This is a genomic window from Embleya scabrispora (genome assembly GCF_002024165.1).
GTDB lineage: Bacteria > Actinomycetota > Actinomycetes > Streptomycetales > Streptomycetaceae > Embleya > Embleya scabrispora_A.
In genome coordinates this window covers 1-57671 of the sequence record NZ_MWQN01000006.1, presented here as the reverse complement: position 1 = coordinate 57671, position 57671 = coordinate 1, and the positions used below count along the sequence as shown (strand labels likewise).

Below are 57671 nucleotides of genomic sequence, written 5' to 3'. Positions count from 1 at the left end.
GCCGAGTTTGAGGGCGGCCAGTTTCGGGTGCCGGGCGGCTTCCGGGGTCTTGACGATCAGCGAGTGCGCGAAGCCGCCCTGCTTGGCGGCGGTGACCTGGAGGTCGACGTCCGGGAGGACGTTCGGGTACAGCGCGCCGGCACCGTCGAGGATCGGCTTCGGCAGCGCCGTCGGCCATGTCAGGGCGAGAGTGCGGCCGTTGCTGGTGATCGAGGCGAGCGTGTTGTCTCCGCCGCCGCCCAGGACGAGGTCGTCGGTGGTGCTGACCGGACGGACCCTGCCGTCCGCCGAGGCGTTGAGTGTGGCGTCGAGATCGACCCACGTGCCGGTCTTCTTCGTCCGAACGGGCTCGATGGTGCGCTTGAGGGACATTGTGCCATCGGGCAGCGCCGTGACGGTGTCGGTCTCGGTGGTCGACTCCGGTACCGGGACGGGCTGTTTGGTGGCCCGCGCCTTGGCGGCGGCGTCTTGTTCGGCCTTGGCCCGGGCGAGTGGTGTCGTCGCCCGCGGCTCGGCGGACGTGGGTGCGGTGGAGGCGGTGGAAGTAGTCGAGGTACCTGGTGTGGCCTGCGCGCCGGGTGTCAGGACCCCGCAGGTGAGGGTGAGTCCGACGAGTCCACACACGGTGGCGACCAAGCGGGGGCGGGTTCGGGTATGCAGGGGTGGGTGCCCCATGGGCGGAGTCTCCTGAAGGTGGGTTGTGGAACACGGCGCGGAGCGCACGCAGAGACGCGCGGAACCTACGGGCTGGTCCGCGGCGATGACAACGTGGCCGCCATGTGACCCGCTTCATTCACCGCAAGTGTTGGAAGAGCCGAGTCCTTGCAGGTCCCGCCGTCTCGATGTGCTGCGGTACGAGGGAGAGGGCAAGGCGCCGACCGTTGGGGTGGTCGGCGCCTTCCGGTGTTCGTACATGGGACCGGGACAGTTGTTCCCCCATGGTCCCGGGACCGTTGCCCGACCGGGCGACGGCTCCGAGGCGGTGGTCGGGGTCAGTTCGTGGGGCGCACCGGGTCGAGGTAGGTGTGTGGTGTGCCGTTGTCCCACAGGGCGGTGATGTCGCTTTTGCCATTTGCGTTGATGTCGGCGGCGGCGATGCCGCGGATGGTGGCCCAGCTGTTGTCGGATCCGAGGTTGATGCTTTCGTTGATGGTGGCGTTGCCGTTGCCGGTGTACAGCCGCAGGGCGCCGTTGGCCCAGATGGCGGCGAGGTCGGTCTTGCCGTCGGCGTTGAAGTCGCCGGCGGTGATTTTGCTGATGGAGCCCCATGAGGCGTCCACGCCGAAGGGGATGCTGGTGGCGATCTTGTCCTTGCCGTCGCCTCGGTACAGGCGTAGTTCGCCGTTGGCCCAGATGTTGGCGATGTCGAGTTTGCCGTCGCCGTCGAAGTCGCCGGCGGCGATTCCGCTCGCGGGGTTCCAGGTTCCGTCGGACCACAGTGGTTTGCCGTCGGACAATCCGCCGGTGCCGTTGCCGAGGTAGAGCCACAGCTTTCCGGCGACCGTCGCGGCGATCAGGTCGCCCTTGCCGTCCTTGTCGAAGTCACCGGCGGTGATGGCGGTGGCGCCGGACCAGGTGGTGTCGCCCCACATACCGACGCGCTCGCGGAAGGTGCCGTCGGGGTTGCCGTGGCGCAGCCACAGCGAGCCCTTGTCGTCGATGGTCACGGCGTCGGGGACGTGGTCGCCGTCGAAGTCGGCGGAGGCGACGAGACGGTCGCTGCCGTAGAGGGTGTAGGTGCTGCTTCGCCAGGTTTCGTGGATGTAGCCCTGCTGGAAGTTGGAGCGACGGCCGCCCGCGATGGCGAACTCGTCGGTGATGGGGAAGCCGAGGTCGCTGTTCTCCCAGCCGTGTGCGGCCCAGGTGTTGCGGATGCTGCCGTAGACGGCCCAGGCGCCCGTGGTGGGCGAGGCGTAGATGGATCCGGTGACGGTGGCCGCGCCGGGTGCGAGGAAGTGGTTGTAGAAGCCGGGCTTGTTGGGTGTCCTCGTCTCGTCGGTGGCGGGGAATCCGAGGAAGCCGCGTGTGCCGCCCAAGAGTTGCCAGCGGTTGTAGATGTCGCCGTGCATTTCGTGGGTGCCGGCGTTGGTGGCGGTGATGGCGCCGGGGCCGGAGGTGAGGCCGCCGGCGAAGCGGCTGATGGCGCCGAGGTAGGTGCCGCCGCCGTCGTACATCTTCGTCTCGTCGCTCACTGGGTAGCCGAGCAGACCGCGCGGGCCGCCGAGGGCGAGCCACTTCTGGCGCACGGTGCCGCGGACGATCCAGGTGCCGGTGTAGGGCGAGGAGTTGAGCGATGCGGCGGCCGTGCCGTTGCCGCTGTCGGCCTGGAAGTCGGCCCAGTGGCCGATGCTGTCGCCGTCGACGTTGGTGCCGGAGACGGGCAGGCGGAGTTCGCCGTCGGGGCCGCCGGATGCCTCGTACTTGTCGAGAATCGGCCCGCAGATGTCGAATGTCTTGCTGGGGTCGACTCCGGACTTGAACGGCTTGCAGTTGGTCCAGGGGGTGTTGCTGTTGGCGAGGAGTTGTCCGTCACGGAAGGCGGTGGTGCTTCCGGGGGCGTTGCCTCGGATGACGTAGAGGCTGCCGCCGGGGCCTTCCGCCCACAGGTCGGCGATCTTGTCGCCGTCCAGGTCGCCGTCGGCGTGCAGGGCGGGGTAGACGGCGGGTGTGAGGTCCGCGGCGAGCTCGACCCGCCGGGTGTCGTCGCCCAGGGCGCTGACATCGGTGACCTTGATGCCGCCCGTGGTGGTCACTTTGGAGGGGTATTGGTAGAGGTTGCCGGTGGTGCGGTCGCGGACCCACAGGTCGGGTCGTTCGTCGCCGGTGACGTCGCCGGGGGCGATGATGTCGCGGTCGGCCCAGTCGGTGTTTCCGAGGAGTTTGGCGGTGAGGTCGAATCCTCCGGGGGTTCCGTTGCCGGAGTGGAGGAAGAGCCGGTTGGTGTCGCCTTCGACGGTGATGAGGTCGAGTGCGCCGTCGCCGTCGACGTCGCCGGGGGCGACGATCTGCTTGACCCTGCCCCAGTCGTCGGCGTAGATGCCCGGAGCGCAGTCCTGGCCGGTGCGGGCGTCGACGCACAGGAACGGCCGACTGGCCAGGACGTTGTTCTGCGGTACGTAGAACTGGCCGCCGTTGTTGGCGGATCCGGGTTTGGGGAGCGCTCCGTTGTAGCCGTCGCTGTTGCGGTACACCAGCACGTTGGTGCCGTCGTAAACGAAGAGGTCGTCCCTGGTGACACCGGCGCCGCCACGGTGGGCCAGTTTCGCCCCGGTCCAGGTTCCGCCGGGCATCGGGCCCTGGCCGGCGTTGGAGACCGTACGTCCGCCTGTGGTGGGGTCGGTTCCGGCGTCGTACATCTTCAGCGCGCCGCCGTCGGTGACGGCGAGCATGTCGACGCGGGTGTCGCCGCTGATGTCGCCCAGGGTGGTGGTCGCGTTCGGGTTGCCTGGGGCGTAGAACTGGTACGCGAAGGGCTGGGTGCGGTTCCCGGCCAGGTCGATCGCGCGCACGGTCAGGGTGTTCGTACCCCACCGGGTCACCGGTACGTCGGCGACTTTCCACGCCTTGTGTTCCTCGTCCCAGTTCGCTGCGGGGGCCTGGCCGATGGGCAGGCTGCCGTTGAGGACGTATTCGACGCGGCCGACGCCGGAGTCGGGGTCGGTGGCGGTGACGTAGAACGTTCCGGTGTTGTCGGCGGTCTTGCCGCCGCCGTTCACGGGGTAGTCGGTGCTGGTGACGCCGGTGAGGGTGGGGACGGTGCCGTCGACGGTGAAGTCGCAGCTGTCGGCCCAGCCGGATTCGCGTCGGCCGTCGCCGCCCTTGACGCTCCAGCGGTAGGTGCTGCCGGGGACGAGTTTGTCGATGGGACGTCGGCGTTGGCGGTGGCGCCGTTGGCCCCCCAGGACGTCCAGCCGCTGTTCCAGACCTCGCGGCCGCCCTGGTTCATCTCGTTGAGCGCGAACCAGACGTCACCGTCGTCGCCGTCGAGGTCGTTGCGGTCGGCCATCAGGCGCAGTCGGCCGACGTCGGGGTTGAGGCGTCCGATGTAGCCGCAATTGTTCGCGCCCGAGCCGTTGACCGGCGCGGGGTCGGTGCGCAGGTTCGTGGGCGGGTTCGGCGGGGTGTTGTAGGACACGCTGAGGAAGGTGTCCGCGGCGGTGCGCGAGACGCGCTTGAAGCCGTTGTTGCTTGTGCTCTGGGTCTCGTTCCCGAAGAGGCCGAAGGTGACCGAGGACCAGTGGGTCCGGGCTGCGATCTGGTCGGTGATCGAGAAGTCGAGCAGGCGCGGCGCGCAGTGGGCGTCGGCGTTCGAGCCCGGGAAGGAACCCGACGCCCACTCGGACGCGCCGCTCGGCTGGTTGTTCCAGTTCGTCGAGGTCGTCAGCGTGTCGGAGACCGCCTTGAGCGAGACCGGCTGCGGGGAATCGGTGCAACTGAACATGGCCGAGTCGACCTGCTTGACGTTGAACGACGCGCTCAGCACGTCCTTACCGGCCAGGCCGTCCACCGACACGCGGAAGAAGGAGCGCTCGATACCGACCCTGTCGCGCCAGCGTTGGTAGCCGATGCCGGGCTGGTAGTCGGTGCGTCCGTATCCGGGGGTGGTCTCGTACGCCGACTGCACCCAGCCCCACATGGCCGCCGGGCGCGACCAACTGGGGTCGATGTATACGGGGAAGACCGTGTCCGGCGAGGTGAGCAGACCGGTGTCGGCGCTCAGCGTCACCGAGCCCTTGTCCACCGACGTACGCAGGTCCGCATGAGTGGCCCGTGCGCCCGGCCGCTGTGCGGTGGAGGCGAGTTCGCTCGCCGGGACCTCCCCGACGTCGGCGGCGGACGGGGCCGCGTTCGCGGTCCGCGCGGTCGAGGTCTTCGCGGTGGTGCGCGAGTCCCACATCTGCGGGACCGGTGCCGCGAACACCCGTGAGCCGTCGGCGTCCTTCGCCACCAGAGCGCCGCCGGCCTCGGGGGCGACGGTGAGTCCGGTGCCGGCGGTGCCGAGCTTGAGTGTGGCCAGCTTCGGGTTGCGCGCGGCATCGGGGGTCTTGACGATCAACGTGTGGGCGAAGCCGCCCTGTTCGGCGGCGGTGACCTTGAGGTCGACGTCCGGCAGTACGCCCGGGTACAGCGCGCCGGCGCCGTCGAGGACGGGCCTGGGCAGCGTGGTGGGCCAGGTCAGCGTCAGGGTGCGGCCGCCGGTGGTCATCGACGCGAGCATGTTGTCGCCGCCGCCACCGAGGACCAGGTCGTCCGTGGTGCTGATCGGACGGACCTTGCCGTCCGTGGATGGCTTCAGCGTCGGGTCGAGGTCGACCCACTTCCCGGTCTTCTTCGTTCGAGCGGGTGCGACGGTCCGCTTCAGCGACATCGTGCCGTCCGGCAGGGCGGTCACGGTGTCGGTCTCGGTGGTCAACTCCGGTACGGGAACGGGCTGCTTGGTGGCCCGTGCCTTGGAGGAGGCACTCTGCTCCGCCTCGGCCTTGGCGACCGGCGTCGTCGCTTGCGGCTCGGTGGTAGCGGCCGGGGTGGTCGATGTGCCGGGCACGGCATCGGCTGCGGCCTGCGCGCCGGGAGCCAGGACACCGCAGGTGAGGGTGAGCCCGACCAGTCCGTACACGGTGGCGGCCAGCCTGGGACGGATTCGGGCGTGTGGGGGTGAATGCCCCATGGGTGAGGTCTCCTGAGCGAATGCGGGACGCGGCGCGTGGCGTGCGCGTAGTTGCGCGGAACCTACGACCCGGTTCGAGTCGATGACAACACACCTGTCATGTGACGCAGTTCACTCATGGAAAGTGGCGGAGTCGACACATCGGTATTGATCGAACAAGTGCCAACCAACTATCCACTTATGCTTTGTGATGGGCCTTTTGCGACTGTCGAGGACGCTCGAGGAGACCCTTCCGTTGTTATGACGAACATCACGTCGAGGCGTGGAACTCCCGTTGCCGGTTGGGGAGTCCGGGCCATACGTTGCGCTCCTCATTTGGATTCCATTGGATTCTTCGCCCGGCTCGGGGGCGGGAACGGCGGGCGGCTGCGTGCGTGGCAAGAGCGTGTGGACATGGGGGACCGGTGCCGGTTCCCGGCGCGGGCGTGCCGCGGGTCGGGGCGTCGTGGTGGCGGCCACCGTCGCAGCGTTGTTGGCGTCGGCCGGCCCGGCGCAGGCCCTGCCATGGGTGGTGCCCGACGACGCGAAACCCTCGTGGTCTCCGGGGAACTTCCCAAGACCAAGCCGGTGGGCGGCTCGAAGGCACCGAAGTCCGATGTGCGGCGCCCGGCGGGTGACGGTCACGGGTCGTGGAAGCCGGGAAAGGTCGTGTGGCCCGAGCCGCTGACGGCCGAGACGGTGCCCGCCGCCGAATCCACCGCCCCGCGCGCGTCCGGCTTCTCCGCGCTCTACGCCACACCCACCGACGGCCGCGTGGCCGGTGGCCCCGTTCGAGTCACCACTCCCGCGGCCTCGCCGGCCCCGTTCGTCAACCGCGCCGCCCCGGTTGCGTCCGGAATGACTGCGGCCCCGGCGAAGGTCAAGGTCACCGTCGCCGACCGCGCCACGGCGGACAAGGCAGGCGTCGACGGGGTCGTGCTGAGCGTGGCCCGCGCCGACGGCCGCACCGACGCCGGCCGGGTCACCGTCTCCCTCGACTACGCGGGCTTCCGGGACGCGTTCGGCGCCGACTGGTCCACCCGTCTGCGGCTGTCCACGCTGCCCGAGTGCGCGCTGACCACCCCAGAGCAGGCCCAGTGCCGGGTGAAGACCCCGCTGGAGACCTCCCGCAACAACGCGGCGACGCGCAGCGTCACTGCCGCCGTCGACCTTCCCGCAGCCAACCCCGGTGTTTCGGGGCGGATGGTGCTGGCGGCCACCGCGGCGGACGCGGGCCCTTCCGGCGACTACACCGCGACCTCGCTGACCCCGTCCGGAGCGTGGACCGCGGGCGGCAACTCGGGCACGATGAACTGGTCCCACCCGATTGCGGTGCCCACCGCCGTCGGGGGCACCGCCCCCCAGATCAATCTCGTCTACAACTCCGGCCAGATCGACGGGAAGGGCACCTCGACCAACAATCAGGCGTCGTGGATCGGCGAGGGCTGGGAGTACGCGCCCGGTTTCGTGGAGCGCTCCTACCAGACGTGCGCCCGGGACGGCCAGGACAAGTCCGGCGAGAAGTGCTGGTCCGACCAGAACTCGCTGATTCTGTCCCTGAACGGCAGTTCCTCCACGCTGCTGCGTGACGACGTCTCCAAGGCGTGGCGCCTGGCGAACGACGACGGCTCCCGCATCGAACTCCTCACCGGCGCGAGCAATGGCGACGACGACGGCGAGCACTGGAAACTGACGACGCCCAACGGAGTCCAGTACTTCTTCGGCGTCGGCCACAAGCCCGGCGTCGGCAACACCGGCCCGGCGACGAACTCGACGTGGACCGCCCCGGTCTACGGCAACAACGCGGGCGAGCCGTGCAACAAGGCGTCCGGGTTCGACGCGTCCTGGTGCCCGCAGGCGTGGCGTTGGAACCTGGACCACGTCGTGGACACCCGCGGCGGTCTGGTCACGTTCTCGTACAACGAGGAGAAGAACAACTACACCCGCGGCGCGATCCTGGTCGGGTCCGGTACCCGGACCGAGTACACCCGCGGCGGAACCCTCGCGAGAATCACCTACGGTTCGAAGCTGACCGATGCCTCGCAGCCGACCGCACAGATCGTCTTCGACACGGCGGAGCGTTGCCTGGTCAAGGACGGGTTCGACTGCGATCCGGCGAAGATGACCAAGGCCAACGCAGCCAAGTGGCCGGACGTACCCGTCGACAAGGTGTGCGCGGCGACCGGCACGTGCGAGCAGTACAGCCCCACCTACTTCTCCACCCGTCGCCTGACCAAGATCACCACCCAGGTCCTGGTCGGCTCCGGTTTTCAGACCGTCGACGAGTACGTCTTGGACCAGGACTACCCCGACCCCGGTGACGGCTCCACCGCGACGCTGTGGCTGAAGTCGATCACCCGCACGGGCTACGACGGTTCGAAGAAGATCGACATGCCGTCGGTCGACTTCACCGGCACGTTCATGCCCAACCGTGTCGACGCGGGCGGCGACATGGCGCCGCCGATGAACCGCCGCCGGATCACCACGATCACCAACGAGACCGGCGGGCTGACCACCTTCCGGTTCAACCCGCCCGAGTGCACGACCGCGAACCTGCCCACCCCGGACGCCAACACCAAGGCGTGCTACCCCGTCTGGTGGAGCTACGGCGACGCGGACCCGGTCCTGCACTGGTTCCACAAGTACACCGTCGCCGAGGTCACCGAACAGGACCCGACGACCCACGCCCCGGACAAGTCCACCCGCTACGAATACCTCGGCGGTGCGGCCTGGCACCGTGACGACTCCGAACTGACCGAGGACAAGGAGGCGTCCAGGCCCAAGTCCAAGGACCGCCGCACGTGGAACGACTTCCGCGGCTACGCGGAGGTGATCACCCGCTCCGGCGTCGCCCCGGACAGGATCACCCAGTCCAAGGCCCTGTTCCTGCGCGGCATGGACGGCGACGTCAAGAAGGACGGCACCAAACGCGCGGTGAGCGTGACCGACTCCGCCGGCACGGTGATCACCGACCGCGACGCCTTCCAGGGCTTCGGCTACGAGACCCAGACCTTCGACGGCGCCGACGTCGGAAACAAGATCGTCGCGACCACCTCCAACAGGCCGTGGATCTCCGAGGCCGCGGCCACCCACAAACGCGCCCGTGGCCTGCCGGACCTCACCGCCCGGATGACCCGCACCGACCTGACCCGCACACGCAGCCTGCTCGCCGACGACACCTGGCGCCAGACCCGCAAGGAAACGACGCACGAGAGCACGTACGGTCTGCCCACGGCGGTCGCCGACTTCGCCGACGGACTCGACCCGTTCTGTACCAGGACCACGTACGCGCACAACACCGCCGCGTGGATCATCGGCAAGCCGACCGAGGTCGTCTCCGTGACCGGGGACTGCGAGACACCGGCGACCGCGACATCGACATACGCGCTCTCGCGCACCTCCTACGACAAGCTGCCCCTGGGCCAGGTCGGCGCGATCGGGGACGTGACCGCCACCGAGGCCGCCACCGCGTACAAACCGGACGGCACCCCGGAGTGGCTGACCACCGCCACCTCCGAGTACGACGCCTACGGCCGCGCGACCAAGGTCACCGACGCGGAGAACAAGGCGACCACGACCGTCTACGAGCCGGCCACAGGGGCGATGCCGACGAAGACGATCGCCACCGACCCCAAGGGCTGGACCACCACCCTGGAGACGGCCGGCTCCCGCAACCTGCCCGTCAAGGCCGTCGACGTCAACGGGCTGGTGGTCGAGCAGGAGTACGACGCGCTCGGGCGTCTGTTGGCGGTGTGGAAGCCCGGCCACCCGAAGACGGGCGACGCCGACGTGCGTTTCGCGTACGAGGTGAACAAGAACGCCCCGTCGGTGGTGACGACCGAGACGAAGCGCGTCGACAAGAGCTACGCGACCTCGCGCCAACTCCTGGGCGCGTTCCTCCAGGAACGCCAGACCCAGAGCAGCACCCAGAACCAGGCCACCGGCCGGGTGGTCACCGACACGTTCCACGACAGCCTCGGCCGCGTCCTCAAGACCAACCAGCCCTATTACGACGACACATCGGCACCCACGAAGACGGTGTTCGTCGCCAACGACAACGAGGTCCCCGCGCAGAACGCCACTGTCTACGACGGCATGGGCCGCAAGACCGTCGAGTCGTTCACGTCGCTGTCGGTCAACCAGTGGGAGACCCGCACCTCCTACGCCGGCGCCGACCGGATCGCCACCACGCCCCCCGCCAGCGGCACCGCGACCCTGGTGATCTCGGACGCCCGCGGCAAGCCGCAGGAACTGCGCGAGTACAACGGCGGAGCCCCCACCGGCACCGACTACTCGAAGATCACCTACACGTACAACGGGCGCGAGGAACTGAAGACCGTCACCGACGCCGGCGGCAACAAGTGGGAGTACACCTACGACTTCCTCGGCCGCAAGACCCACGTCGAGGACCCGGACAAGGGCCCCTCGGACACCGCCTACGACAAGGTCGGCCGGATCACCTCCACCACCGACGCCGGCGGCCAGAAGCTCACGTACGCCTACGATGACCTCGGCCGCAAGACCGGCCTGTACAAGGGCGCGTCGGCGACCCCGGAGAACCTCCTTGCGTCGTGGTCCTACGACCGCTATGCCAAGGGTCAGGCGGACGGCTCCACCCGCTACGTCGGCGGCGCGTCCGGCGCCAAGTACGTCTCGGAGATCACCGGCTTCGACACCGGCTCCTACCGGCCCTCCGGCACCCGACTGACCGTCCCCGCGACCGAGGGCAAACTCGCCGGGACCTACGAGACCAAGACCCTCTATGAACGCGTCACCGGCCGACCCGTCTACTCGATCCTGCCCGCCCGGGGCGGACTGCCCGCCGAGAACCTCAACTACATCTACAAGCCCACCGGACAACTGGGCGCGCTCGGCAGCAGCACCAAGGACTCCTACCTCAACTGGTCCGACTACGACCCCTTCGGCCGCAACATCCGCGCCGTCCTGGGCTCGACCCCGCGCCAGGCGGCGATGACGACCGCCTACGACCCGGCGACCGGCCGCCTGCTGTCGACGAAGTGGGACAAGGAGACCGGCACCACCGCAAGCGTGGACGCCACGTCCTACACCTACAAGCCCAACGGCGACGTCACCTCCATCAGCACCAAACGCGACAACAACACCACGGACACCCAGTGCTTCGCCTACGACGGCCGACGTCGCCTCAAGGAAGCCTGGACGGACACCACCGGCACCGCCGCCCTGCCGGCCCCGAGCGTCCCCGGCATCGGCGGCTGCGTCTCCCAGACCCCGACCGCGACGACCGTCGGCGGCCCGGACCCGTACTGGCAGTCCTTCACTTACGACGTGGTCGGCAACCGCACCAAACTCGTCGACCACGACGCGACCGACGACCCGACGAAGAACGTCACCACGGAGTACGGCTACCACCCCGGCACCCAGCCCACCGACCGTACCCACCGCCTGGACACCATCACCGTCAAGACCGGCACCCGCGAGGCCGTCACCACCGGCATGACCTACGACCAGGCCGGCAACACCAAGACTCGGCCCGGTGGTGACGCCAACCTCCAGACCCTGACCTGGAACGAAGAGGACAAGCTGGCCAAGGTCGCCTCCGCGACCGGCGGCAGCGAATACCTCTACGATGCCGACGGCCAGCGCATCATCCGTCGCCAGGCCGGCGAGACTACCCTCTACGTCGGCGCCGACGAACTCACCACCGCCACCGACCAATACGGCCCGGTCGTCGGCACCCGCTACTACACCACCGCAGGCGGCGCCACCGTTGTCCGCAACGGGCCCAGCGCGCTCACCTACATGGCGGCCGACCACCACGGCACCCCCACCAGCACCCTCGACGCCGCCACCCTCACCGCGACCCGCCGCCAGTCCAAGCCCTTCGGCGAACCCCGCGGTGCACAACCCACCCAGGCAGGCGGCCAATGGCCCGACGACAAGGGCTTCCTCGGCAAGCCCATGGACTCGACCGGCCTGACCCACGTCGGAGCCCGCGAATACGACCCGAGCCTCGGCCGCTTCATCAGCGTCGACCCGATCATGGACCTCACCGATGCCCAACAGATGCACGGCTACACCTACAGCAGCAACAACCCCACGACGGTCAGCGATCCCACCGGTCTCTACGAATGCGACTGTGGCGGCGACCCTGACGACCACAGCTTCCCCAACAGGGGAGGCGGTTCACCCTCGAACCCGCCCCCACCGCCTGCGGACCCCGTCAGAATCCCTTACGAGCCCGAGGAGAACCTTGTCTCGGACTTTGTCGACCCGCAGGGCGTCAACATGTCGCACCGGATCCCGAAGGGGAAAAAGGGCGACAACTTCCGGACGCACTACCTGAGAATCGTCAACTACAAACGATTCGACCTCATCATGCAAAGCGCCGAGAACAGGTGGTTCGACCAAACGAACTACATGTTCCAAGCCTGCCTTGAAGTCGACTGCGACCGCGACTTCGCGAGCTTCCTCATGCACCAGAAATGGGACGCACAGATCGCCGCGGGACAAGCCTTCGACGGCCTCGGCCCATTGGTCCTTCCTGGCGGTCCTGTAGCCGGCAAGGGCGCCAAGGGACCCAAAGCGCCCGACTGCGGACACAGCTTCATCCCCGACACGGAAGTCCAGATGGCAGATGGATCGACGAAACCGATCCAAGACGTCCAACCGGGCGACGTCGTTCTATCCGCAGACCCTGAGTCCGGCGAAACCAGCCCTCGTACAGTCGTCGCTTCCATCACCACGGAGGACGATAAGGAGTTCGCCGAAATTACCGTCAAGACGGACGACGGCGACGCTTCCGTCCTTGCGACCACCAACCACCCCTTCTGGGTCCCTGACCTCAAGCAGTGGATCAACGCCGGAGACCTCCGGCCCGGCCAAGGACTGCAAACCCCCGAAGGCACCCAAGTTCAGATCACCGCGACGCGAACCCTCTCTCGTGGATTGCGTACACACGACCTGACGGTCGACGGCGACCACACGTACTATGTGGGAGTCGGAAGTGTCGCCACTTTGGTGCACAACTGTGGTGAGAGTATTTATGAAGCGGGAGGGAAGCATAAACCAACCTCCACGAAGACTAGTCGTGGTGAAAACAGCGCTGAGCCAAAAAATGGTCAGGCTGCCCTTGACAATTCAGTTCAAGTGAAACCGACATCGACGCGCAGGGTAGGTGTCGACAAAGAGAATGGTCAGATTGTTGTGATCGATTTGACCATTGAAAGACGATGTGACTGTGGCGCCGCCCAGGGTGGGACAAATAGTGTCTATCACGGGCATGTTCGAACTTGGGATTCGTTGAATGATGATATGCAAAGCGCTCTCAAAAGAGCTGGGCTGGTCGATAAGCGCGGAAGGTTGACCTGATGAATGAAAGTGGCGTTTCGCAACTTCGAGACATACTTAAGGCGTTGGAAGTCAAGGATACTGACAGTGCTGCTGCAATTCTCCTCGGTTTGGTGCTGGACGACGCGGATGGTCGGCGTGCATGTGAAGTGGTGTATTCCTGCCTGGTCGGTGAACTCGATGAGCAGATCAAAGTCTTGGCTGTCAGATGCGTTGGGCATTTAGCTCGGATTCACGGTGAGGTTCCCAGCATTCTTCTTAAGGTCATCAATGGATTGAAGTCAGACCCACTTTATCGTGGTGCTGTCGAGGACGCCCTCGATGACGTTTCACGCTTCACCCACTTGTGATTCTCTGAGACTGGGTGCGAGTTCCGCCTTTGTGTGAGTGGGTGGTGTGGTGGCGGTGTGTTGGCCGGCATCGTTGTGTAGGGGTGTCCGGGCTGTTCCGGGGGTCTTTCGTTGTGGTGGTGGGGTTGTTGTCGGCTGTCATGAAGTGATCAGGACAGTGTTGCTGGCCTCCTAACAGGTTCGTGGGGGTTTGTCAGCTGGTTGACCGTTCCTATGTCACGTACCCGTGAGCGGGGGTGTGCTCGGGATATGGCCGATACGCGCGAGAACGCCTCTTTTCCGGGATCCGGGGCCGTTGCCGTGCCGCGCCCGTGGGCGGTACGGCGTCTGCTCGACATCGACGCCTCCGGGACGCTGACCAGCATTCACGTGCGGATCATCGCCGAAGCGGCCGGCGTGTCCGAACGGACGATGAGGCGGTGGCTGCGTGAGGCACGCGGAGGGCGTCCCGAAGCACGCCCCCGGAAGAACGGCTTCACCCTTTCCGACGCGTTGTGGGCCGAACTCGCCCGCTTGGGCGGCAACGTAGTCGGCCTGCGCCGGTCGATGCCGGCAACGTCAGGCGGCGGGCACGCTCGCCCGTGTGGGACGCCGCCTCGGTGCCGTCGGCGAGCACACTGCATCGCGCGGTCCGTGATGACATACGCGCCGGCCGACTGCTGGAGGTTGCCCCCAGGTCCCGAACCGGCACACCCTCCGGTCACTACGACCGTGCGCCGGCCGAGTTGCGTCTGGAGGAATTCTTCGACGACCGGCCACCCGAACCCGCCGATGCGGACACTACCCCCGATGTCCCCGCCGTGGTTTCGCGCGCGCGCCTGTACACCCCCGACGCCCGCCTGGTCGTCACCACCCAGGTCGCCGCCGTCGTGGAGGCGGTCGGGCATGTCGCCGCCGCCCGAGGAGTGTTGTGCGTGTTCGGGGACGCCTGTGGCCGAGCATTTCAGTGGTGGGGTGGGTTGGTGGTTGGTCTGGGGTTTCGTGTGTCGGTTGAGAATTCCGGCGGGTGGGTTGGTGGCCCCGGGCTGTGGTGGTGGGGATTTCGCGGGGCGGGCCCGGTGGGGATGGCCTGGGGTTTCGTAGTTCCGTGGGAACGATCTTGGTTTTCTCGGTGATGTATCGATGCGTCGTGAGGTAGCCGCGGGTTTTTGCGGGGGTGTCGGGGTGTCGGTGCGGGGTGGCCCGAGGTGGGTGTCGGCTCTCGTCGGGAGGCGGGTCGTTGCCGGTCAGGCCGGGCCGTGGTGGTGGAGCCGCGCCCGGAGGAGGTCGTCGGGCGGGACCGCCAGGCGGGGGAGTTCGAGACGTTCGGCGATGTGTTCCAGGGCCCGTGCGTGTCGGTACGCGGCCGGCCCGCGGGGGATCCGGGAGACGGTCCGGGGGAGTGTGACCAACGCGCGGGCGAGGGCGACGGTTTCGGGATAGGTGACCACGGTGCGGGCCAGGAGAGCGGCCGAGACGCCCCCGCGGGTCGCGGTCAGGGTGGGGTTGCCCGCGGTGAGCCGGCCCAGCCGCGCCTGCCGGCGCCGGGCCATGTGGCGTCCGCGGTCGTTGCCGGCGGGTGGTGACCGCCGCCGCCCGGGTATGCGCGGCCACGCTGTCGCCGTGTCGTGCGAGGCGCCGGTGGGACCGGTGTGCGAGGCCGATCTCGGGTAGCGCACCCGTGTCGAGGGGACCCGGCAACCGGGGCTCGCTCGCCCAATACCGGTGCCGGGGGCACCACATGCGGTCCGCGGGCGGATACGTCCCCGCCACATCGGTTGCCCCGCGGGTTCGGCGTCGTGGGGCACGGTGTCCAGGCCGGCGGTCGAGGTGGGTGATGGTGTCGGCGTGGGTGGTGGTGCTGAGCGGGAGTATCGCGACCTTCGGTGGTTCGGGCCGAGTTCGACGTCTTCGGCGAGCAGGGTTCGCATCAGGTGGCCGACGGACGCCGGGGGCAGGTCCTCGTCGACGGCGATGTGCGGCATCGGGTGTTCCTCGTGGCCGGTGCGCCATCGGACCTGCGCCACCCATGCCGACCGGACGGCGGGGAACTGTGCGTGCGCACCGACAAAAATCGTGCCGCCCGTATCGACACCGTTCGTTTCCCACCGGCAAGGGCATCCTGGTCCACGGCAGCGGCACGTGTCGCGCCACGGCTTGACGCAGCGACAGTCCCGGAACGAATGCGGTCGCCACTCACGGGATTTGCCCGTCCGTATCTGCCGCCACCACCGGGGCGACAAAGGAGCCGGCAGGCACCGCTCGCGCGGCAGCAACCTCGGTCCGCAATCGTTCCCTGAACCCGGCCGATCGAAAGCCCATGTGCAACACGTGCTGACAGCCATCGCGGTCAACGTCGAAGCCTTAGCGGCCGCCCCGAAAACGAGGAATCCTCTGCGTCGCTTCCAGACCCATCCGGACCACAACGACACCCCCGGCCGAAGCCCTGGCGAACGCTTGGCAGTCGAGTCCCATCTGCCAAGATCACCGACAGAGTCAAGCTACGTGATCCCGATGACGTACGTCACGACCACGCCGCCGTCCCGGCCGGGCCTGGACGACCCGCCGGGCCGATGCCTCAGGTGGTGTCGAGCATCAGCGCAGTCAACGCCTCGGCGACCGTGGCGAGTCCGGGTAGGAGCGCGGTCCGCCCGGCCGCGTCGTCCGCAGCCCCGAGGACCAGGCGGTGCGCGGCGACCAGCTGTTCGGCGGCGGCCGTCAGGTGCGCGGTGGCTCTATCGACGTCCGGCGCGGCGGCGAAGTCGGGACGTCGTGCGAGTGGCCGTGGTACCGATGCGATTTCGGATGGACCTGCGCGTCGGTTCCGCCCGGTGCTTTGATTGTTCCTGTCGGCGGCGGCTCGGGACGGGGACGGTCGTGTGGAAGGACGTGATGCCGATCGTGGTCGGCTTCCTGCTGACCACGGTGCTGGGCGGGCTGCTGGGGGTCCTCTTCCAGCGACAGAGCTGGGCGCACCAGTATCGCGTCCAACTCGCCGACCAGGAATTGCAGCTCGCGTTGCGGATCTTCGAGGAGATCAGCCGCCTCCTGGACAAGCGGCTGTACCGGCTCCGGCTCCTTGCCGGCGAGGCCACCCCACCCAACACGGGAGCCCGCAGCGCGCTCGCCGAGTCCCACATGGACGCGTACCGGGCGGTGCTGTTCGAGTGGAACGACGGCATCAACCGGAACCTCGCCCTGGTTCAGCGCTACTACGGCGCCGAAATGCGCGATCGGCTCGACAACACGATCGGCGCGGCCTTCGTGGACCTCGGACGTGAGGTGGAAGCCCTGTGGAAAGGAGCAGGGCAGCTGCGCCCGGACCTCGAAACCCGTCTGCGACAGCTCGGCGGTTTGGTCTACCACTTCAATCTGGAGATGATCGAGGCCGTTCAACAGCGTGACGTGGGCTTGTTGGGACGAGCAAGGCCAACAGTCTGACCGGTGCCGAACGTCGGCATCCGTCCCCCGTGAAGGCGCCCGGTCGGATGTACCGCCCGCCCGCACCGCTCGCCATCCTGGTCTACGGGCACCGGCGGACACCTCGATGACCGCGCAGATCCCAAGTCCGGTGTCACAGGTCGGGTTTGCCCGATTCGCCTCGGCACCGTCGTTCGCGACCCGCGTCGGCGTCACGAACAGCCGTCACGCGGTGACCTCCGTGCCTGTTCGACAACGGCAACCGCGCATCCACCCGCATTCCGCCGCCCCGGACGGATGCGGACTCGGACCGTGTTCGGCGCGGTTCCCCAGTCGGGGCTCGCCCCCGGCCGCGCAGGTTCCCGCTTTCGGACGACGGGGCGGCGCGCCCGGTGTCGGTGTCGTTGGTGATGACCTTTCCCGTGACCGATGTTCCGGTGCCCGGCGACGCCGCCACCTCGAGCACGTGGAAAGCGACGACGCGCACCTGGTCGTGAACCCCTCGTCGGCTCGAGTCTCTCGGGAGCCTGCGCGGGGGCTTGCGGGCTGCGCCGGCTGGTGCGGCTGAGGCGTTCACCTACTCTTCCGAATCGTGTGGGATCGGTGCGTCGAAGACGTCGACAACGAACTCCGAGGTCCCGTTGCCCTCGAAATCGACGTCCCTGTCGCTGTGAAGCAGCGTATGGACCCTGACGCGACGCCCCTCAGCGCTTGCGGCCCCGGCTACCTTGAGCGCGCCGCGAACGGGTCCGAGGTCGTCAAGCGGCTGCTTGCTCGTCCAGGTTTCCAGAAGCTTCACCTCTGTGGGAAGCGCCCATGTACGCGGCTCGGCGTTGGCCGGCACGGTGACCTCGTCGCTGCGCAACTGGATCACCCAACCGATATCGCCATCACTGTCGCGCTCGTTCGACATACGAATACCGAGCCCGATCATGTAGGCGCCGTCGAGGTAGTCCTCGATCTCGTCGTCGAGCCGGCTGAAGTAAACGGCCGTGCGAACGATGTCGATCGGCCCACATTCGGTGAAGGCTCCGACTTTCGGTGCGCACTTGTCCTTGAGATACTGCCGCGCGGCCATACACACCGGTTTCGGAACGCGGTCCAACATGGCTTGGAGAGCTGTGTCGTCCCGGTCGGCCAGGAAGCTGTTGAGGGCATCGACGAGTTCCTCGGTCAGATGGAGATCGCCCGCCCCCAGCGTCGTGACCGCCTCCAACCGATCGCGGGGATCCTTGACGAGAGCGAATACCCTGCTTCGTCCCGGGCTCGTGTGTGCGATGAACGAATGAACCATTACCTGTCCCACCAGACGTTTCGGAAACGGCAACACGACGCATGCATGCCTTGGCGCCGCTGGAAATAGGGGTAAGCCCGCGCCTTGACGTGTCGTTCGAACTACGAGTTCGTTCGCATGGTCAACCAAGCGAGTGGCCGTCACACCCGGCACTCAAGCCCGAGTCTGCATAGCCACGAAAAGCTACCAGGGCACGGCCGTGACAGCAACGCCGAACAGGCGTAGGCAGCACGCACTTCCACGGCGACCAAGACAAGTCGTCACCCTGCGGGGAGATCGCTTCGAACCGGCGCGGGTCTGTAAATCGAACGGGTCTGCCTCACTTCCGGTGGTAGCTCAGTGTGATGGTCACGGGAGGAGGATGCGGTGGCGGAGGAGGTCGAATCCGGCTCGTCCGTGCATCTGCCGCATGATGCGTTTGGTCCGTGTGTTGACGCCTTCGGTGCGGCCGTTGTGGTGGGGCAGGGTGAGGGTCGCGTCGACTGCCGCGCGGTCGAGTTCGAGGCCGTTGGCGAAGGCGTGCAGGTGAGGCAGTCGGACGCGCGGACGGCTGCGATCCATGCGGTGAGTTCGGTCTCGTGTCCGGCGGTCGGCGCCGGCAGCCCGGCGAACGTCTTTATATGGCCTGCGAGTTCAGTAATCTCGGCGCATGCAGCCGTTGGTTCGGTCAGCAGTTCGGCGTCTTTGTCGCGCAGGTTGTCGGGGCGGGTGAGCAGGAGTCGGGCGAAGCGCCGTGGGGTGGTGACGGGCCGGTTGCCCTCGGCCCGTCCTTGGGTGATGTAGCGGTGGAGGAGGTTGAGGCTTCCGGTGTAGCCCTGCTTCTGGATCTCGCGGAAGAGTTGTTGGACGGGGACGGCGGGGTCGGCGGCACGGCGTGCACGCAGGTGGTCGCGGTAGGGGTCGACCAGCGTCGGCCGGTAGCGCGGCGCCCGGCGCAGGGACTCTGGTTCACGTATGCGCGCGTACCGCTTGACGGTGTTCGGGGAGACGTTCGGCCGGCGGGCGCATTCGAGCAGGCCAACGCCCTTGCCGAGCAGGTCGTGGACCTGGTGCCGGTGTTCGCGGGTGGTGTGCTCGCGGTCCCCGCCGGGGCGGGGTGGGTTGACCGTGGTCCGGCAGGAGGTGTGGGATCGCACCTCGGCGAGTGTCTTGTCACAGAGATTGCTCCATGAATGCCATCTGTCGGTCACTGCACCGCGTCGGGCAAGGCGCGGCGTATCGCCTCGGCGTAGGTGCTCGACCGTGCTCGCGTTCCGGGCGATTCGCCGAAGCCGTCGGCGGTTTCGTCGACGACCCCGACTCGCTCGCGCGCGAGGCGGCCTTGGGCGCCATCGTCGCCCTCCTCCTGGGACCCGGCCTCGCCGACCGCACACGGCCGGCAAGTCGAACCATGCGCTGGCGGCTCGCCGGTGACGCGGATCGACGCGAGTGCGCCGTGGTGACGTTGGCTCTGGGGGCGTGGGGCTGAGACGTCCGCGATCTCCCCGACGACCGGGACCCGGCGATCCGGGTGTGCGCGGCTCTGGCCCCGGTGTGCGCACACGCCGTCGACGCGGTCCGCGTGTTGAAGGCCGCGCTCGCGGACCCGACCGCCGTGGACCCCCGGTTTCTCGGATCTGCTGCGTGCGGTCGTGGGGCAACGGCGGCGCAGTGGTCACGGCGGCGGCCGAACGCACCCGGGTCCACCATGGCGCTGGCGGAGTCCCGCATGGAACGACTCGCGCTCGGATCTGGTCGAGGGGATGGAGTAGATCTCGGCGTCGCATGCGGCGCCACGGTTCGGGCAGCGCGGCGCGGCGAGGGTGTTCGGCAGTTCGACGCGTTCGCCGCGTACGGCGGTGGTGTTCGTCTCAGCCATCGACAGCCTTCTTCCCTCGGTATGGCACGACTGTGCTGGCGTGACACCTGCGTGCCGATGATCGCCGAACGACGCGGCGACCGACACCGGCATGTCTTTGGTGTTGTGGGTGGGTGTTGTGGTCGCTGCATGAGTGTGTCGCTGGTGGTGGTTCGCTCGATGAGTGCGAGTACCGGCCAGCCGTCCGCGGTTCTCCAATCGGTTCAGACACCTCGAACGCGCCATGCGGATGCGGGATTCGGGTGCGCGCATTCTCAGGATCTTGCGATCACGTGATGTGGGCGAGGATGCTCGTTCCGTAGCAAGCGCGTGTCCGGCCTGGGGGAGGCAGTGCGATGGGTGAGCACGAGGGCGACAAGGATTTCGGTCAGCAGAAGCCGAGTCCGGATGGTTCGAAGCCGGCGCCGGTGCCGGGGCGGCACAAGAAGGACGACCCCAAGGACGGCAAGTGACCAAGCACGACCCGCTCGCGTATGCCCGACGGCTCGCGGACACCGTTGCGGCGGCGGTTCCCGGCCTGGACCCGCGGTGGCACGAAGCGGTCGCGACCGTGCGTCGGGACCTGTTCCTGCCGGACCGCGTCTGGACCGACACCGGGCCCGTGGACCGCTCTGTCGACGAGAAGGCGTGGTGGGACGTCGCGTACGACGACGTTCCGGTGATCACCGCGATGGACGGCGCGCCTGGCCGTGAGGACTGGCCCACCTCGTCCGCGTCGCAGCCCTCGGTCGTGGCGGCGATGCTCGACCTGCTCGACCCGACCACGGGCCCGTTCCTGGAGATCGGCGCCGGCACCGGCTGGAACGCCTGCCTCCTGCGCGCGGCCTCCGGGCGTGAGGTGGTCAGTGTCGAGATCGACCCGGACCTGGCCCGAGCGGCTCGCGACGCGTGCGAACGCGCGGGCGTACACCCGTACATCGTCACCGGCGACGGCGTCCTCGGTCACCCGTCCCGCGCCCCGTACGCGGCGGTGGTCGCGACGTGTTCCGTGCATGTCGTCCCTCCCGCGTGGGTCGAGCAGACCCGCCCCGATGGGACGCTCCTGGTCCCGTGGACCTCGCCGTGGGTGTCCTACGGCATCGCCCGCCTGACCCGCGACGACGACGGGGGAGCGACGGGCCCGTTCGCTCCCCTGGGCTCGTTCATGCCGTTGCGGGCCGCCGCGGCCGGGTACGACGAGAGCCCGCCAACCGTGGACCACGATGCCCCAACGCGTGAGCGTATGTCGGATCTGGCACCGTGGGCGGTGCAACCGGAGGAGCCCGAGGCCGCGTTCGTCGTCGGCGCCACGCTGCCCGGATACCGCTTCCTCACCGCCCGCGCCCATGACCCGCAGCCGGGGGATTGGTGCTGCACCCTGCGGGTGAGCGACGCCACCGGAGCGAACTGGGCAGACGTCGCCCATGTCCGAGACCGGAACGAGGGGCCCTTCGCGGTCACCGTGCACGGCGAAGGCGACGTGTGGGCCGACATCGAACACACCCACGCACGCTGGACCGCCCAAGGCCGCCCCGGACCCGAACGCTTCGGCCTGCGCGTCGAACCGGACGGCGCCCAACATGTGTGGTTCGACCACCCGTCCGGCCCCACCTGGCCCCTGGCCGACATCGGCCACCACGCGACGACCTGACGCCGCCCGGCGCCACGCGAGGTCACGCCCTTGCGACCATTCCGCGCCCGGCTTCCCCCGCTCCCTCCACACCCGGCCACTCCGACACAACCGCCCCGCCGACATTTCACCAGCGCATGCCGAGTTCGGTGAGGAGCCGCGCCCGTTCCTCGTTCAACGAACTCCGCCGTGTGCGCTGGTTGTTGACCCACTTGCCGAGCCGCACCTCGACGACCCCGCCGCCCTCGCCCGCGCCACCACCGGGCCCGGTCGCGGTCTCCATCGTCACGGTTTCGACGTGTGCGCGGGGTACTTCGAGGTCCCCTTCACGTTCGCGGTAGGCGACGGCCGCGGCGAACGCCGTCTCCCACGCGCCCTGTGAGTGTGCGGGTTGGTGTCAGCGGGTTGCCGGCAGCGGTTCCGGGTCCGGTTTCTCGTTGTTGAGCTGGGCTTTGTCGGTCTGATCGCAAGATTCTTGGCTGTCATGGGGTGACCGGACTGCTGTCGTGGCGTGCCCAAGAGCGCTAGGCCCTGTATCGAGTTGTGATCAATCTGTGGGATTCGTCGTCAGGGCGGTCGTGATCTGGTAGATCGTGTTGTTGTGACGCGAAGGCAACTGACGGACGTGGAGTGGGAGTTCATCGGGCCGTACCTGCCGATCGGTGCGTACGGTCCGTATCCCGAGCGGCTGCGGCAGCAGTTCGAGGGCGTGATCTGGAAGTTTCGGACAGGTGCGCAGTGGCGTGAGATACCGGAGCGGTTCGGTGCGTGGCCCACCGTCCACAACCGTTTCCGGCAGTGGCGGGACGCCGGTGTCTTCGAGGCCCTGTTGGAGGGCCTGATCGCGGAGGCGGCGAAACGAGGCGAGGTGGACCTGTCGTTGGTGAGCGTGGACTCGACCACCGTCCGGGCGCATCACGACGCCGCCGGGCTGCGTCTCGACCCCGAGACGCTCGTCGCGTTGGAGAAGGCTGCCGCCGAGGAGGAGAAGGCCCGGCAAAAAGGGGCGACCCGGAGGAACAAGACGGGAACGGGGCAGGAATCGACCCGGACCGGGAGGAACGACGACGTGTCCGGCGCCGGCACCGGATCCGGCTGAGGGCCGCCCTGCTCGGACGCTCAAGGGGCGGGCAGACCTCGAAGATCCACCTCGCCTGCGACCGGAACTGCCGCCCGTTGGCGTTCGTCGTGACCGCGGGACAGGCCGCCGACAGCCCGCAGTTCGTCCCCGTCCTCGGGAGAATACGGGTGCGCGGGCCCGTCGGGCGGCCGCGCATCCGGCCCGACGCGGTCGCCGGGGACAAGGCCTACTCGTCCCGCGGCAACCGTGCCCACCTGCGGAAACGCCGCATCAAGGCGGTCGTCCCGGAAAAGCGTGACCAAGCCGCCAACCGCAAAAGGAAAGGCAGCAGGGGCGGGCGGCCCGTCGGCCACGACGCCGACCTCTACAAGGAACGGAACACCGTCGAGCGCCTGATCAACAAGCTGAAGGCATGGAGAGGCATCGCGACCCGCTATGACAAGACCCCCGAGAGCTACCTTGCCGGTCTCCACCTTCGCGCCGCAATGATCTGGCTCAAGGAACTCAGCCGGAGCACCTGTTGATCTCAACTGGATACACGGCCTAGTACTGCAACGGTGTTTGTCCGTCAGGGTGGGAGTGGGTCGCCTCGTCGTTTGTAATGGCTGACGTGGGCCTGGTGTTGGCGTCGTCGTCGCCAGTGTGACCAGTGGAGGACGTGGTCGATTGGGGCGGGTTGTCGGTGGGTGAGGCGGTGGATCAGGCGTCGGATCTCGGAGAGGCTGAGGGGACGAGGTGGGAGGATCCGTTTCTGCTTTCCCGGTGTCGTCGAGATCGTGGGCGCGGGCGACGGTGAGCGCGGCGTGTGCGGCCATGGCGAGCGTCATGTGGCGGTGCCAACCGTCGTACCGGCGGACCTGGTAGTCGTCCAGGCCGCATTCCTGCTTCGCGCTCTGGAAGCACTCCTCCACCGCCCAGCGGCTGCCCGCGACACGCACGAGCTCGTCCAACGTGGTCTCGGCGGGGCAGTAGGCGATGTAGTGCGTGATCTCGTCGGTACGCTTCACGCTGCGGCGAGCGATCACCCAGTGTCTGCGGTCGGGACGGTGCCAGGGGCGAACCTCCACCCTCGCCCAGTCGTAGACGCGGCGTCCGTGGGCGCCGTCGCCGCACGATCGGCGCTTCCACTTCTGCCGCGGCAACCCCTGGAACAGATCGGCCACCGGGTGGTCGAGCGCCCAACGGGTGACGACCGTGTCGTGACGGGTGGTCGCCATCACGTGGAAGACGTCCGCGCGCTCCAACTCCGAACGCCAACTCTTGCTGTAGCCGTAACCGGCGTCCGCGGTCACCCACCGGAAGGGGATCCCGTCGGCCACGGCGCGGGCGACCATCGCCCGCGCCGTCGCCGTCTTCGTCGCGAAGGCGATCCCCTCCGGGACGCCGGCCTCCCGGCAGCGCTGCGGGTCGTCCGTCCACGACACCGGGAGGTAGAGGCGGCGGTCGATCAACGTGCGCCCACGAGGGGCCGAGTAGGCCAGGAACACCCCGACCTGGCAGTTCTCCGTCCGTCCGGCGGTGCCCGAGTACTGACGCTGCACCCCCGCGGATCGCACGCCCTTCTTCAGGAACCCGGTGTCGTCCACGATCAGCACGGCCTCCGGGTCGCCGAGGTGCTGGACGACGTAGCCGCGCACGTCGTCCAGCACCGCGTCGGCGTCCCAATCGATCCGGTTCAGCAACCTGTGGATGCGATCCGGCCCGCCGTGGCCGGCCTCCTCCGCGAGCGTCCACCCGTTCTTGCGCTCCAACGGCGCGACCAACCCGCGCATGTACGCAAGCGCGCTCTCCCGCGGCTCCGCCCGCCCGAAACGATGCACGAAATCCCCGTGCACCCGCTCCAACTCCCCGGCCCACTCACGCACATCATCAACGACCCCACCCATAACCACATCAACGACCGCGCAGACGAACCGTCACGGGAAAGACCGTTGCAGTACTAGCACCCTCGACGCCACCACGCTGACCGCAACCCGCCGCCAGTCCAAACCCTTCGGCGAACCCCGCGGCGCCCAACCCACTCAGGACAACGGCCAATGGCCCGACGACAAGGGCTTCCTTGGCAAACCGATGGACGCCACCGGCCTCACCCACGTCGGTGCCCGCGAATACGACCCCGCCCTCGGCCGCTTCATCAGTGTCGACCCCGTGATGGACCTCACGGACAACCAACAAATGCACGGCTACACCTACGCAGGCAACAACCCGGCGACAATCAGCGACCCTTCAGGCCTCTTCAGCATTGGCGAAGCCATGGGAGCGGCCGCCGGCGAGGACAAGAGGCAAAAGAAGGCGCAGCATCGGACCACGGAAACTGCCAAGCGAAAGGGCAGCAACCCTGTCCGGACTGTCTCCTATCAGAGCGGAGGACGGAAGCAGGGTGACGACCCCCAGATGATGCTCGGTGAAGCCGCCATCCTGGGCGCGATTGCCGCCTACCAAGCCACGATACGCGCGAAGGCAATCGCTGAATCGCTGGTCGATCTGGCGGAAACCACATGGGATCGCTGCAAGTCGGGTGGGTTCTATATCTGCTCGTCGGGCTTCTGGCGAGGAGATTGGCTTCCCTTCCGCGGTGGGGGTGGGAAAAAATGCCACAGCTTCATTCCGGACACGGAAGTTCTGATGGCCGACGGGTCTACGAAGCCGATCCAGGAAATTGAGCCCGGTGACACGGTTTCTTCGACTGATCCTGAGACCGGGGAAAACAAGCCTCGCACTGTTCTTGCCTCCATCACCACTGAAGACGACAAAGAATTCGCCGAAATCACGGTCAAAGACGACCAGGGCGAAGCCTCGGTAATTGCCACCACGAATCACCCGTTCTGGGTTCCAGATCTGAAGCAGTGGGTCAACGCGGGTGACCTCAACCCCGGCCAGTGGCTCCAAACCGCCTCAGGTACCTGGGTTCAAGTTTCTGCCGTTCGGGTCTATACCAAGCACCAGCGCACTCACGACCTGACCGTCGACACGGACCACACGTACCACGTGCTTGCGGGTGCCACGTCTGTTCTGGTTCATAACTGTGAAGACGGAAAACTCACCGACAGCGCTCGCAAAAAGTACGAGGAAATTGCGGATAGCCTTCCCGTTCGAGTAAACGATGAAGGCGAGACTCACGGGGTAATTGTCGATGGCAACGGAAAGGAACTTAGTGAACGAATTGACAGCTCGCAAAATTATGAGTATAGACTAGTCAATGATCTTCTCAGGGTAACGATGGAGTTCGATCATCCCAATCGCCGGTTGGGGGACGTTGCCACCTCTTCTCACGTGGAGGCGAAGGTTGCCTATCGAATGTGGTCCAATCGCACTAAAAATGCCGATCCTATGCATGTGGATGTCATCATTAACAACCGTAATGGGCCCTGTGGTGAAGAGGGGAGCCTCAGGTGCATGCAAGTCGTCCCATACATCCTTCCCATGAATTCGACGCTTCGAGTGTGGTATAGAGATCGCAATGGGAAGCTGGTATCACAGCCGATCGTATCGAAACGAACAACCAATTAGGGTGACGCGGATCCTGTTCCGATGTGCCGGGCCGGCGCGCCACATCGTTGACTGGGTGGTCTGACGGCCAGCGCTGGGACAATTTGGGCCATGGCCGGTCAAGGCTCGCTGCATGGTGAGTCGCAAGAGCTGAAGCAAGGAACCCTGTGACGGAATCCGACGGTGGCTGCCTGCCGGTCATCGGTTCTGGCGCGGTGGGAGAGCGGTCGTCGACGGCCTGCGAGGCGAGCGTATTTGACGCGGCTCGTTCACGGGTCCGAAGTGCTCTCCGTCTGGTTCGGTTCCATGGCTCGATGGAGCCTGGCCGTGCCCCTCCGCCACAAGTGCGGATGCCGATGTGGATCGTTCGGCGTAGACCGCTACGGTTTCGTGGTGTGGATAACATTGCCGAGCTCGATCGTCGTCTTCGTGCCCTCGACCCGTGGTTGCCGCAGAAGGTGGTGTCGGCGTTGGTCGAATGCGGCCACCTCGACGAGGTCCGTCGCCAGGCGCGGAGAGGGGATTGGTGTTGCGCCCGGGAGTGGGCGTCGGTGCTCGCCGCGCGGGGTGAGCGGGACGCGGCGTTGGGAGTGCTGGCCCCGTTCGCGGATACCGGTTGGTGGGTGGCGGTGGAAGCGGTCGCGGAGCACCTGGTCGGGTGGGGACGCACGGCCGAGGCGATTGCCCTGGTTCGCCCGGCGGCGGAGCGCGGCGAGCGGTCTGCGATCGCGCGGCTGGCAGGGCTGTTGGCCGGCGAGGGTCGGATAGACGAGGTAATCGCGGTTCTGGCCCCGCACACCACGGACACGTTCCGTGCCCGGGAGTTGGTCGACCTGACCGCCGGTTGCGGCCGTGACGACACGGTGTTGGCCCTGCTGCCCACGGTGCCCGCCGAGCCGCCGTTCGGGGAACTCCCGGCCGTCGTGGGTCTGCCCGCCGAGGTGTTGGAGCGTCAGGGCCGCGTCGACGAGGCCCTAGCCCTGCTGGCCACCCGCGTCCACCACCCCAACGGGTCGGTCAACGTGGTCCAGCAGTACGCCGAAACCCTGGCACGCCACGCTCGGGAGGCCCAGTTGCGGGACTTCGCCGACGGACCTGGCGGAGTACACGCGGCCTCGCGCCTGTCCGTCCTCCTGGAGGAACAGGGCCGCGTGGACGACGCCGTCGATGCCCTGCGACCGTTCGTCGCGACCGGCGATCCGAACCCCACGGTGCGGACGGCGGAGATCCTGTTCCGGCACGATCGCGTCGATGAGGCGGTCGAACTGCTGCGCCCGGAGCCGGGGCTGGCGTACTACGAGGCTTGGGTCCTGCAGTCGCTGTTCATCCGGTTGGTCGAGCGTGGGCGGGCGCAAGAGGCCCTGGAGATCGTCGACGGTCTGGCTGCGGTCGGCGACATGTCGGTCGAACTGTTCGGCCTGCATGTCTGGTTGCTCGGCGAGCTGGGCCGTACCGACCAGGCCATTGCCGAAGTGCGCGCGCGTCCGGACGTCGACACCGTGAACATGAGGGGCCGGCTGGTCGATTTCCTGACGTTCACGGGGCACTTTGACGAGGCCATCGGGATCCTGACGACAGAGAGCAGGAATGAGTGGGACGTTGCAACCCTGGCCTCGTTGCTGGTCCGTGTGGGACGGGTCGAGGAGGCCGTCACCACTTGGCACGAGCGTGACATCACTCCGAGGCCGAAGAATTACTGGGGTCCCCCGTGAGGTTGCCTGTCGAGGTGTGAGTGGTCGTTGGTTGTGGGGTGGTGTGGGGTGGGGTTTCGCAGGTGTGTCGGGATGGTTGTTCCGGGCGTGGGGTTGGTGGGTGTGGTTTCGGGTGCGGGTGGGGTGTTCGGGTGGGCTGGGGTTTTCTCACTTGTATCGGGTTTCGCGGGTGTTGTGGGATGCATCGAGATTTTGTGCAGTTGGGATGGGGATGCCATAGGGCGGTGGTTGCCCGCCCTGTTTGCCGGGCGATCGGGGGGACCGGCCCAGGTGGCGGGCCTCTTTCAGCACCGGGTGTAGTGGCGGATCCAGGACCGTAAAAGGTCGTCGGGTCCGGGCATGAGGCGGCCGAGTTCGAGTGTGTGGGCGGTGTGTTCGAGGAAAGCAGTCACGGCCGGGTGTCGATCGGGTCGGGATGTTGCCGGTAGGCGCGTACGAGCGAGGACGCGGGCGAGGGTGACCGTTTCGGGATGGACGATCACGGGCCGGGCGGTGAGTTCCCAGGAACTTCCTTGCGTGGTCGTGTGGTCGGGGTTGAAGGCGGCCAGGCGGTGTCCTCGCGCCTGCCACCGGCCGGTGAGACACAGTTCGTGGTCGTTGCGGCGGGTGACGATGGCCTGTACCCACGTGTAGGCGGTGTTCGCGTTCGGCCGGCGTCGGAGCCGCCGGTGTTCCCGGTGTGTGGGGGCGAGTTCGGGCACACCGCGGGTGTCCAGGAGTCGCGGTTGGGGGCCGCCGGTGCTCCAACACGCATGCCGTGGGCACCACACCCGATGGGCGGGCAGGTACACCCGTGCCCGTGCGGTGGCGCCGGCGGTGTGGCGCAGGGTGCACCACAGGCACGCTCACGAGGGTTGTTCGTACGGGCCTGGGCGGTGCCACGCGGCGGTGCCGGCCCCGGTCGCCGCGACGGCGTCCGGTGTTCGGGCCGGGTACCCGTCCCGGGGCCGTTCGAAGTGGGGGAGCGCCCGCGCGAGGTGGTGGTGGGGGACTCGGGCGAGGACTGAGGGGCCCCGCGTTTTCCGGACGCCTTGTTTGTTGTCCTTTTATGCCGCGAGTCTGGGTCCGTCGTGGTCCCGCAGAGCTTCGAGGGGTGTGCGGTATCCCAGGCCCGAGTGGATTCGTCGGCGATTGTAGAAGCCTTCGATGTATCTGACAACTTCGCGGCGCGCCTTCGCGTGGCTCGTGAAGACGTAGCGGTTGAGGCATTCGTTCTTCAGCGCGCCGAAGAAGGATTCGGCCATTGCATTGTCCCAACACACTCCGGTGCGGCCGACCGATTGACGCATGTCGAGGTGATCCAGGACTCGGGCGTATTCGTCCGAAGTGTAGTTGGTGGATTCAACTGGTCGTCGCAACGCCTCGATAGTGGAGGTGTCGATGGGCAGGCCGGCCGGATGGATGCGGGAGTTGACGGGCAGGGCGCCGATGAAGTCGCCGGGGAAGCCCTCGCTTCGTCGTGACGTCGAGCGGTTGTTCTGGCGTGAGGTCGCCAGGGGGCTGACCAGCGAGGACGCCGCGGTCGCGGTCGGCGCGTCGCAGGCGGCCGGCACTCGATGGTTCCGGGAACGTGGCGGGATGCCGACGTTCATGACCACCCCGCTGTCGGGCCGCTACCTGTCGTTCGAGGAGCGGGAGGAGATCGCGCTGTTGACGGTCCAGGGTTTCGGGGTTCGGGAGATCGCCCGTCGACTGGGGCGCGCGCCCTCGACCGTCTCGCGGGAGCCCGCCGCAACGCCGCCACCCGCGGCGGAAAACTGCATTACCGGGCGTCGGTTGCGCAGTGGAAGGCGGAACTTGTGGCGCGGCGCCCCAAGACCGCCAAACTCGTCGCGAACGAACGACTCCGCGCATACGTGCGGGACCGCCTTTCGGGCCGGCTCCGCCGACCCGACGGAACACCGGTACCCGGGCCGGAGACCGTGCAGTGGAAGGGCCGCAACAAACCGCGCCGGCAGGACCGCAGGTGGGCGACGGCATGGAGCCCGGAACAGATCGCCCGCCGCCTGGCAACCGACTTCCCCGACGACGACTCCATGCGGATATCGCACGAAGCGATCTACCAGGCCCTCTACGTCCAGGGGCGCGAAGCCCTCCGGCGCGAGTTGGTCGGTTGCCTGCGCACCGGACGGGCGCTGCGTGTTCCCCGTGCCCGCTCACGACGACGCCCGGCAGGACACGTCACCCCCGACGTGATGATCGGCGAGCGGCCCGCCGAAGTCGCCGACCGGGTGGTCCCGGGGTCACTGGGAGGGCGACCTGATCATCGGCACCGACCGGTCCGCGATCGGCACGCTCGTGGAACGCACGACCCGGTTCACCATGCTGCTCCACCTGCCGCGCATGGACGGCTACGGCCTCGAATCCCGGGCGAAGAACGGCCCCGCCCTGGCCGGCCGCGGCGCCGAGGCCGTCAAGGACGCGATCGCCGCCACGATCACCACGCTCCCCGAACAACTGCGTCGCTCGCTGACCTGGGACCGCGGCAAGGAATTGGCCCAGCACGTCCGACTCCGCATCGACACCGGAATGCGGGTCTACTTCGCCGACCCGCACAGCCCATGGCAACGCGGCACCAACGAGAACACCAACGGCCTGCTACGCCAGTACTTCCCCAAGGGCACCGACCTGTCCCGCTGGAACGCCGACGAACTCGAGACTGTCGCCGCCGCACTCAACAACCGGCCCCGCAAGACACTCAACTGGCGAACTCCCGCCGAGGCCCTCAACGATCATCTACGCTCCCTGCAAGGAAGCGGTGTTGCAACGACCCCTTGAACTCAAGCAATACACATCGTTTCGCCTGGCCGAACACCTCGACGCGGCGGGCATCACCGCCTCCATCGGCTCGGTCGGCGACGCCTCTACAACGCCCTGATGGAGCCCGTCATTGCCCCGTTCAAGACCGAACTCATCGAACCCCGACGACCATGGAAGACCCTCTCCCACGCCGAACTCGGCACCGCCGAACGGGTCGACTGGTACAACCACCGCCGACTCCACGGTAAGACGGGCCACTTGCCACCTGTCGAATACGAAGCCAACTACTACCAGGAAACCGCAAAACCCCAGGTCACAGCAACCATCTGGGATCTCCATCAGACCCGGGGCGGTTCATCGATCGCGGTGATGGCGGCTTGGCGGATGAGGCGGGTGAGGCTGCCGATCCGTCCGGCGGTGCGGTGGTGGAGATAGGCGGCGAGACGGGGGAGCGCCCCGGCGCGGTGTGTGTTTCGGGTCGAGGGCGGTTTCCACGCCGGCGATCAACTCTTTGAATGGTTCGCGTGTGCCGAGCCGTGCGGGGAACGCGCCGCACTCGACGAGTACTGCCTGCCATCGCACCGGCAGCAGTTCGAGGTAGTCGCCGCGGCTCAGTGGTACCGGTACGTACCCGCAGGTCGCGACCAGGGCGGCCCACATCCGGTTCGGCGTCGACGCGACCCTCGGCATAACCGGATGTCGCAGCCCATCGTGGGGGCGGTGGTGCCGGTGCACGAGCCATTCGTCGAGCAGGTCCCGCAACCGGGCAACGCTGAAGCACGCCTCACGCTACCGGTGGTTTGTTGACAGCGGGTCAGGGTCGCGGTATGCCGATAGGAGGGAACGTCGCCTGCGCCTCGGGGGTTGCGATGACCAAGCGTGTGCCCTGTCCGCCTGCGCCGGGGCCGCTGGAGGCCTACGCCGCGCGGTTCGACGACCTGTTCTCGACGTTGGCACAACGGCGTGGGTTTCGCGAGTACATGGCCGGGCTGTTGCTGCCGAGGGACCGCAACAAGACGCTGACCTGCCTGGCAGGTACGGAACCCGTGGTCGGTGCACAACATCCGGCGGTACAGCGGCTGCAGTTCTTCCTGTCCGAGTCCACCTGGGACCACGAGCGGATCAACGCCCGTCGCGTGGAGCTGTTACTGGCGGATCCGGCGACCGCGCCGCACGCGGGCGGGGTGTTGGTGATCGACGACTCCGGCGACCGCAAGGACGGCACGGCGACCGCGCACGTCGGCAAGCAGTACCTGGGATCGGTCGGCAAGATCGACCGCGGCGTCGTCACCGTGACCACGTGTTGGGCGGACGAGCGCCTCTACTACCCCCTGCACGCCGTCCCCTACACCCCGGCCCACCACCTCCCACAGGGCAGGAACGACCCCGACTTCCGCACGAAACTGCGGATCGGGGCCGCCCTGGCCCGCGAAGCCAAGCAGGCCGGGGCGTCCTTTCGGGCGGTCGCCGCAGACTGCGCCTACGGCGACCAGGACGGCTTCCGCAGCGAACTCTCGGACGCCGGAATGCCGTTCGTGCTGGCGTTGAAGCCGCGCCACGGGATCTGGACCCGGGGCAACCAGGCCCATACTCCCGTCGACGCCGCCCGCGTCCCGACCTGGGGCGGGCCGCAGGATCCCGGGGACTGGAACGCGGTGATCCGTCGCTTCCGGGACGGCCACACCGAGACCTGGTGGGCCGCCGACGCGAGGCTGGGGTGGTGGGGCCCGGACGGGACGACACGCCTGGTGGTGGCCACCGCCGACCCGGCGACACTGCCGGCCAAGGCCACCTGGTACCTCGCCACCAATCTGCCCCGCCCGGGCGGGCCCCGCGAGGACGAAAGCCCGCACTCCGCGGCCGACCTCACCGAGATCGTGCGCATCCACGGGATCCGTCATTGGATCGAGCAGAGCTACAACCAGGTCAAGGACGAACTCGGCTGGGCCGACTTCCAAGTCCGCTCCGACACCGCGATCCGACGCCACCAGACCCTGGTCAACTGCGCCTTCTCGTTCTGCTGGGACGCCTGGTTCGCCCCGCCCCCACCCCGTCCGTGGACGCCGAGGAGTTGGAACCGCACCACCCAGAGAGGGGGAACTCCCACGTCCCACCAGCCCCGAACGGCCTCCTGGCCCCAAGCGATCCGGGCCGTCCGTGGCTGGTTGACGCCCTGGACCACGCTGCAACGCTACTGGCGGGCATGGTCGACCGAGCCCCCGCCCACCGAACTCCAGAACCTGATCAACGCCCTCGGCGTAGGAAGACCTATCGGCCTCTACATCCCGGTCTAACAAACCACCGGTAAGCGTCTTCGCCGCGCCGGCCGGCGTCGGAGCCGGTGTATCCCGGAAGGTGTTGGCAGAACAGGGAGTTGGACGGGACGCCCCGGATGGTCGGCGGGCCGGGCGAGTTCACGGACGAGTCGGTGGAAGGTGGCCTGCGACGGCATCGCCACCGCATCACCGTGCCGGTCCTCGAGGACCTTCGCGACCAACGGCATCAGGCCCTTGACGGTCCCCTTGGAACGCCCCGGCGCCCTCGGAGCACGTCCTCGACCGCAGCGACGACCCGCGCATCGGTCCGTCCCACCCCGCCGGCGGCACGCGTCGTGCGGTGGTCGACCAGCCCCCACAATCCCTGCCGCCGATACCGGCCGCGCATGTGCTGCACCGTCGTCCGCGACACCCGCCCGAAGCCCGACGCCGTCAACTCCTCGGCCTTGGCACGCTCCCGCTCGGCCAACGTCCACCGTGCCCGCGTACTCCGGCCGCATTCCCTCGCCGACTTCCGCAGGATCCCGGGTGCTTCGGTCGTTGCGTGCGGCCCGACCGGCGAATTCGGGCCGTGCCGGCCATAGGGGGAACCTGGTGAGCGCCGCGAACGTGTGGCGCAAGCCTGACTGATCGCGGTGCCCGCGACGGGCCGGGATCGCTTCCACGGCCGATGTCGGTGAACAGCCCGCATGTGCGTTTGGCCCGTCCTCCTCCGGCGGTCGTTGCTCGTGCAGATCGTCCTCGCCTCACACGTCGCAGGCCCGCTTCGCTCGTTGCGGCGGAATGAGGACTTCCGGGAAGGGTCGGTCATGGCGCTTGCGGGACGGCTACGGTGTTTGCCCCGCCGGCGAATTCTGGGAGCGCGCGTGGCCGTTGTCGTGGAGCCGGTGGTCTCGGTCGAGAAGCTTCGGGAGGTGTTGGCCGAGGGCGTCGAGCAGCCGGCGCTCGACTACAAGGGCACCCTCGATCTCGCCGAGAAGCGCGATCTCGTCGACATCACCAAGGACGTGGCGGCCATGCAGGCGCTGGACGAGGGGGGCTACCTCGTCATCGGCGCCGACCACGGGATTTCCACCGGTCTGCTCACCGAGCGGCACGCCGCCACGTTCGACGAGGCCAAGCTCCACCCCAAGCTGCAGATGTACATACCCGAGGTCGTCATCCAAAGTGCCTGGCACGCCATCGACGGCAACTGGCTCGTCCTGATCTACGTCGCGCCCAGCCCGGACGGATGTTGCGTGTTCAAGAGCGAAGGGGCTTATCAGGACGGCAAGCGTTCCAGGACGGTCTTCCTTCCCGGGGACGTCTTCGTCCGCCACGGCACCTCCAGCGAGCGCTGGGACCAAGGCGACGTCGCCAGGATCTGGCGACGCGCCATCGGCGCGCACAAGGAGGAGTGGAGACGCGAACTCTCCCGGGAACTCGCCGCACAGGCCGCCCTCGGGAAGTCGGCCGCGAGTGTGCGCGACCGGCCGACCACCGCGCTGACCTGGCAACTGGACCAGGAGGTCTTCGACGCGTCGATCCTGGAATATCTGCGCGCCGACGACGACATCCCCCTACGGCGATTCGTGCTCACCGTCCCCACCCAGGCAATCGAGGTGTTGCGGACGACACCGGACGAACTCCCCACCCTCCTGGGCCGCGTGGCCTCCCTGACGGCCATCGGCATGACATACAAGCGCGAGCGCTGGGCCCTGGAAGGCGTGGACGCCCTGCTCGGCGTCTACAGCCTCGGCGAGAACCTGCACACCACGATCCCGAACACCCCCGTCTCCGCAGCCGATCTGTGGATCACCGTCCTGGACCACGTCTACGCCCTCGGCGCACTGGCCGTTCGCATGCGGAACTGGCCCATGCTCCGCGTCCTCGCGGACCGACGCGGTACCGACCACGGATTCCACTCGAACGGCAGCTGGTTGCGCCACGGCCTGACCGCCGCAGCCAGAGCCGGACTGTTCCACTCGTCCGGACTGATCGCAGCCGCCCGCAACGCCGTCCGCCGGATCGAGGCCCTCCTGTGATTCCGGGGGTGGTGGTTGGTGTGTGGACGGTGGTGTGGGCTGGGGTGTTGCAGGTCGGATGAGAACGTTTCGGGGTTGTCCGGGTGGAGGCTGTGGGGGTCTGGCCTGGGGGTTTCGCGTTTTTGTTGAGAATGCTCGGGTGTGTTGCACATAGCCTGTGCGTCTAAAGGCCCGGACCGTGTTTGCGCAGGTCACAGGGTTTTGCATGGCTGCAGGGCCCGGGGTGTGTCTATCGCCGGGGTGTGCGGGACCCGGTGGCGGTGCTGGGGCGTTGGTGTGTTTCGGCGAGGTGGTCGATGCGGATCCGGTCGAGGCTGGTTTTGGTGATGCGTTCGGTGCCGTCCACGATCGCGGTGATCGCGGCTTGGCGGATGAGGCGGGTGAGGCTGCCGATCCGGCCGGCGGTGCGCTGATGAAGATAGGCGGCGAGGCGGCGGTGGTGTCCCCGCGTGGTGTGCGTGCAGGTCGAGGGCGGCTTCCACTCCGGCGATCAATTCTTTGAACGGTTCGCGTGTGCCGAGCCGCGCGGGGAAGGCCCCGCACTCGACCAGCGAGGCGCGTCCGGCGAGTTGCGCCCCGCGTACCCCGCCGAACAACGGTGTGGCGGTCACGTCGATGCCCGCGTACACGAACGTCGCCCCGATGCGCTCCGTCAGGTCCTTCAACAGGTCCGCGGTCTCCGCACCGGTGGTGGTGCGGGGGTTGAGGCGGTGGATCTCGTCGATGAGGACCAACCGGACGCCGGCCCGGTCGTACGTGTGGCAGACGGCCTCGGTGATCTGTGCCCGTGTCATCCGGGTGGTGACGGGGACGCCGAGGTAGCGGGCGAATTCGCCGGCCAGGGTCTTCGCGGTCGCGCCCGGCGGCACGAGGACGTATCCCACCGGCACCCGGCCCTGCGTACTTCCGTCGCGTCGGGCGGCCTCCGCGAGGTGGCAGGCGCGTCCGACGTGGAGCAGGGCGGTGGTCTTGCCCGCGGCGGCGGGTCCGGTGACGATCAGGGACGGTCGTGCGGTGGTGTGTTGGTGGCGGCCGAGGATCATCAGGGTGCGTATGTTCTTGGCGAGGGTGTCGATGGTCGGGGTGCGGACGGTCACGAACGCGGAGTGGTAGGCCAGGCGTTCCTCCCGACTGCGTGGCGGTGCATCGGGCTCGGGTGGCGCGGGTGGTGCCGCGGCGACGAAGTCCTGCCAACCCTGCCAGGTGGTGACCGGCCGGGACTGTTCCGTCGCGTCCACACCCTCGCCACTCGGGCCGTCGCCCGACTGCGCACCGGGGCTCACCATTTCAGGGCCTCCTCGTGTGCGTCGTAGAGCCCGTACCCCGTGTACGGCGGTGCGGGGGAGCCGGGCTCGTCCTCGTCGGCGTCCGGGCCCGGGAGCGGTGACTCGTCGGGGCTGTTGTCGAGTTCGTCGAGGCTGTCCTCGCCCGTCCCCGGGACGGTGCCGCCGAGGTCCTGTTCCCGCCCTTCGTGCACGGGGCGTCCCGGCGGGGGAATCCGGGTGGGCGTGCCGCGGGCGAGGAGGCGTTGTTCGGCGCGGGTGGCCCCTCCGCTGCGGGCACGGCGCATGAGCTGGTCGAGGGCGTCGGCGAGGTTCGCCTCGTGGATGTCGGCGTCGGTGTGGGGGATGACGGTGGCACGCACGTATTGCCAGGTGCGTTCGTCGAACGGGTGGTGGGCGTGGCCACGGTGGATCCATGGCACCTCGGTGAGCCCACGCTCGGGCAGGCGAACCCATACCTGGCGGCCGTCGTGGGGGTTGTGGTGGACCTCCCACTTCCCGTCTCGGGCGACGATCCCGGAGGACTGACCCCGAAAGGGGCCCAACAGGTCGCAGTCGTAGGTGCGGTGGTCGATACGGATCCCGCGTTCGCCGGCGGCCTGCCACCGCACGGGCAACAGTTCGAGGTAGTCGTCACCGGTCAGCGGTACCGGCACGTATCCGGCCACCGCGACCAGGGCGGCCCACATCTGGTTCGGCGTCAACGCGACCCTCGGCATCACCGGATGTCGCAGCCCCTCGTGCGGGCGCTGGTGCCAGTGCACGAGCCATTCGTCGAGCAGGTCCTGGAGTTGGGCGACGCTGAAGCACGCCTCACGCTCGGCGTCTTTGCCGCGTCGGGTGACGTCGGAGCCGGTGTATCCGGGAAGGTGTTGGCAGAACAGGGTGTTGATCGATCCGAACGTGCGCTCGACGATGCCCTTCGCCGTCGGCGCGAACGGGGGAGCCGGCTGCACGCTGATCCCGAGCGTCTCGCACGCGGCGGTGAACGCCCTCGACAGAAAGACCTTTCCCCGATCCACGACGATGGTCTCCGGTACCACGACCGGCCGCGCGGCAGCGCCTTCGAGGCGTTCGCCGGCGTCATCAGCCGATCACGTGCGAGCAGTCGGGCGTGGGCGAAGCACAGCGCGTCGGGCCAGGTGGGCCGTGCCAGGTGTGGCACCGCCATCTCCGCGAGCAACAGCGCCGCGTCCACCGCCCGGGTCCCGCCCGGACACAACACCGCCGCCAGGATCGCCCGGGTGGCGACATCGACGGCGATCGTGAGTTCGGGCCGCCCCACCGTGCCGTCCTCGAACAGAGCCAGGACATCGAGCCGCGTGGTGTCGATCTGGACCTGCTCACCAGGCCGCAACGCCACCGTCGGGGTCAGTCCCCGCCCGCCCTCGGCGCCACCCGGACCGGTCACCCCACCGCGAACCGGCCCCGTCTCCACCGGTCCCAGGCCTCCGTCCGGGCCCACCGCGTTGCCGAGGCTGGCCACGACCCTCCGGACGTGCGACCAGAGCCCGCGTCGACCGGCTCGGCGTCGCGTCCGTCGATCGGTCACGACACGCCGGTCGGATGTTCTCCGCAACGGGTGCGCTTCCCGCCACGTGGCCGCCTCGTCACCGGCCGGCTGCGCCGGGGGCATCGTCGTTGCCATCCACTCGTCACATAACTATCATTGATGTAAGTTTCATGCATGAAACAAACATCGATGTGAGTGAAGGTCGGGATGACGGGGTTCATCGGGCGTGAGCCGCAGCTGCGGCAGTTGGACAAGATGCTGCGCCGCGTGGAACGACAGGCCGGGCCGGGCGGCCGGCCGGGGACGGCGTTGTTGATGCGCGGGCGGCGTCGGGTGGGCAAGTCCCGCCTCGTGGAGGAGTTCGTCGATCGCGCCGGCGTGCCGAGTGTGTTCTTCACCGCCTCGACCCGGACTACCCGCGAGGAGATCGACCTGTTCGTCGCCGAGGCCGCCGCGTCCGACCTGCCCGGCGCCGCCTTGTTCGCCGGAGCGCACCCGGACGGTTGGGACGCTGCGCTGCGCCTGCTGGCCGCGGCGCTGCCCGCCGACGGTCCGAGCATCGTGGTGTTCGACGAGATGCCGTATCTCGTCGAGAAGGACGCGGCGTTCGAGGGCACGTTGCAAAAGCTCTTCGACCGCGAGTTGTCCCGCAAGCCGGTGCTGCTGATCGGTATCGGTTCGGACCTGGCGATGATGGAGGCGATGGGCACCTACGGGCGCCCGTTCTACCAGCGCGCCACCGAGATGGTCGTCCCTCAGCTGAACCCGCGCGAGGTCGCCGCCATGCTCGATCTTCCCGCGGCCGAGGCGTTCGACGCCTACCTTGCCACGGGTGGCCTGCCGCTGCTGTGCGCGGAATGGGAACCGGGCACGGACACCGCCACCTACCTCGCCACCTGCCTGGCCGACCCGCTCTCGGCCCTGGTGGTGTCGGGGGAGCGCAGCCTGGCCGCCGAGTTCCCCACCGAGGCCCAGGCCCGCCGGGTCCTGGAGGCGATCGGCAGCGGGGAGCGTACCTTCACCAACATCGCCCGCGCCGCCGGCGACATCCCCGGCGCCAGCCTCACCCGCGCCCTCACCCTCCTGGTCCACAAACGGATCGTCGCCGCCGAGACGCCCCTGTCGACCAGACCCGCGAACAAGGACACCCGCTACCGCGTCACCGACCCCCACCTGCGGTTGTGGCTGGCCTTCGTGGGCCCGCACCTCGCCGAGATCGAACGCGGCCGCGGCGACCGCGCCAACCGACGCCTGCGCACCTCGTGGAGCAGCTGGCGCGGCCGCGCCATCGAACCCGTCGTGCGCGAAGCCCTCTCCTTGCTCCCCCCCGAAAGCCTCCCACCCGGATGCGAGGCGTTCGGCGGCTACTGGACCCGCACCAACGACCCCGAGATCGACATCGTCGCCGCCGACCGCGCACCCATCGCCAAACACGTCACCGCCGTCGGCTCCATCAAATGGCTCGAGGGCCCATTCGACCACCGCGACCTGACCGCACTCACCGTCCACCGCGACCGCCTCCCCGGAGCCGGCCCCGACACCCCGCTGATCGCCGCCAGCCGCTCCGGCGTCACCGCCCAAGGCATCGACTACGCCTACGGACCCCAAGACCTGCTCACAGCCTGGGAATAGCGGGCACCTCGACGCCGCCCGGCCGGCGCGCGGTCCGACATGCCGAGCCCCCAAGCCTTGCGAAGCCCCTCGAGCGACCGACGGTTGAATTTCCTGACGGCTGCTGACTCGGCCTCCACCCCGCCATACCGGTTCGGGGTGATGATCGACGTGCCCCAAGGGGAGGTCGGTCTGCCCGAGCCGGACTACATGGAACTGACGTCCCGGGATCAAAGCGGCTGATATCCGCACGGGCCGCGGGTTCGGGTCGCGGTCCTGGGCTGCACCACTCCTGGCGAGTTTCCGACCCGCGCAATTGCGCTTGGGCTGTAATCCGGACATTGTCGATGCCATCAAAAACCCGTAAACGCGCCGCTGCGCCGATACGGAGCTCCGGCCTGCTCCCCGGCGGTGGTTGCCGGCTGCAGGCTCGGTCGACGACCGTTGTCCGTGCCGAGCAGGGGGCCGCAGCGCTCCGTGGACGAGATTGAGACGGCCCAGGATGCCCGGGAGCGCGACGGTCGGATCCGCCGCCGGGACCACGGCGTCACGATCACCGCCGAGGAACAGTTCGACCGGGCGGCGATTCCATGACGGGCAAGGGCAGAACGACAATTGGGCTATCGCCCTGCCGATGCATACGCCTCGGCGAGATTGCGCCGGAGCGTGAGGGTTGCGGGATCGTCCTCTCCGAGGACGCGCGTGGCTTCGCCGAGTGCGAGCTCGTACAGCGCTATTGCCGAGTCCCAGTCATCCGTGCACGTGTACGAGGAGACCCTCGCATCTCGCTTCGATCTGATCGTCGCCTATGACGTCGCGGGTGACCGCAAAAGAGCGATGACGGACTACGACACCCTTCTCCGGGACTGCCGACGGAATTTGGGCGACGAACACAGCCTGACGCTAACTGTGCGGGCGAAGCGGGATCGGCTTCCGCCGATCGAATGACGGGCCTCAAGCCTGCTGACGCGTCGCTGCTCGCCCCTCGTTCGCTGCGCCCTGTTACCAGTCGCCTCCGGCTCGCTCGCGCAGGCATCGAAGGGGGCTCCCCATCACGCCGGAAGCGCAACACCGTGCTGGGGGTTCTCACTCGCCGTTTCGGCGGCTGTTCCGACAGTTGCGCAGGATATTGAGGACCCGCGTTCGTCGTTCATCGGCGATCGGGTTCGAGGTACCCGTGGCCGACGGATCGGGCGCGGCGGCATCCAGACAGGTCGTCAACTCCTGGAGCGCCGAGTCGAGGCCGACCAGATCGTCCGCGCGGCGCAGCAGGGCACCCGCACTGTCGGGATACGTGATGTCTTCGGGTGCCAACCGTATGACGAGGTCGAGCAGACCCCACGTGCCCGCGTCCAACTGTTCCCGCACCCAGGCCCTGACCTGTGTCGGCATGAACATCTGCCACAGGAGAAGCAACTCGACGTCCCTGTCCGACAGGCTCACCGCAGGGCCCGTAGCCGAGTGGGCGAGGTGAAGTCGGCAAGCCCCGACAATCTCCCCACGCGCGTCCCGCGCCCAGGCATCCAGACCCGGACCGGCGGCTCCGGCGACGTCACCTCCCTCCGGCACGATCACCCGACCGAGGGTGATCGCGGCCAGGGCGGTTCCTCCCGGTGTGCGCGCCATACGGCCCACACAAACGGCACGCTCATCCTCGGGAATCGAGCCAAGCAACAACGGAGCGAGGAAGCGAACGGACGCTTCGGCACTCACAAGCCCCAACACACCCGCAGGCGCGGTGTACGAGCCGTATTCGACAGCCAACAGCACCAGCAGATCGGCACACGGGAGAGTGTCACCACGATCGATCCGCTGTCGTATTCTGCGGGTCACGCGGTGCGTGTCGCCGCGCAACCGCACCAGAAACTCCGCGTACTCCACCCCGGTCGAGACGGGAACCTGAGCCAACGCGCGATCGAACGCGGCCTCGGACATGTCGTCGTCGGGAACAGCGGACGTGAAGTACCGGTCGAAGTAGTCCTCGCTGCCGACGCCCAAACGGGCATGAGCCGCTTCCGAGGCCACGCTCTCGAACGATTCGAGATCCCGTCCCACCGCCGGGAACAACGTCCCGAGAATGCGCAGCACCGCCTCCACGTGCTCCGCCGCGACGCCGGCCCCGCGCACCAATTCGCGCCAACGGGCGATCCGATCACCACCGGACGGCATGAAGGCCGCACCGGTGAGCTCCCCGCGATGCCGACTCAGCAACGCGTACAGGCCCGGTTCCATCGTCCGCAGGAACGTCACCACCACGAAATCGACCACATCCACGTCCTGAACCAACTCGCCCAGGCTCGCGTCTACTTGAGCGAAGAAGCGCTTGACCGCCCGCGGGGTGCTCAACCGATCCTGCAGGTGCCCGAAGTACACGGCCGAGAACCGTCGCACCTGCGCGTCGTCGAAACCCAACCCGTGCGCACCGAGAACCGCGGACAGAGCTCGCTCGACCATCTCACCGGCGTCGCGCTCACGAAAAGCCGGCAGATCAAGCCGAACCTGAACGATCTTCTCCAGAAACTCCCGAGCCCGCGACGCCTCCCCACCGACCAGGTCGCTCCGCCGCAACACGTCCAATAAGGTTCGCTCGTCGTAGCTGATCAGGTAGTGCACATTCGGCAAACGACCGACCAGACGCACCAACTTGAACACCAACAACAACTCGTCAGGCATGAGCCGATCGAGGTCGTCCATCACGACCAGCACCGGTCGACCGGCCTCACGCAACGCCTCCTCCACTCTGCGCTTGGTGGCAGAAGCGCTGGTGTCGCCCTCGATACGGTCCCCGATGCCCTTGAGCGGCCCCGAAGCATCGAAGGGCCCAACCAACGATCCGAGCTTGCCGATCGGGCTGATGGCCCTGGCATACCCGGCAAGCGTCGTCCGCGCCGTCGACCACCTATCGCCTTTGGGCAGAGCCTCCCGGATCTCGCTGAACAACGCCAACGTCAACGATTCGAGGTCCGAGTACAGCCACGGATTCAACTCCGCCACCGACCAAGCCTCGTCCGTCTCCTCAGCGAGCAACCCCATGACCATCGTCAACACGGACGACTTACCCGACCCCCACGACCCGATCAGAGCCAGGACACCGGAGTCGCTTTGCCGACGGACACGCTGCAGGACGCCGACCGCGTGACGTGCATACGTCTCACGCCCAAGTAGGTCCGGGGAACTCGCCGTTCCATCGACAGGGTCATCATTGAAGAATCGCTCATCGGTCATGACCGGTCATCCTGCCCGAGCGACCGGACACGTCACCCCGATCCTCGAAGAACCCTCCACCTCGAACCCCGCCGACTGCTATTCCGTACCGAACCCCACTCCGGGATCTCACATCCGGACACCCCACCTCACCAGCGCATACCCAGCTCCGTTAGGAGCCGCTCGCGTTCGACCGACAGCGAACTCCGCCGGGTGCGTTGGTTGTTGACCCACTTGCCGAGCCGGACCTCGACGGCACCGCCGCCCTCGCCCGCACCACCACCGGGTCCGGTCGCCGTCTCGGTCGTCACGGTTTCGACGTGTGCGCGGGGTACTTCGAGGTGTCCTTCGCGTTGGCGGTAGGCGACGGCCGCGGTAAACGCCGTCTCCCACGCGCCCCGCCCGCGCCTCGGCGCCGGGGCGGCCCCGACGGCGCCGCCGGCCGCGCCCGCGCCGCCCTCCCGTGCGCCGTTCCCGCCGCCGGTCCTCTCGCCGCGACCTTCCGCGCCACCAACACCCGCGGTCACCGCCACGCCGTCTTCGACGCCGTCGCCGCCCGCCGCGCCACCTTCGAACACCGCTGCGCCGGGTTCGGTTTCGGGTGTGATGCCGAGCTCCCGGAGTTGCTCGATCTGTCCGGGCCGAAGCTTGCCCCACACGGCGGGCTTGGCGTGCCGCCGCGTCCATCGGCCGATGTCCTCACCGCCCGCGACGTACCCGGGCACCAGTTCGTCGAGGGCTCCGCCCCGCTCCAGGAAGAGTCGGACCTCGTTGGCAGCTCTCTGCCAGGCGATGGTCCATCCGTCGGGTCGCCACCACGGGTCCAACGCGTCGAGCGCGGCGACCCGTTCGGGATGCCCGTCCATCACGCCGTGGCGTCGTTGGTTCGCCAACCACTGACCCACCCGTACGCCGTCCTGGACGGCTCCCTGCGGTGCGGCGAGGTGTCCGACGCGTTCGAGGTATCGGCGCGCTGTGGCGAGTCCGTCGTCGAAGGCGGCGTCGGGGTGGGACCACACCATCCCGAGCATGACGAGCTTGCGCACCCGGTCCTTGTGCAGGCGTCCCGCGGTGTACTCGCGTCGTTGGACCGCGGCCCATTGCCCGATCGGGTAGTCGTGGTCGTGTTCGTCGCGCGCGTCGAGCGGGATCCTCATGTGGCCGTGCGCGCGGAGGAAGCGGCGTGCGGCGAGGTAGCCGCGGATCCAGTCGCGTTCGTCGGGGTCGATGACCCGCAGCCGCACGAAGTCCGCGACGACCGCCGGGTCCCGGGGGCTGGAGAACCGCAGGAACGGCCGCGTCTCGGCAGCCACGCCTTCGCCCGGCCCATCGGCGCCCGACGGCCCGCCCGGACCCGCCAGGGCCCCTTCCACGCCCTCGGCGACCCCCACGCCGCCCGCCCCCACGCCGCCCGCCCCCACGCCGCCCGCCCCCACGCCGCCCGCCCCCACGCCGCCCGCCCCCACGCCGCCCGCCGCTGCGCCGCCCGCCGCTGCGCCGCCCGCCGCTGCGCCGCCCGCCGCTGCGCCGCTGTCGGCCGTATTGTCCGCGTCGTCGGGTGCGTGGTCGACGGCCGCCCGTGCTGCGCCGTGTGCCGATGCCTGGGGGACGGCGAGGGCCTCGACGAGCTCCGGTGCGTGCGCGCGCAACGCTTCGAGGACGGTGACGAGGTACCGGTGCCCATCCGACAGGAGCATGTCGTCGGGGTGTTCGTGGTCGTCGAGGAAGACGGGCACGACGATCCCGGCGACCTTGCCCTGCCCCGGCTTCTGACGCAGGGCCCTTCCCACGGCCTGGGTAATACTGACAATACTTGACATTTCATCGAAAATAGCGAAGGCATCGACGGCCGGGCAGTCGATGCCCTCGCCGAGGATCCGCACGTTCGAGACCACGGACAGATCACCCGCGGCGCCGGGTGTGTCGTCTCAATGGGGTTGCTGTATGTCTTTGGTTGGTGGGGTCTTTGAGCTGTGGTGCAGCAAACTGTGAGAATTCGTGTGGGGGAGTGGTGTGAGCCTGTGAGCTGTGTCGATGACGCGGTCTGGGGTTCGAGGGTGGTGTGTGCAGGGGTGTTGACCTGTAGTGCGGCATGATCTGAGAAGAGTGCTGCGATTTCGTTGAGGCGACGCGTTGGAGCACGGTTTCTCGGTGTTGTGCCGTTGTTGTTGCGGTCGTTCGAGCGTTGTCTCCGCGGCCGGTCGGCCGCCGAAGCGAATACGCGCACCCCCGACGAAGGCGTCCGCCTGCTGCGCCCGGCGCCGGGATTCCGGTCGTGGCACACACGTCGAACCCCGGCGCGGGGCCCGGCCATCCACGCCGGTCGGCATCCGCATCCCATCCCGACCAGCGTCGCGGGAATGGCCCGGTGGTCGTTGCCGATCCCGATCCGCAGAGTGCGGAAATCAGGAGATCCCGCGGGTTCGCGCCTGCGATACTTCTCGAAATCCGTGGGATCACAGGCTGTTTGGGGGCCGGGGTGTCGACGCGCAACCACATCACCGAGGTCACCCGACGGCACATCGTCGACACGATCGTCCTGGAGAAGATCGACTGGGCCGGCCGGCTGGACGAGGTCGATTTCCTCGGCCGCCTGTACGACCTCGAGGCGATGGAGAGCCACGACTCCCGCTACGCCACCGCGAGTGGGGACATCTACCAGCACCGGTACAACAACCCGGAGGACTGGGACGACGACTGGGTCTTCGGCGACCCCCGCTTCGGGCTCGCTCGCGGGTCTGACGACGTGTTCCTTCGGTTCCTCGCCGAAATGCTCCACCCCGTCGTCCGAGCCGACCCCGAGGAAGCCCGACGGCTTGCGAGGATGTTCAACGACGCGCTCGCCCCCGACGGCTGGGAACTCGTTCCGGACGGTGCGATCAGCGGCCGGCCGATCCACAAGGCCCGCCGTCGTACCTCGTTTCACGGCGTCCTGCCCGAACTCGACCTCGACGCACGGCCCCTGTTGACCGACCCTCGGGTCCTGCACGAGCACCTGGGCCGGATCCGGGACGGGATCGAACGCGATCCCGCCGCCGCGATCGCCTCGTGCAAGGAACTGGTCGAGAGCCTGTTCAAGATGATCCTCGACAAGAGCGCGGTCGAGTACACCAGGAACGACAACGTCCCCAAGCTGTACGCGCAGGTCGCCGTCCTGCTGGCGCTCAAGGCCGAATCGGTCCCCGCGAGCGCGAAGGGCAGCGAGGCGTCCCACCGGGTCCTGGGCACACTGGCGCAGACGGTCCACTCCTTGGCCGAATTGCGCAACCAACTCGGCCTGGGGCACGGCCGGACCACCTCCAGCCCGGCCCTCGCCCGTCACGCGCGTCTCGCGCTCAACGCCACGGTGACGGTGACGGAGTTCCTCCTCGACACCTGGCACGAACGCGTCGACAAGGGACTCCTCACACCAACGCCCTGAACTGAACACGACGGCGGATCCGATTCGTACGCCGTCGAGTGCCGCCGAGGCGTTCCGACGACAAACGTGTTCACGGCGAATCCTCGCCCAGTCCTTCCGCGCCGAACGTCGCGGCGTGCCCGTCCCATTTCGACCGAGGAGCCTTGCGTATGGCCACGACCCGCCTTCCGATGTGGCCCGCCGCGAACGTGGAGGCCTTGTGCGCTGCCCTGGCGAGCACGGATCGACCAGGCCTGACCGGCTCGGAGATCGGCCGACTGTTGGCGGTCGTCGGTATCGACGACCCGGCGCCCACCGCGAACAAACGCGAGAGGCTGTGGGCGGCCCTGATGACGAGACAACAGGCCGACCGGGCCGGGAACTGTGTGGTCCGCTTCATCACCGAGGCCATGGCCCCCGGCCGCCACGTCCAGGACGGGACCCGCTTCCACGCGCTCCGGGACGCGGTCAACGAACCCCTCGCGCTGATGGCCCTGCGGGTCAACGAGGAAGGACGCGTCGCCCGCGCCACCGGCGCCAGGACGCTCGACGACGTCGCTCGACTCGCGGGCCGACTGCGGACCGAACTCACCCGCCGCGGCGTGCATCCGGAGGTCGTGCGCTACTGCGAGGAGGAGATCCTGCGCAAATCCCTGTTCCACGCGGTGTTCGAGGCCACCAAGGGCGTCGCCGAACGCCTGCGCTCGCTGTCGGTCTCGAGCCTCGACGGCGCGGACCTGGTCGACCACTGCTTCGGCACGAAGTCTCCGCCACCGGTGGTGCGCATCAACACTTTCGTCACCGAGACCGACGTCAGCGAGCACAAGGGATTCGCGAACCTCCTCAAGGGCATCTTCGGCACCTTCAGGAATCCCCCCGCCCACACGCCCCGCGCCGCCGCCCGATGGGACATCACCGAACCAGACGCCCTGGACCTCTTCGGCACCTTGTCCTTCACACACCGCCGACTCGACAAGGCAACCGTCACTCTCCGCCCTTGACCCGGACACGCCGCGAACGACGATCACATCACCATCGAGAGCGGACACCACCGCTTGCCTCGACGCGCCACCCACCGGGCCCCGGATCGCCCCCCGCCCCGCCGCCCGCCGTCGACCGCCTGGCCCACCGCTGCGCCGCCGAGCCTGTACCCGACTCGATCGGCCGTTGCCGTGGGAGTTTTCCCCGGGGGCATCGGTGATGGTGTCCGCCCTCGGGTGGTGGGGTGCGCGGAACCCGGTCGCGGGTGGGTGGTGGTCAGGCGCGGTCGGTGGGTTCACGGCCGATGTTGATGCTGTCCAGGAGTGCCTCGGTGATGGTCTCGGTGCCGTCGTCGATGGCTTCCTGGGCGGCTTGGCAGACGAGTTGGTTGAGGCTGTCGATGTAGCCGCCGGTACGCCGGTGCAGGTATGCCGACAGGCGTACCAGGTCGCCGTTGCGGTGTGCGTACAGCCGCAGGTCGTCGTCGAAGCCGCCGACGACGCCCTCCCAGTCGCCGGCTCCTTGGAGGTGTAGGGGATGGGGTCGACCCACAGGACCGGCAGTTCGCTGTCGTATGCCGGGACCCGGTCCCGGGTGGGTCCGGATGTGCGGCGGCGGTCGCCTCGGGCGTCTTGGACGACGTCGCGGGCACCGGTGCCGCAGTAGACGAACGTGGCCTGGGTCTGGTCCTGCAGGCACTGGAAGTAGTCGAAGGCGGTGCGTAGTTCGTTGTCCCTGATCCGTTCCACGCCGTCGATCAGGACCAGGCGGGTGCGGGCCTGGCGCATCACGTGGGTGACGGCGACGGTCGTGTCGGTGCTGCGGTATTCGCCTCCGGTGCGGCCCACGGCCCGGGTGTGTTCCAGACCGAGAAACTCCGCGAAGGGCAGGGACCAGTGCAGGGTGTTGTCGCGGTTGGACGGCACGTTGACATAGACCACCGGGATCCGCTCGGGATCGGGTCCGGCCGTGGTTTCGACCACGCCCTGGTGGCCGCGACCGATCAGCGCCAGCAGGGTGGACTTCCCGGTGCCGCGGTCGCCGTCGACGATCGCGCTCTGGGCGCGACCGACGGTGCGGAACCGGTTGGCGCGCAGCATCCGCCGGGCGTCCAACAGGCCCCTGCGCAGCGCCGGGGTCATCACGGGCAGCATCTCGCCGTGATAGCGCATGCGCGGATCCGTCGGTGCCACGACGGTGCCCCGCGGGGCGCAGTCCCGCAGGTCGGGTGCCACGACCAGGCGGTGGACGTACGCGTCCCAGCCTTCCCTGGTGGACAGCGGCGGCGCCTCCGCCGGCCGGTCGGGCAGGGCTGCCGGCGTGATCGGCCGGATCAGGTCGTGTCGGCTCACGTATTGTCTCCGCCTTCTTCGCCGTCGTCGGTGTCTCGGGGCCGGTCCGCGGCGCCCTCGGATGTCCCGGGCCGCGGTGTGGCGGGTCGGGGCGGATCGAGGGAGGCGAACACGTCCGCGGCACTTTCGCCCAGTCCGCCCCGCCGCCCGGCCCCAGGCCCCCCGACGACGCGCGTCCCGGCCGCCGCAGGAGTCTCGTCCAGCCCCGCCGGGGTGTCCGGCACGGCGGGCCCGGGCATCGGGGCGTCGCCGCCGGCCGCCTCGGCCCCGCCCGACGGGGCCGCCCGACGCCCGGGCAGCAGGTCCTCGGCGGCGACGTTCAGCGAAGGCGCGCGCGTCACGGTGGCCGGGTCGGGGGCGGGGATGCCCGCGTACGGGTCGGGCGCGGGGGAGCGCAACCGCAGACGGGGCCCGGTGAACACGCCGGCAGGCCTCGGCACGGCGGGATCGGGGCCGCGGCGCGCCCGTTCGAGCAGGCGCGCGACCTCGCGGGCGATCTCCCGCTCCCTGCCGGCACAGCCACCGGTGGCCACCAGGCTCGCGGTGGCCTGCTCCCACAGGTACTGCGACCAGTGGTCGCCGATCAGGCGCTGGTGGACGAACTCCGCCTCCACCCAGGGATCCTCGCCCGTCTTCTCCTTGTGATGGTCGTACAGCCACACGTACCGCGGGGCGTAGGGGTTGTAGCGCACCTGCCACTTCATGCCCTGCCCACGCAGTCCCGAATGCTTGCCGAAGTACCGCTGCACCGAGGCGCTGTTGTAGGTGCGGTTGTCGATGCGTACGCCCTTGCGGGTGACCTTCAACCTCTTGAACGGCAGCAACCTGCGGTTCTGGGACACCGTCAACGGCATCGGCACATGACCCTCGGCAGCCACCAGCGCGGCGTACATCCGGTTGGGGCTGACGGTCACCCCCGGCAGGAACGGGCTGCGCAGCCCCTCGTGGGGTTTCTGCTGCCAGTGCAACGCGATCCACTCGTCCAACAGGTCCTGTACCTCGTTGATGCTCCACAGCGGACCGTCGGTGACGTGCTTGCCGCGCTTGGCCAACTCCGCGCCGGTGTAGCCGGCCACGTGCTGGCAGAACAGCTTCTTGATCGCGGCGAAGGTGCTCTCGACGATCGCCTTGTCGGTGGGGGTGCGCATCCGGGCCGGGCGAACACTGATGCCCAGCGTGGTGCACACGTCCACGAAGTGCTCGCTGTTGAAGATCTTCCCGTGGTCGACGACGATCATCTTGGGCCGGATCACCGGCCGCGCGGCCGCGCCGATCATCCGCGGGTCGCAGGCCACCAGGTCCGCGTACGGCATCTCGGAGTTCTCGGCCATCGCCAGCGGCGACCAGCCGGGCCGGCCCGGCATCGGGGCCAACGCCTGGGCGAGCATCAGCACCGCGTCGAAGGACCGGGTGGCCCGCCCGCCCAGCCGCCTGCCGCGCGGGCCGCGACCCGCGCTCCTGGGCACTATCACCGCGCCGATGATCGTGCGCGTGGCCACGTCGATCGCGGCGGTCAACTCGAGCGACACCGGCCGGCCGTCGTCGCCCAGGGCGATCACGTCCAGCCCGGTGGAATCGATCTGGACCTGCTCGCCGAGCATCCGCGCCATGGACGGGGTGAACGGCGCGTCCGGGGAGTTCGCCGCGTCCATCCGGCGCCGTACCGGCGCGGCCAACGACCCCACCGAGATCCCCAACCGCTGCAACAGCCGGTAGAACGTCGCCCGAGAGGGCGCCAGTTGCTCGTGCTCGTCGGGATAGCGCTTCCGCAGCGCCTGCAACAGCCGTTCGTGGAGCCGACTCGCGTGACCGCTGGACTCCTCGACGCCCGCGTCGACCTCGGCCAGCAGCAACGCGACGACCCGTTCGTCGGTGCGACCCCACACAGCGCCGGCTGTCACCTCCCGGACCAGGCCCGCGACGCCGCGGTGGGCATACGCCCGGCGCCGGCGCTCCACCGTGGCCGCGGAGGCCTTCGTCCAACCCAGCGCCCGCAACTCCGCCGCCTTGGCGGCGTCACGCCGGCGCAACGTGAACACCGTCGGGTCGAAACCCGGCCGGGGCGGCGCCTCCGGGTCGGCGTCCGGAAGCCGCCCCTCGACGACCTCGATCAAGTGTCGCTCCCAGTCGCGCACCCGCCGGAGCTGAGCCTCGGTGAGCAGGTCCAACGCGCTCAAGTCCGGCACCCGTGCCGCGGGCAGCGCCCGCCCGGCCCCGTCCAGGACCGCGAAGTCGGGAGCATCCACCACCATCGCCACCAGCGCGCGGACATCCTCCCCGTCCGGCCCGCAGGCGGCCAGGTGCACAGCGGCGCCCTGCAACGCCGCCACGACGTAGACCGCGCCGTGCCACCGCACCCGCGCGCCCACAGACAGCCCCGTCTTCGCGTCCGCGACACCGCTCTCGTGCAACGACGCGCTCACAAGGCCTCGTTCCCCTGGACCCACACAAGCGAGGTGGGCAACAGCGGCGCGTCCCAGTCGGTGGTCAGATCCCCGGTCCACAACAGATGCCAGACGTGCCCCACCGCGACCGCGACCGACGCGGCCCCCTCGGCCAGGGGCCGGGCGCGCGCGAACGCCTCCACGAGCGCCGCCCTGATCCGCGGGGTGCCGCGGTACTCCGGCATGCGGAACTGCGCGACCCGCTCCAGACAGGCCAGGCGTACCGGATGCGGGAGTTGCGGCACGGTCACCGTCCAGCCGCGGCCCGCGCCGCACCACGCATGATCTCCTCCTCGCACAGCCCCTCCGGCCCTGGTCGCCAAGGGGACATGACCGCCAGGAGTCGCCCGTCGACGTCGCGAGCGAAGAACGCCGGGGTGATCGTGCCGTGCCGGCCCCCATCGCTCCACCGCACCTCGGCCGAGGCCGCCGCGAACCCGGTGATGCGTGGATCGAAGTCCAACACCATGGCCAGGTGCGTCCGCCCCAGCGTGCCGCACGGCACCAGCGCCCCGGTCGTCGCCGACCACCAGTCGGTGCGGATACCGCGCCGGCCGCGCCAGGCACGGGCCACCGGCAACGGACGATGTTCCTCCAACGCCACCCCGAGCAGCGCGCGCGGTGGACAGGCCCGACCACCGGGCGCCTCGCTGTGGCGCACGAGCACCTCCATCATCGGCGTGCTCCTCTCAGCCGCGACCGGCCGCGCCGCGCGCACCCGGTCGGTCTCGAGCCCCCGCATGCTAGACCAAGACCCCATCGGCCCCTCGAGGCCACCACCCGCGGTCACATGAACACGCTCCGACGGGGGCGCTATCCGAAGGGCCGCTCGGCCTTCTCCAGCATGTCCCAAGACAGGCAAGTGAGTTGGTCCACCGACGCCAGTTCCGCGATCCTCGCGTGCGGGGCCGCCGGCCCCGGCCTCACTCCACACGGCCGCGCATCGTTCACACCGAGCCACGGGAGCAGAGCATGCTCCTCCTGCCATCGACTCAGCGCCCGGTACACGCCCGGGCCGAGTTCACCCACAACATCCCGGCCCCACCGCGCGTACTCGAAACCGGTCAACCGCCCATCGAGCCGAGGGCGTTCGACACGGGCCATCAGCCGAGCCACCCGCATCACCGACGGCAACAGATGGGCCACCACACCACGATGCGAACCCAATCGGGGGCGCCGCGAGGACGGGTGGGCCAACACCGCGAACGCATCGGCGACCAAGCTCCGCGCGACGGGCCCGAGCCGCAGTTCGAGCCGTCGCCGTTGCCGCTCCGCGACCACCGCCTGCGGCCAGGCGTCCAAGCGGGCGAACGTCGTGGAGTCGTCACGGGAATTGTCGGTCAACCGACCGTGCCGTACGCAGATGTGCCACGTGTCCGGGAGCATCAACCACACCGGACCCCGGACACCCCGAGAAGCCGTGCACAACGCGCAGGCCCGCACCAGATAACCGTCCCGCGGCTCCCACGGCCACTTCCACACCGGGCCGTCCCTCCCGGCCGGCAGCAACTGCCCCTCGCGCAGGCCGATCAGCGCTCGCTGCAACTCCCGCACCGTCCGCCCCGTCAGCGCCGCCAGCCGCTCACGACCGGCGGCGTCGACATACAACTCGGTGTAGCGCGGATCGACCGCGCGGGATTGACCCCGGCCGACACTGTCCAACAACTGCGCCACGCTCTGGCCGTTGCGGGCAGCCAGCCGCGTCACATACGAACCGGTGGACTCTCCCGCGACGAAACGCACCTGTTGCGGCAGAGCCCGCACAGACCGCGGCGCGTGCCACCCCGACAACCGACACCTCCCTCGACCCGCCCGAGCACGGCCCATAGGGTGGCGCCCTCGATCCGGCGATCCGGACGAAGAGAATCTAGAACTCCCCGCCCGGCCAAGGAGCAACGGGTCCAAAACCGGACCACGCGCAGCCGTGGCGCCCGGTCGCCGCCCCGACGGGAGGCGCCACACGGCCGCAACGCCCCCGTGAAGGAGAACCGCCACCAGTGACCGCAGGAACCCTCAAACGGCTGCGGCGCCACCAGGCAGAGGCGGTGGACGCCGCCACCCAGGCCCTGAAGCACCTGTCGCGCGTCACGATCATCGCCGCAACCGGGACCGGCAAGACGATCATCGCCATGCGCATCGCAGAGCACTTCACCCCAAGCGGGCACGTCCTGGTGCTCGTCCCCACCCTCGATCTCCTCTCCCAGACCGCCGCCCACTGGGCACACGACAGCCCCCTCACCAACATGGTGGGCGTCTGCTCCCTGGACAGCACCCACAACGTCGCCGTCGACAAGCGGATGAAAACGCTGACCACCGACGCCCGCGTGCTGGCCGAGACGGTGGCCTCCCACACCGGCCCGACCGTGGTCTTCGGGACCTACTCCTCACTGAAGGTGATCGAACAGGCCCACCGAAGGCACGACCTGCCGCAGTGGTCGATCGCGGTCGTCGACGAAGCCCACCGCACCACCGGCGACCCCGGCAAGGAATGGGCCGCCATCCACAAGGACGGCTCCATCCCCGCCCGGCGCAGGCTGTACATGACCGCCACCCCCCGCACATGGAACCCACCGGAACCGAGGAAGAACAAGAACGACAAGAAGAGCGACAAGGAGCATCCCCCCACGGCAACCGACAACCAGGCACAGCCGGAGCCCGCACCAACCACGTCACCCACCTCGATGGACGACGCCTCCATCTACGGCCCGACCGTCTACCAACTGACCCTGGCCGACGCCATCGACCAAGGCATCCTCGCCGACTACCGCATCGTCGTGCCCGTCATCGACGACGAGGAACTCCAAGGCGTCCTGCGGACCAAAGGCCCCACCCCCACCTGGACGGCCTGCGCCTGTCAGCCCTGCAAGTCGGCCTGCTGCGCGCGATGGCCCAACACCGCATACGCCGAGTCATCAGCTTCCACAGCCGCATCGCCCACGCCCAACACTTCGCCCGGACCCTGCCCGACACCGTGACCGCAGCCTCCTCCACCACCACGATCCGCCGCCTATGGGTGCACGCCATCCACAGCGGACAATCGTCCCGCAGCCGCACCCGACACCTGGCCGACTTCGAGAACGTACCGCTGCTGCGCTCCGACATCGGCCCACACGACGCCGTCGACGGCGCCGTCCTGGCCAACGTCCGCGTACTGGGAGAAGGCGTCGACGTTATCTGTAGGTCGGTTGCCGGTGTGGTGTGTTCGGTGTGGATGCGTGGGTATGTCGGGGGGCTTGTGTCGGTGGTTGGCGGGTTGGGGTTCGTGTCGTGGTAGTGGGGGAGTGGTCGGTGGACCGGGTGCGGGGCCGGTCGTTGTTCTCCGGCGTTGATGCGCGCGCGGGGGAGGGCTCTCGTGTCCGCGGTGTGTGCGGGTCGCGTTCACGTGGGGGAGCGGCTCGTGTGTGGGTCTTCGCGGGTGTCGTGACGATTCGGGGTTCGTCGGTGGGGCCTGTCACCATCCGGTGATGGTGGCGAGTGTGTTCACGACGCGTGTGGCCCGGTTGTGTCGTGTGCGTTCCGATGCGGGGGATCCGTTGGGGGACGGCTTTCCGGTCGATGACGACGGGTTCCGTACTGCGGGGTGGTTTCCTTCCCCGCGTTCGGGCTTGTCGTCGGGATCGCTGGTGACGGCGGACGTGGTAGCAGCGGCGGGGACGTTGGTGGTGCTCGGTGAGCCCGGCGCCGGCAAGACGTGGTTTCTGCGTGACCTGACTCGTGGTCTGGTCCCTCTCGACGAGCCCGCTGCGGTCCCGGAGGGCCCCGGGTGTGTGTGGGTGGACGGCGCGGACTTGACCGAACACTCCTGTCTCGAACTCCTGGGACGCTTTCTCGAAGCGTTGCCTCGACGCGGCGCCACCGGGAACGAAGGCCAACGACCACCGGACCGGGACATCGCGCGGCCCGCTGTCACGTTCGTCATTGACCAGTTGGACGAGAGTCCCATGCTCGAACGGCTGCCCGGCTTCCTGCGGCGCGCCTTGAAGGCGCGCGACACGAGCGGCGTGAGGTTCCTCCTCGCGTGTCGATCGGCGGACTTCAAACAGGCTCTCGCGGATGTCCTTCAGGACTGCTTCGGAGCGTGCCCCCTGGTAGATCTCGCGCCTCTCACATACGCGGAGGCGGTCTCCCTGGCCGACAGCGCCGGGGTGGCCGGCGTGGACGTGCTGAACGCGGCTGTCGACGCCCGGGCGGGCGCGTTGGCGAGCGTGCCCCTGACGCTCGAGTTCCTCGTGCGTACCTATCGTGAACAAGGCCGACTCGCCGGCGGGCCCTCGCAACTCTTTGCGTCGGGCACCCGGTTCCTCGCTTACGAGCACGCCTCCGATCGCAGCGAGCCTCGCCCGTTCACCACGACCGTCGAGCAACGCCTGGTCGTCGCGGGCCGCGTCGCCGCCTGGATGTTGCTCTCCGGCCGGCGGACGCTGTGGCTGGGCGGTGCTCTCGCCACCGCGTCCCACCCTCTGGACTTCGACATCGCGTCCGCGGTCGGCGGCACCGAGACCACCGGCCCGACACTGACGTTCGAAGTCACCGCCCTTGTGGTGGAAGAGGCCCTGCGTACCGCCCTGTTCACGCCCTCGGGCGCCGATCGCGTCTCGTTTCGCCATTCCTCGGTCGCGGCCTACCTCGCGGCCAGGTACCTCCTCGACCGCGGAACACGCCCCGAACAACTCGCCGATCTCCTGCTGGTCAGGACCCCCGACGAAGGCGTCCACTGCATCCCGACGCCCTTGCGTGAGACAGCCGCGTGGCTGGTCGCGCTCGACCCACAAGGCACCGACTGGCTGTCGGACGCGGACTCCGTGAGCCTGATCGCCCACAGCGCCCTGGTCCGCTCCGACGCCGTCAGGAAACTGATCGTCGAGCGCCTCCTGGAACACGCGGACGAGGTCGAACTCGCCGACACCCGCTGGTACTTCTCACGCTGGGACCTGCACCATCCCGGTCTGGACACACAACTGATCACCGCCCTCACCTCCACCCCCGGCGACCCCCGCGACGATCGGGACACGGCGGCCGCACGGGTACGCATCGCGCTGCGCCTCGCCCGGGACTGCCCCTCCGCGGCCCTGACACCGTCACTCCTGCGTATCGTCCGTGACCCCCGGCGGCCGAACGGACAGCGCCGTATCGCCGCGTACGCGGCGTTCGCCGGCGACGAACCCCTCGCCGCGCCCGTCCTGCGCGAAGCCCTGCACGACCTGCCCGACGAGACCGACACGGGCCTCGCCACAGCCGATCCCGATCGCTCCCTGCGCGCGACGTTCCTGTCCCTGCTGTGGCCGCGGCATCTGTCCGTCGAGGAACTCCTGACACACCTGCGACCTCCCGGCCCCAAGAGCTGGGACGGCGGTTACACACACTTCCTCACCGACATCCCCGACGCGTGCACGGACGAACAGATCCCCGTGCTCTTGGCCTGGATGAACGCCGTATGGCACTCCGATCCCCACGACGAGGAAGAAACGATCACCGCGCCCGAGCCGACCGGACGGGGCGACGGCACCGCCTGCCGCCCTCACCTCGAGCCCGCGTCCACGCCGAACCCCCAGCGCTTCGAATTCCATTCCCACAGCGACGAGGGCCTGCTCCTGGACGCCGCCATCGCCCGCGCCGCGGACCACCACGACCCCACCAGACACCTGCCCGCCATGGCCACCCTGATCGCACGGCGCTTTTCCCAGGGGGGAGAACTCCTCCTGCCCAGCGCATTGGACCCCCAAGGCCTCCAGGGGCCACAACTCGCCGCCGTGACCTCGTTGCGCCGCGATCTCGCCCGAGCCCTGGTCCTCGAGTGCGTACACCGCCACCGGGAACCCGCCTACGCGACCCGGCACATCGTCCACGGCTGGCACCAACCCATCCCTCTCTCGTTGCGGGCACTCGAAACACCCGAACACGCCCGACGGCCCCGACTCCTCACCGGCTCGGACTTCGCCTGGGTTCTCGATCAGGCCGCCGACGCACTGCACACGGGTGACAGCGCCACCGCGAACGCGTTCGGCCATCTGGCATCACATCTCTTCGACCCCGACGACCCGGCCCTGTACGAACTCGCCTACGACCGCCGGGACAACCCTTCCTGGCCCCACCTGCGATGGGCCTACGACCCCATCGTCATCCACGGCGATCTCGCCGCCCGACTCCGCCGCTCACACGGCGCCGGACGGCGCCGATGGGCCGAATCCGATGGCTTCGTCGCGGGCCAGAGGCAGGCCCTGAGCGACCTCGTGTCCGGCGACACGACCGTCTTTCCCGACCTGTTCTGGAATCTGCAGCTCGATCCCGCCACCGGCCGCGGTCACACCCCACGCGACGCGGACCCGCAGACATGGCCCGGCATGAGCGTCTTCGACGCCGACGAGCGCGCGCAGCTTCTGGACGGCGCGTTCCGCTATCTCCACCATGAACACGATCACGCAGACACATGGTTGGCGGAGGGGGGAGACGACCTGCGGGCATGGGCGGGACACCACGCCCTGGCGTGGCTCGACCGGCGGAACCGACTCGACGAACTAGCCCCCGGGGTCTGGGCGTCGTGGACCGGCGCCGTCCTGGGAGAGGGCTCCACGACCTGGGACGAAGCGAGCGCGACAACCGAGGCGACGCTGCGCCGCCTGGCCGCCCTACACGCGCCCCACGAATTCGGCCGCGACCTCGACCGCCTCGTCCGAGCCGACCTCGCCCGGGGCCGAGAGACCCGGGGACTCGACTCCGTAACGCTGCCGCCCACGGCCGTCACTCTCCTGGAGAACCTGGCACACGACCTCCAGGACGCCCTCGCACCGATCCCCACTCGCCCCGACGACTCCGGAGAGCACACCTCCCGCTCTCCAACCCCGCCGGCTTTGGCCGACACGGACGAATCCCACGCCGCGGCCCTGAGAACCTGGTCCCACCTCCTCGCGATCCTGATCGACCACGGAAGCCCGACGCCACGAGACCTCGCCGCCACCGTCGTCGACCACCACGCCACCTCGGCAGGTGTCCAACGCACACTCGCCGTGCGCGCAGCCCTCGTCCTCTTGACCACCGACGCCATCGATTTCTGGCCA

Annotated in this window: 30 protein-coding genes and 9 pseudogenes (1 of these 39 running past the window's edge); 17 read left to right on the top strand and 22 right to left on the bottom strand. The window is 68.6% G+C overall.

Going from position 1 to position 57671, the window contains the following annotated elements:
* The 3 genes from B4N89_RS46510 to B4N89_RS46500 form a co-directional block, all read right to left on the bottom strand.
* Nucleotides 1–675, bottom strand: the 5' portion of a protein-coding gene (locus tag B4N89_RS46510; RefSeq protein WP_143658463.1) for a hypothetical protein. The gene continues 474 nt to the left of window position 1, outside the view; the window shows 675 of its 1149 coding nt (coding positions 1–675); its start codon is at nucleotides 673–675; the stop codon falls past the left edge of the window.
* Between the two features lie 317 nt (nucleotides 676–992).
* Nucleotides 993–3716: an FG-GAP-like repeat-containing protein gene (locus B4N89_RS46505; RefSeq protein ID WP_078982760.1), complete on the bottom strand. Its 2724-nt coding sequence runs from the start codon at nucleotides 3714–3716 to the stop codon at nucleotides 993–995.
* Nucleotides 3713–5668 (bottom strand): hypothetical protein, encoded by a 1956-nt coding sequence (locus tag B4N89_RS46500; protein ID WP_143658461.1) that lies wholly within the window; start codon nucleotides 5666–5668, stop codon nucleotides 3713–3715. Before B4N89_RS46500 ends, B4N89_RS46505 begins: the two co-directional genes overlap by 4 nt.
* 504 nt (nucleotides 5669–6172) lie before the next feature.
* On the opposite strand from B4N89_RS46500, the gene B4N89_RS46495 reads away from it, so the two are divergent.
* Both B4N89_RS46495 and B4N89_RS49455 read left to right on the top strand, forming a co-directional pair.
* The gene (locus tag B4N89_RS46495; protein ID WP_078982758.1) at nucleotides 6173–12997 is read left to right on the top strand and encodes an RHS repeat-associated core domain-containing protein; all 6825 of its coding nucleotides are present in this window, start codon (nucleotides 6173–6175) and stop codon (nucleotides 12995–12997) included.
* Nucleotides 12997–13326, top strand: coding sequence for a hypothetical protein (locus B4N89_RS49455; protein WP_143658459.1), 330 nt, complete (start codon nucleotides 12997–12999; stop codon nucleotides 13324–13326). The genes B4N89_RS46495 and B4N89_RS49455 overlap by 1 nt, the downstream gene beginning before the upstream one ends.
* A 1226-nt stretch (nucleotides 13327–14552) precedes the next feature.
* Here B4N89_RS49455 and B4N89_RS46490 read toward each other — a convergent pair.
* On the bottom strand, nucleotides 14553–14858 hold the full coding sequence (locus B4N89_RS46490) for a hypothetical protein (protein ID WP_078982757.1): 306 nt from the start codon (nucleotides 14856–14858) through the stop codon (nucleotides 14553–14555).
* A gap of 1324 nt (nucleotides 14859–16182) precedes the next feature.
* Here B4N89_RS46490 and B4N89_RS46485 point away from each other — a divergent pair.
* A complete protein-coding gene (locus B4N89_RS46485) occupies nucleotides 16183–16746 on the top strand; it encodes a hypothetical protein (RefSeq protein WP_078982756.1) in 564 nt (187 codons plus the stop codon).
* A 556-nt stretch (nucleotides 16747–17302) separates the two neighbouring features.
* Here B4N89_RS46485 and B4N89_RS46480 read toward each other — a convergent pair.
* The 3 genes and pseudogenes from B4N89_RS46480 to B4N89_RS49450 form a co-directional block, all read right to left on the bottom strand.
* A complete protein-coding gene (locus tag B4N89_RS46480) occupies nucleotides 17303–17941 on the bottom strand; it encodes a Maf-like protein (protein WP_143658457.1) in 639 nt (212 codons plus the stop codon).
* Between the two features lie 426 nt (nucleotides 17942–18367).
* Nucleotides 18368–19283, bottom strand: a pseudogene (locus tag B4N89_RS46475) (transposase); the annotation flags it as partial.
* A 390-nt stretch (nucleotides 19284–19673) separates the two neighbouring features.
* Nucleotides 19674–19877 carry a hypothetical protein gene (locus B4N89_RS49450; protein ID WP_143658455.1) on the bottom strand — a complete coding sequence of 68 codons (204 nt, stop codon included), beginning with the start codon at nucleotides 19875–19877 and terminating at the stop codon, nucleotides 19674–19676.
* 448 nt (nucleotides 19878–20325) lie between these two features.
* Between B4N89_RS49450 and B4N89_RS46470 the strand changes: the two genes are divergently transcribed.
* On the top strand, nucleotides 20326–21507 hold the full coding sequence (locus tag B4N89_RS46470) for a methyltransferase domain-containing protein (protein ID WP_078982754.1): 1182 nt from the start codon (nucleotides 20326–20328) through the stop codon (nucleotides 21505–21507).
* A gap of 106 nt (nucleotides 21508–21613) precedes the next feature.
* On the opposite strand, the pseudogene B4N89_RS46465 reads toward B4N89_RS46470, so the two are convergent.
* A pseudogene (locus B4N89_RS46465) lies at nucleotides 21614–21847 on the bottom strand (helicase associated domain-containing protein); the annotation flags it as partial.
* Nucleotides 21848–22087: 240 nt separating this feature from the next.
* On the opposite strand from B4N89_RS46465, the pseudogene B4N89_RS46460 reads away from it, so the two are divergent.
* Nucleotides 22088–23091, top strand: a pseudogene (locus B4N89_RS46460) (IS5 family transposase).
* 175 nt (nucleotides 23092–23266) lie between these two features.
* Here B4N89_RS46460 and B4N89_RS46455 read toward each other — a convergent pair.
* Nucleotides 23267–24453 (bottom strand): annotated as a pseudogene (locus B4N89_RS46455) (IS701 family transposase).
* On the opposite strand from B4N89_RS46455, the gene B4N89_RS49445 reads away from it, so the two are divergent.
* Together B4N89_RS49445 and B4N89_RS46440 are read left to right on the top strand one after the other, a co-directional pair.
* Nucleotides 24338–26077, top strand: a complete 1740-nt coding sequence (locus B4N89_RS49445) for a DddA-like double-stranded DNA deaminase toxin (RefSeq protein WP_143658454.1) — start codon at nucleotides 24338–24340, stop codon at nucleotides 26075–26077. The pseudogene B4N89_RS46455 and the gene B4N89_RS49445 overlap by 116 nt on opposite strands.
* 146 nt (nucleotides 26078–26223) lie before the next feature.
* Nucleotides 26224–27768: a tetratricopeptide repeat protein gene (locus B4N89_RS46440; protein ID WP_235619394.1), complete on the top strand. Its 1545-nt coding sequence runs from the start codon at nucleotides 26224–26226 to the stop codon at nucleotides 27766–27768.
* 1046 nt (nucleotides 27769–28814) lie between these two features.
* On the opposite strand, the gene B4N89_RS53685 is transcribed toward B4N89_RS46440, so the two are convergent.
* Nucleotides 28815–29360, bottom strand: coding sequence for an integrase core domain-containing protein (locus B4N89_RS53685; protein WP_414646491.1), 546 nt, complete (start codon nucleotides 29358–29360; stop codon nucleotides 28815–28817).
* On the opposite strand from B4N89_RS53685, the pseudogene B4N89_RS46420 reads away from it, so the two are divergent.
* Together B4N89_RS46420 and B4N89_RS46415 are read left to right on the top strand one after the other, a co-directional pair.
* Nucleotides 29242–30546 (top strand): annotated as a pseudogene (locus B4N89_RS46420) (IS30 family transposase). The gene B4N89_RS53685 and the pseudogene B4N89_RS46420 sit on opposite strands and share 119 nt — an antisense overlap.
* 99 nt (nucleotides 30547–30645) lie before the next feature.
* Nucleotides 30646–30963: an integrase core domain-containing protein gene (locus B4N89_RS46415; protein ID WP_078982750.1), complete on the top strand. Its 318-nt coding sequence runs from the start codon at nucleotides 30646–30648 to the stop codon at nucleotides 30961–30963.
* A 129-nt stretch (nucleotides 30964–31092) separates the two neighbouring features.
* Here the strand turns inward: B4N89_RS46415 and B4N89_RS52435 are convergent.
* Nucleotides 31093–31314, bottom strand: a pseudogene (locus tag B4N89_RS52435) (transposase); the annotation flags it as partial.
* 83 nt (nucleotides 31315–31397) lie between these two features.
* On the opposite strand from B4N89_RS52435, the pseudogene B4N89_RS46410 reads away from it, so the two are divergent.
* Both B4N89_RS46410 and B4N89_RS46405 read left to right on the top strand, forming a co-directional pair.
* Nucleotides 31398–32836, top strand: a pseudogene (locus B4N89_RS46410) (IS701 family transposase).
* An 834-nt stretch (nucleotides 32837–33670) separates the two neighbouring features.
* Entirely contained in the window at nucleotides 33671–34828 is a 1158-nt protein-coding gene (locus B4N89_RS46405) for a helix-turn-helix domain-containing protein (protein ID WP_078982749.1), read from the top strand.
* 229 nt (nucleotides 34829–35057) lie between these two features.
* On the opposite strand, the pseudogene B4N89_RS46400 reads toward B4N89_RS46405, so the two are convergent.
* Nucleotides 35058–36114 (bottom strand): annotated as a pseudogene (locus B4N89_RS46400) (TniB family NTP-binding protein).
* Nucleotides 36108–37133 (bottom strand): hypothetical protein, encoded by a 1026-nt coding sequence (locus B4N89_RS46395; protein WP_321170765.1) that lies wholly within the window; start codon nucleotides 37131–37133, stop codon nucleotides 36108–36110. Before B4N89_RS46395 ends, B4N89_RS46400 begins: the two are co-directional and overlap by 7 nt.
* A 698-nt stretch (nucleotides 37134–37831) precedes the next feature.
* Here B4N89_RS46395 and B4N89_RS46390 point away from each other — a divergent pair.
* Nucleotides 37832–39256: an ATP-binding protein gene (locus B4N89_RS46390; protein WP_078982859.1), complete on the top strand. Its 1425-nt coding sequence runs from the start codon at nucleotides 37832–37834 to the stop codon at nucleotides 39254–39256.
* Nucleotides 39257–39855: 599 nt separating this feature from the next.
* Here B4N89_RS46390 and B4N89_RS53680 read toward each other — a convergent pair.
* The 3 genes from B4N89_RS53680 to B4N89_RS52905 all read right to left on the bottom strand — a co-directional run bounded on the left by B4N89_RS53680 (nucleotide 39856) and on the right by B4N89_RS52905 (nucleotide 44334).
* Complete coding sequence (locus tag B4N89_RS53680) at nucleotides 39856–40035, bottom strand: tetratricopeptide repeat protein (protein ID WP_078982858.1); 180 nt, start codon at nucleotides 40033–40035, stop codon at nucleotides 39856–39858.
* A gap of 286 nt (nucleotides 40036–40321) precedes the next feature.
* A complete protein-coding gene (locus tag B4N89_RS46375) occupies nucleotides 40322–42460 on the bottom strand; it encodes a P-loop NTPase fold protein (protein ID WP_078982747.1) in 2139 nt (712 codons plus the stop codon).
* 128 nt (nucleotides 42461–42588) lie between these two features.
* Nucleotides 42589–44334, bottom strand: coding sequence for a helicase associated domain-containing protein (locus tag B4N89_RS52905; protein WP_161501075.1), 1746 nt, complete (start codon nucleotides 44332–44334; stop codon nucleotides 42589–42591).
* A gap of 584 nt (nucleotides 44335–44918) precedes the next feature.
* Between B4N89_RS52905 and B4N89_RS46365 the strand changes: the two genes are divergently transcribed.
* Together B4N89_RS46365 and B4N89_RS46360 are read left to right on the top strand one after the other, a co-directional pair.
* Complete coding sequence (locus B4N89_RS46365; RefSeq protein ID WP_078982745.1) at nucleotides 44919–45860, top strand: abortive infection family protein; 942 nt, start codon at nucleotides 44919–44921, stop codon at nucleotides 45858–45860.
* Nucleotides 45861–46009: 149 nt separating this feature from the next.
* The gene (locus tag B4N89_RS46360) at nucleotides 46010–46840 is read left to right on the top strand and encodes a TIGR02391 family protein (protein ID WP_078982744.1); all 831 of its coding nucleotides are present in this window, start codon (nucleotides 46010–46012) and stop codon (nucleotides 46838–46840) included.
* A gap of 256 nt (nucleotides 46841–47096) precedes the next feature.
* On the opposite strand, the gene B4N89_RS46355 is transcribed toward B4N89_RS46360, so the two are convergent.
* The 6 genes and pseudogenes from B4N89_RS46355 to B4N89_RS46330 form a co-directional block, all read right to left on the bottom strand.
* Complete coding sequence (locus tag B4N89_RS46355) at nucleotides 47097–47372, bottom strand: hypothetical protein (protein WP_078982743.1); 276 nt, start codon at nucleotides 47370–47372, stop codon at nucleotides 47097–47099.
* A 110-nt stretch (nucleotides 47373–47482) separates the two neighbouring features.
* Nucleotides 47483–47920: pseudogene (locus B4N89_RS53675) on the bottom strand (ATP-binding protein); the annotation flags it as partial.
* 248 nt (nucleotides 47921–48168) lie between these two features.
* Complete coding sequence (locus B4N89_RS46345) at nucleotides 48169–50595, bottom strand: Mu transposase C-terminal domain-containing protein (protein ID WP_235619391.1); 2427 nt, start codon at nucleotides 50593–50595, stop codon at nucleotides 48169–48171.
* The gene (locus B4N89_RS46340; RefSeq protein ID WP_143658450.1) at nucleotides 50592–50867 is read right to left on the bottom strand and encodes a hypothetical protein; all 276 of its coding nucleotides are present in this window, start codon (nucleotides 50865–50867) and stop codon (nucleotides 50592–50594) included. The genes B4N89_RS46345 and B4N89_RS46340 overlap by 4 nt, the downstream gene beginning before the upstream one ends.
* The gene (locus tag B4N89_RS46335; RefSeq protein WP_143658449.1) at nucleotides 50864–51292 is read right to left on the bottom strand and encodes a hypothetical protein; all 429 of its coding nucleotides are present in this window, start codon (nucleotides 51290–51292) and stop codon (nucleotides 50864–50866) included. Before B4N89_RS46335 ends, B4N89_RS46340 begins: the two co-directional genes overlap by 4 nt.
* A 137-nt stretch (nucleotides 51293–51429) precedes the next feature.
* Nucleotides 51430–52359 (bottom strand): TniQ family protein, encoded by a 930-nt coding sequence (locus B4N89_RS46330; protein WP_268812620.1) that lies wholly within the window; start codon nucleotides 52357–52359, stop codon nucleotides 51430–51432.
* A 254-nt stretch (nucleotides 52360–52613) separates the two neighbouring features.
* Between B4N89_RS46330 and B4N89_RS46325 the strand changes: the two genes are divergently transcribed.
* From B4N89_RS46325 to B4N89_RS46315, 3 genes are all read left to right on the top strand, one after another.
* A complete protein-coding gene (locus B4N89_RS46325; RefSeq protein ID WP_078982739.1) occupies nucleotides 52614–53591 on the top strand; it encodes a DEAD/DEAH box helicase family protein in 978 nt (325 codons plus the stop codon).
* A complete protein-coding gene (locus B4N89_RS46320; protein WP_078982738.1) occupies nucleotides 53588–53890 on the top strand; it encodes a hypothetical protein in 303 nt (100 codons plus the stop codon). The genes B4N89_RS46325 and B4N89_RS46320 overlap by 4 nt, the downstream gene beginning before the upstream one ends.
* 349 nt (nucleotides 53891–54239) lie before the next feature.
* A partial coding sequence (locus B4N89_RS46315) for a hypothetical protein (RefSeq protein WP_143658447.1) occupies nucleotides 54240–57671 on the top strand: 3432 nt, incomplete at its 3' end.

Bases quoted from the DNA above. Each gene is read 5' to 3' on its own strand.
- B4N89_RS46500 (WP_143658461.1), bottom strand. From the start codon at position 5,668: ATGGGGCATTCACCCCCACACGCCCGAATCCGTCCCAGGCTGGCCGCC.
- B4N89_RS46495 (WP_078982758.1), top strand. From the start codon at position 6,173: ATGGGTGGTGCCCGACGACGCGAAACCCTCGTGGTCTCCGGGGAACTT.
- B4N89_RS49455 (WP_143658459.1), top strand. From the start codon at position 12,997: ATGAATGAAAGTGGCGTTTCGCAACTTCGAGACATACTTAAGGCGTTG.
- B4N89_RS46490 (WP_078982757.1), bottom strand. From the start codon at position 14,858: ATGGCCCGGCGCCGGCAGGCGCGGCTGGGCCGGCTCACCGCGGGCAAC.
- B4N89_RS49450 (WP_143658455.1), bottom strand. From the start codon at position 19,877: ATGGCTGAGACGAACACCACCGCCGTACGCGGCGAACGCGTCGAACTG.
- B4N89_RS49445 (WP_143658454.1), top strand. From the start codon at position 24,338: ATGTACGCAAGCGCGCTCTCCCGCGGCTCCGCCCGCCCGAAACGATGC.
- B4N89_RS53685 (WP_414646491.1), bottom strand. From the start codon at position 29,360: ATGAACGTCGGCATCCCGCCACGTTCCCGGAACCATCGAGTGCCGGCC.
- B4N89_RS46415 (WP_078982750.1), top strand. From the start codon at position 30,646: ATGGAGCCCGTCATTGCCCCGTTCAAGACCGAACTCATCGAACCCCGA.
- B4N89_RS46390 (WP_078982859.1), top strand. From the start codon at position 37,832: ATGACGGGGTTCATCGGGCGTGAGCCGCAGCTGCGGCAGTTGGACAAG.
- B4N89_RS46375 (WP_078982747.1), bottom strand. From the start codon at position 42,460: ATGACCGATGAGCGATTCTTCAATGATGACCCTGTCGATGGAACGGCG.
- B4N89_RS46360 (WP_078982744.1), top strand. From the start codon at position 46,010: ATGGCCACGACCCGCCTTCCGATGTGGCCCGCCGCGAACGTGGAGGCC.
- B4N89_RS46335 (WP_143658449.1), bottom strand. From the start codon at position 51,292: ATGATGGAGGTGCTCGTGCGCCACAGCGAGGCGCCCGGTGGTCGGGCC.